General features: G+C 60.0%; 50 protein-coding genes and 1 pseudogene (1 of these 51 running past the window's edge). 22 read left to right on the top strand and 29 right to left on the bottom strand.

The features are described 5' to 3' along the window. The 3 genes in view from FFS64_RS26880 to FFS64_RS26870 are tightly spaced (at most 7 nt apart) and all read right to left on the bottom strand, a layout consistent with a single transcriptional unit that may run on beyond the window. Positions 1–1,097 carry the 5' portion of an efflux transporter outer membrane subunit gene (locus tag FFS64_RS26880; RefSeq protein WP_137807827.1) on the bottom strand. The gene continues 298 nt to the left of window position 1, outside the view, so 1,097 of the gene's 1,395 nt are visible here — the first part of the coding sequence; the start codon lies at positions 1,095–1,097; its stop codon lies off the left edge, out of view. Between the two features lie 7 nt (positions 1,098–1,104). Beyond that, positions 1,105–3,078, bottom strand: a complete 1,974-nt coding sequence (locus tag FFS64_RS26875; RefSeq protein ID WP_137807826.1) for a MacB family efflux pump subunit — start codon at positions 3,076–3,078, stop codon at positions 1,105–1,107. Further along, the gene (locus FFS64_RS26870; RefSeq protein ID WP_137807825.1) at positions 3,079–4,251 is read right to left on the bottom strand and encodes an efflux RND transporter periplasmic adaptor subunit; all 1,173 of its coding nucleotides are present in this window, start codon (positions 4,249–4,251) and stop codon (positions 3,079–3,081) included. A 276-nt stretch (positions 4,252–4,527) separates the two neighbouring features. On the opposite strand from FFS64_RS26870, the gene FFS64_RS26865 reads away from it, so the two are divergent. The 6 genes from FFS64_RS26865 (at position 4,528) to FFS64_RS26835 (ending at position 14,176) form a co-directional block, all read left to right on the top strand. After that, the gene (locus FFS64_RS26865) at positions 4,528–5,010 is read left to right on the top strand and encodes a sigma-70 family RNA polymerase sigma factor (protein ID WP_095197377.1); all 483 of its coding nucleotides are present in this window, start codon (positions 4,528–4,530) and stop codon (positions 5,008–5,010) included. Positions 5,011–5,169: 159 nt separating this feature from the next. Beyond that, positions 5,170–6,504 (top strand): lysine N(6)-hydroxylase/L-ornithine N(5)-oxygenase family protein, encoded by a 1,335-nt coding sequence (locus FFS64_RS26860; RefSeq protein WP_137807824.1) that lies wholly within the window; start codon positions 5,170–5,172, stop codon positions 6,502–6,504. A gap of 451 nt (positions 6,505–6,955) precedes the next feature. Beyond that, entirely contained in the window at positions 6,956–9,673 is a 2,718-nt protein-coding gene (gene mgtA / locus FFS64_RS26850; protein ID WP_137807823.1) for a magnesium-translocating P-type ATPase, read from the top strand. Positions 9,674–9,805: 132 nt separating this feature from the next. After that, positions 9,806–10,219 (top strand): response regulator, encoded by a 414-nt coding sequence (locus tag FFS64_RS26845; RefSeq protein ID WP_137807822.1) that lies wholly within the window; start codon positions 9,806–9,808, stop codon positions 10,217–10,219. A gap of 93 nt (positions 10,220–10,312) precedes the next feature. Beyond that, positions 10,313–10,939 (top strand): response regulator transcription factor, encoded by a 627-nt coding sequence (locus tag FFS64_RS26840; RefSeq protein WP_137807833.1) that lies wholly within the window; start codon positions 10,313–10,315, stop codon positions 10,937–10,939. Then, positions 10,940–14,176 (top strand): transporter substrate-binding domain-containing protein, encoded by a 3,237-nt coding sequence (locus FFS64_RS26835; protein ID WP_137807821.1) that lies wholly within the window; start codon positions 10,940–10,942, stop codon positions 14,174–14,176. It abuts the gene before it with no gap. A gap of 15 nt (positions 14,177–14,191) precedes the next feature. Here the strand turns inward: FFS64_RS26835 and dkgB are convergent, their stop codons facing one another. The 3 genes from dkgB to FFS64_RS26820 all read right to left on the bottom strand — a co-directional run bounded on the left by dkgB (position 14,192) and on the right by FFS64_RS26820 (position 16,794). Next, positions 14,192–14,995 carry a 2,5-didehydrogluconate reductase DkgB gene (gene dkgB / locus FFS64_RS26830; protein ID WP_137807820.1) on the bottom strand — a complete coding sequence of 268 codons (804 nt, stop codon included), beginning with the start codon at positions 14,993–14,995 and terminating at the stop codon, positions 14,192–14,194. Positions 14,996–15,226: 231 nt separating this feature from the next. Then, entirely contained in the window at positions 15,227–15,766 is a 540-nt protein-coding gene (locus FFS64_RS26825) for a PaaI family thioesterase (protein WP_137807819.1), read from the bottom strand. 119 nt (positions 15,767–15,885) lie between these two features. Then, positions 15,886–16,794 (bottom strand): LysR substrate-binding domain-containing protein, encoded by a 909-nt coding sequence (locus FFS64_RS26820; RefSeq protein WP_137807818.1) that lies wholly within the window; start codon positions 16,792–16,794, stop codon positions 15,886–15,888. Positions 16,795–16,898: 104 nt separating this feature from the next. On the opposite strand from FFS64_RS26820, the gene FFS64_RS26815 reads away from it, so the two are divergent. The 4 genes from FFS64_RS26815 to FFS64_RS26800 all read left to right on the top strand — a co-directional run bounded on the left by FFS64_RS26815 (position 16,899) and on the right by FFS64_RS26800 (position 20,880). Then, complete coding sequence (locus FFS64_RS26815) at positions 16,899–17,765, top strand: pirin family protein (protein ID WP_137807817.1); 867 nt, start codon at positions 16,899–16,901, stop codon at positions 17,763–17,765. 92 nt (positions 17,766–17,857) lie between these two features. Next, positions 17,858–18,541, top strand: a complete 684-nt coding sequence (locus FFS64_RS26810) for an isochorismatase family protein (RefSeq protein ID WP_137807816.1) — start codon at positions 17,858–17,860, stop codon at positions 18,539–18,541. Positions 18,542–18,598: 57 nt separating this feature from the next. After that, a complete protein-coding gene (gene ycaC / locus FFS64_RS26805; protein ID WP_137807815.1) occupies positions 18,599–19,225 on the top strand; it encodes an isochorismate family cysteine hydrolase YcaC in 627 nt (208 codons plus the stop codon). Between the two features lie 209 nt (positions 19,226–19,434). After that, positions 19,435–20,880 carry a mechanosensitive ion channel family protein gene (locus FFS64_RS26800; RefSeq protein WP_137807814.1) on the top strand — a complete coding sequence of 482 codons (1,446 nt, stop codon included), beginning with the start codon at positions 19,435–19,437 and terminating at the stop codon, positions 20,878–20,880. 127 nt (positions 20,881–21,007) lie between these two features. On the opposite strand, the pseudogene FFS64_RS26795 reads toward FFS64_RS26800, so the two are convergent. The 4 genes and pseudogenes from FFS64_RS26795 to FFS64_RS26780 all read right to left on the bottom strand — a co-directional run. Then, positions 21,008–21,397: pseudogene (locus tag FFS64_RS26795) on the bottom strand (TonB-dependent receptor domain-containing protein); the annotation flags it as partial. Further along, positions 21,360–21,782, bottom strand: coding sequence for a hypothetical protein (locus FFS64_RS26790; RefSeq protein WP_137807813.1), 423 nt, complete (start codon positions 21,780–21,782; stop codon positions 21,360–21,362). The pseudogene FFS64_RS26795 and the gene FFS64_RS26790, both read right to left, overlap by 38 nt. Before the next feature lie 14 nt (positions 21,783–21,796). After that, entirely contained in the window at positions 21,797–22,756 is a 960-nt protein-coding gene (locus tag FFS64_RS26785; protein ID WP_137807812.1) for a FecR domain-containing protein, read from the bottom strand. Then, positions 22,756–23,262, bottom strand: a complete 507-nt coding sequence (locus FFS64_RS26780) for a sigma-70 family RNA polymerase sigma factor (RefSeq protein WP_137807811.1) — start codon at positions 23,260–23,262, stop codon at positions 22,756–22,758. Before FFS64_RS26780 ends, FFS64_RS26785 begins: the two co-directional genes overlap by 1 nt. A gap of 212 nt (positions 23,263–23,474) precedes the next feature. Between FFS64_RS26780 and FFS64_RS26775 the strand changes: the two genes are divergently transcribed. Continuing rightward, positions 23,475–23,915 carry a carboxymuconolactone decarboxylase family protein gene (locus FFS64_RS26775; RefSeq protein WP_137807810.1) on the top strand — a complete coding sequence of 147 codons (441 nt, stop codon included), beginning with the start codon at positions 23,475–23,477 and terminating at the stop codon, positions 23,913–23,915. A 47-nt stretch (positions 23,916–23,962) separates the two neighbouring features. Here the strand turns inward: FFS64_RS26775 and FFS64_RS26770 are convergent, their stop codons facing one another. The 3 genes from FFS64_RS26770 to FFS64_RS26760 all read right to left on the bottom strand — a co-directional run bounded on the left by FFS64_RS26770 (position 23,963) and on the right by FFS64_RS26760 (position 27,534). Further along, the gene (locus tag FFS64_RS26770; protein ID WP_137807809.1) at positions 23,963–25,555 is read right to left on the bottom strand and encodes a DHA2 family efflux MFS transporter permease subunit; all 1,593 of its coding nucleotides are present in this window, start codon (positions 25,553–25,555) and stop codon (positions 23,963–23,965) included. Continuing rightward, positions 25,552–26,673 carry an HlyD family secretion protein gene (locus FFS64_RS26765; protein WP_137807808.1) on the bottom strand — a complete coding sequence of 374 codons (1,122 nt, stop codon included), beginning with the start codon at positions 26,671–26,673 and terminating at the stop codon, positions 25,552–25,554. Before FFS64_RS26765 ends, FFS64_RS26770 begins: the two co-directional genes overlap by 4 nt. Positions 26,674–26,769: 96 nt before the next feature. Further along, entirely contained in the window at positions 26,770–27,534 is a 765-nt protein-coding gene (locus FFS64_RS26760; RefSeq protein WP_137807807.1) for a helix-turn-helix transcriptional regulator, read from the bottom strand. A gap of 99 nt (positions 27,535–27,633) precedes the next feature. Here FFS64_RS26760 and FFS64_RS26755 point away from each other — a divergent pair, with 99 nt between their 5' ends. After that, positions 27,634–28,755, top strand: coding sequence for an MFS transporter (locus FFS64_RS26755; protein ID WP_137807806.1), 1,122 nt, complete (start codon positions 27,634–27,636; stop codon positions 28,753–28,755). A 70-nt stretch (positions 28,756–28,825) separates the two neighbouring features. Here the strand turns inward: FFS64_RS26755 and FFS64_RS26750 are convergent, their stop codons facing one another. Beyond that, the gene (locus FFS64_RS26750) at positions 28,826–29,761 is read right to left on the bottom strand and encodes a choline ABC transporter substrate-binding protein (protein ID WP_137807805.1); all 936 of its coding nucleotides are present in this window, start codon (positions 29,759–29,761) and stop codon (positions 28,826–28,828) included. A gap of 90 nt (positions 29,762–29,851) precedes the next feature. After that, positions 29,852–31,330 (bottom strand): aldehyde dehydrogenase family protein, encoded by a 1,479-nt coding sequence (locus tag FFS64_RS26745; RefSeq protein ID WP_137807804.1) that lies wholly within the window; start codon positions 31,328–31,330, stop codon positions 29,852–29,854. Positions 31,331–31,532: 202 nt separating this feature from the next. On the opposite strand from FFS64_RS26745, the gene FFS64_RS26740 reads away from it, so the two are divergent. Then, a complete protein-coding gene (locus FFS64_RS26740) occupies positions 31,533–32,261 on the top strand; it encodes a class II aldolase and adducin N-terminal domain-containing protein (RefSeq protein WP_137807803.1) in 729 nt (242 codons plus the stop codon). A 3-nt stretch (positions 32,262–32,264) separates the two neighbouring features. On the opposite strand, the gene FFS64_RS26735 is transcribed toward FFS64_RS26740, so the two are convergent. The 4 genes from FFS64_RS26735 to FFS64_RS26720 form a co-directional block, all read right to left on the bottom strand. Beyond that, a complete protein-coding gene (locus FFS64_RS26735; protein WP_137807802.1) occupies positions 32,265–33,329 on the bottom strand; it encodes a GlxA family transcriptional regulator in 1,065 nt (354 codons plus the stop codon). Positions 33,330–33,338: 9 nt separating this feature from the next. After that, positions 33,339–35,000, bottom strand: coding sequence for a choline dehydrogenase (locus FFS64_RS26730; RefSeq protein ID WP_137807801.1), 1,662 nt, complete (start codon positions 34,998–35,000; stop codon positions 33,339–33,341). 63 nt (positions 35,001–35,063) lie between these two features. Next, a complete protein-coding gene (locus FFS64_RS26725; protein ID WP_137807800.1) occupies positions 35,064–36,233 on the bottom strand; it encodes an aromatic ring-hydroxylating dioxygenase subunit alpha in 1,170 nt (389 codons plus the stop codon). 212 nt (positions 36,234–36,445) lie between these two features. After that, a complete protein-coding gene (locus tag FFS64_RS26720) occupies positions 36,446–36,817 on the bottom strand; it encodes a DUF6124 family protein (RefSeq protein WP_137807799.1) in 372 nt (123 codons plus the stop codon). Positions 36,818–37,223: 406 nt separating this feature from the next. Between FFS64_RS26720 and FFS64_RS26715 the strand changes: the two genes are divergently transcribed. Further along, positions 37,224–37,823: a helix-turn-helix transcriptional regulator gene (locus FFS64_RS26715; protein ID WP_137807798.1), complete on the top strand. Its 600-nt coding sequence runs from the start codon at positions 37,224–37,226 to the stop codon at positions 37,821–37,823. Next, the gene (locus tag FFS64_RS26710; protein WP_137807797.1) at positions 37,813–38,676 is read left to right on the top strand and encodes a queuosine precursor transporter; all 864 of its coding nucleotides are present in this window, start codon (positions 37,813–37,815) and stop codon (positions 38,674–38,676) included. Before FFS64_RS26715 ends, FFS64_RS26710 begins: the two co-directional genes overlap by 11 nt. Before the next feature lie 60 nt (positions 38,677–38,736). On the opposite strand, the gene queC is transcribed toward FFS64_RS26710, so the two are convergent. After that, positions 38,737–39,435: a 7-cyano-7-deazaguanine synthase QueC gene (queC, locus tag FFS64_RS26705; RefSeq protein WP_137807796.1), complete on the bottom strand. Its 699-nt coding sequence runs from the start codon at positions 39,433–39,435 to the stop codon at positions 38,737–38,739. A 297-nt stretch (positions 39,436–39,732) separates the two neighbouring features. Between queC and FFS64_RS26700 the strand changes: the two genes are divergently transcribed. From FFS64_RS26700 to FFS64_RS26690, 3 genes are all read left to right on the top strand, one after another. Next, a complete protein-coding gene (locus FFS64_RS26700; RefSeq protein WP_137807795.1) occupies positions 39,733–40,083 on the top strand; it encodes a hypothetical protein in 351 nt (116 codons plus the stop codon). Between the two features lie 192 nt (positions 40,084–40,275). After that, positions 40,276–40,695, top strand: a complete 420-nt coding sequence (locus tag FFS64_RS26695; protein ID WP_095192876.1) for a PAS domain S-box protein — start codon at positions 40,276–40,278, stop codon at positions 40,693–40,695. 6 nt (positions 40,696–40,701) lie between these two features. Beyond that, positions 40,702–42,252 carry a sulfite reductase flavoprotein subunit alpha gene (locus FFS64_RS26690; RefSeq protein WP_137807794.1) on the top strand — a complete coding sequence of 517 codons (1,551 nt, stop codon included), beginning with the start codon at positions 40,702–40,704 and terminating at the stop codon, positions 42,250–42,252. Positions 42,253–42,303: 51 nt separating this feature from the next. Here the strand turns inward: FFS64_RS26690 and FFS64_RS31890 are convergent, their stop codons facing one another. Further along, the gene (locus tag FFS64_RS31890; protein ID WP_256660547.1) at positions 42,304–42,432 is read right to left on the bottom strand and encodes a hypothetical protein; all 129 of its coding nucleotides are present in this window, start codon (positions 42,430–42,432) and stop codon (positions 42,304–42,306) included. 5 nt (positions 42,433–42,437) lie between these two features. On the opposite strand from FFS64_RS31890, the gene FFS64_RS26685 reads away from it, so the two are divergent. Then, positions 42,438–43,091 (top strand): LysR substrate-binding domain-containing protein, encoded by a 654-nt coding sequence (locus FFS64_RS26685; RefSeq protein ID WP_137807793.1) that lies wholly within the window; start codon positions 42,438–42,440, stop codon positions 43,089–43,091. Between the two features lie 89 nt (positions 43,092–43,180). Here FFS64_RS26685 and FFS64_RS26680 read toward each other — a convergent pair whose 3' ends face one another. Further along, complete coding sequence (locus tag FFS64_RS26680) at positions 43,181–44,362, bottom strand: acetyl-CoA C-acyltransferase family protein (RefSeq protein WP_137807792.1); 1,182 nt, start codon at positions 44,360–44,362, stop codon at positions 43,181–43,183. Continuing rightward, positions 44,359–45,141: an enoyl-CoA hydratase-related protein gene (locus tag FFS64_RS26675; protein WP_137807832.1), complete on the bottom strand. Its 783-nt coding sequence runs from the start codon at positions 45,139–45,141 to the stop codon at positions 44,359–44,361. Before FFS64_RS26675 ends, FFS64_RS26680 begins: the two co-directional genes overlap by 4 nt. A gap of 217 nt (positions 45,142–45,358) precedes the next feature. Between FFS64_RS26675 and FFS64_RS26670 the strand changes: the two genes are divergently transcribed. From FFS64_RS26670 to FFS64_RS26660, 3 genes are read left to right on the top strand one after another with little or no spacing between them, the layout of a single operon-like run. Beyond that, positions 45,359–46,465 carry a polyamine ABC transporter substrate-binding protein gene (locus tag FFS64_RS26670; protein WP_137807791.1) on the top strand — a complete coding sequence of 369 codons (1,107 nt, stop codon included), beginning with the start codon at positions 45,359–45,361 and terminating at the stop codon, positions 46,463–46,465. 30 nt (positions 46,466–46,495) lie between these two features. Continuing rightward, entirely contained in the window at positions 46,496–47,914 is a 1,419-nt protein-coding gene (locus FFS64_RS26665) for an aminotransferase (protein ID WP_137807790.1), read from the top strand. Continuing rightward, positions 47,911–48,819, top strand: a complete 909-nt coding sequence (locus FFS64_RS26660) for a helix-turn-helix transcriptional regulator (protein ID WP_137807789.1) — start codon at positions 47,911–47,913, stop codon at positions 48,817–48,819. The genes FFS64_RS26665 and FFS64_RS26660 overlap by 4 nt, the downstream gene beginning before the upstream one ends. 340 nt (positions 48,820–49,159) lie before the next feature. Here FFS64_RS26660 and FFS64_RS26655 read toward each other — a convergent pair whose 3' ends face one another. The 6 genes from FFS64_RS26655 to FFS64_RS26630 all read right to left on the bottom strand — a co-directional run bounded on the left by FFS64_RS26655 (position 49,160) and on the right by FFS64_RS26630 (position 56,352). After that, positions 49,160–49,573 (bottom strand): hypothetical protein, encoded by a 414-nt coding sequence (locus FFS64_RS26655; protein WP_137807788.1) that lies wholly within the window; start codon positions 49,571–49,573, stop codon positions 49,160–49,162. Between the two features lie 501 nt (positions 49,574–50,074). Next, positions 50,075–50,389: a hypothetical protein gene (locus tag FFS64_RS26650; RefSeq protein WP_137807787.1), complete on the bottom strand. Its 315-nt coding sequence runs from the start codon at positions 50,387–50,389 to the stop codon at positions 50,075–50,077. 607 nt (positions 50,390–50,996) lie between these two features. Next, positions 50,997–53,054, bottom strand: coding sequence for a phenylacetic acid degradation bifunctional protein PaaZ (gene paaZ, locus FFS64_RS26645; protein WP_137807786.1), 2,058 nt, complete (start codon positions 53,052–53,054; stop codon positions 50,997–50,999). 58 nt (positions 53,055–53,112) lie between these two features. Continuing rightward, positions 53,113–54,366 carry an OprD family porin gene (locus tag FFS64_RS26640; protein ID WP_137807785.1) on the bottom strand — a complete coding sequence of 418 codons (1,254 nt, stop codon included), beginning with the start codon at positions 54,364–54,366 and terminating at the stop codon, positions 53,113–53,115. Between the two features lie 34 nt (positions 54,367–54,400). Then, positions 54,401–56,047, bottom strand: coding sequence for a cation acetate symporter (locus tag FFS64_RS26635; RefSeq protein WP_137807784.1), 1,647 nt, complete (start codon positions 56,045–56,047; stop codon positions 54,401–54,403). Next, positions 56,044–56,352 (bottom strand): DUF485 domain-containing protein, encoded by a 309-nt coding sequence (locus FFS64_RS26630; protein ID WP_137807783.1) that lies wholly within the window; start codon positions 56,350–56,352, stop codon positions 56,044–56,046. The genes FFS64_RS26635 and FFS64_RS26630 overlap by 4 nt, the downstream gene beginning before the upstream one ends. Positions 56,353–56,591 lie beyond the last annotated feature (239 nt).

Below are 56,591 nucleotides of genomic sequence, written 5' to 3'. Positions count from 1 at the left end.
AGCAGTTCTTCCTGGCGGGCCGTGGCCTTGTCGCGCTCGGCGCCCAGGCGACCGTTGTTGAACACCGGTGCCAGCAGTCCGGCGGCGAGGTTGTAGAAAGGACTGCGCAGAATGTCGCCGGCGCGATCGGCACCGGAGCCGATTTCCGCGCTCAGGGTTACGGTCGGCAACATGGCGGCGCGGGCGACGGTGATGTCGGCCTGGGCGGCGGCCAGTTGCGCTTCGGCGCGGGCGATGTCCGGGCGGCGGCTGAGCAATTGGCTGGGCACGCCGGCTTCGATGGCCGGCCATGACAGTTGATCGAAGCGCTCCTGACCCAAGGCCAGCGCCTGCACCGGACGGCCGAGCAGGGCGGCGAGACTGATCTGCGCGTCTATGGCCTGTTGTTGTACCAGCGGCAATTGCCGTTGCTGCGCCGCGACCAGGCTTTTCTGTTGGGCCAGTTCCAGGGCGGTCGCGGAGCCCGAGTCGAAGCGGGTTTGCACCAACCTCAAAACGTTCTGCGCATTGGCCAGATTCAGCTCGGCAATGCGACTCTGTTCCTGCAGCGACAAGGTTTGCGCATAACCGTTGGCCACGCCACTGAGCAATGTCAGCTCCACCGTCGCCTGATCGAACTCACTGGCCTGCAGGGCGAACTGCGCACTGTCGCGGGAGGCGCGCTGGCCGCCCCAGAAATCGATTTCGTAACTGGCCGTGAGGTTGGCGGTGAAGTAGTCGACCGCGTCGTTATCGCTGTCGGCGTCGAGTTGACTATAGCCATTGCCGCGCAGCAACTTCTGGCGGTTGGCGTTCAAACCTGCCTTGACCTCCGGCAACTGGGAGCCACCGGCGACCACGGTTTCGGCTTGCGCCTGGCGCACTCGGGCGATGGCGGCGGCCAGGTCGTGACTGCCGACCCGGGCCTGTTCGACCAGACGCTCCAGTTGCGGGCTGCCGAAGCGGTTCCACCACTGTACGTTGCTGCGAGTGGTGCTTTCGTTGTGTGGCGATTGCCACGAAGAGGGCGGCTGGATGCCGCTGTCCGGGCGCTGGGCCGGGGTGCCACAGGCACTGAGCAACAGGCACAGGGTCAGCAAACTCAAGGGCGGCTTCATGGAGAGATCATTCACTGGTAAGGGCCGTGACCGGGTCGAGTCGGGCAGCTTTGCGGGCCGGCATGAAGCCGAAGACAACACCGGTGACCAGGGCGCAGCCGAAGGCGCCCAGCACCGCTATCAAGGAGAACGCGACGGCGACTTCGCTGAGGATCAGCACGCCACCGACGATCAGCGCCAGGGCGATCCCGGCCAGTCCGCCGACCACCGAGAGCATCACGGCTTCAGTGAGGAACTGGCGCAGGATGTCCCGCTGGCGGGCACCGGTGGCCATGCGGATGCCGATCTCGCGGGTACGTTCGCGCACGGTCATGAGCATGATGTTCATCACGCCGATGCCGCCCACCAGCAGCGAAATCGCCGCAATCGAACCGAGCATCAGCGACAGAGTGTTTTGCGTGCGCGCTTCGGCCTGGATCATCGCCGCGTTGTTGGTCAGCTCGAAATCCTTCTTGCCGTTGTGCAGGCGCAGCATCAGCTGTTCGATGGCTTGCTCGGTCTCCCTGACCTTGCGTGCATCGGCGGCGGCAATCGCGATGTACTCGGGATTGTGTGTACCGAACAGCCGTACGCTGGCGGCGGAGTAGGGGATGGCGATGCGGTCGTCGCTGTCGGAGTCGCCGGAGCTGGCGCCTTTTTCCGCCAGAACCCCCACCACCTGGAACGGCACGTTCTCAATGAGGATGTACTGGCCGATGGGGTTGGCCACGTCCTTGAGCAGCTTGGTGCGGACCTTATGCCCGATCACCGCCACCGCCGCGGCGTTTCGTTCGTCGGCCTCGGTGAAATAGCTGCCTTCGACCACCGGCCAGTTGAAGATCGCCGGGAAGTTGGTGTCGTTGCCGCCGACGTAGCTCAAGTGGTCGAGGTTGCCGAAACGCACCCCGGCTTCCTGACCGTTGACCGGCATGATCCGCATCACTTGCGGTAGGCTTGCCACCGCCTTGACTTCGTCCAGGGTGACGATGCCCAGCGGTGTTCGCGGGTTGGGGGACGAACCGCTGAGGTAAATGATGTTGGAGCCGAACGCGCCCATCTGCGCCATGACCTGGCGCTTGCTGCCTTCACCGACGGCCAGCATTACCACTACCGAGGCCACGCCTATGATGATGCCGAGCAAGGTCAGGGCGGTGCGGAACTTGTTGATCCACATCACCCGCCAGGCCGCTTGCACCGCATCGACCAGTTCGCCTTTCCAGGCACCTGTTGCTTCGGCGCCTTCGCTGAGGCGTTTGCGCAGATCAACCGCTTGCAGCGCGCCGGGGGTGGCCGAGTGTTGCGCAGCGGGATTGTCCCGGGCGCTGTCGCTGATGATCAGGCCGTCGCGGATTTCGATGATGCGCTTGGCCCTGGCCGCCACTTCGCGGTCGTGGGTGATCAGGATGACCACATGGCCCTGGCTCGCCAGTTCGTCGAGCAGCGCCATGACCTCCTTGCCGCTGTGACTGTCGAGGGCGCCGGTGGGTTCGTCGGCGAGGATGATGTGGCCGCCATTCATCAAGGCGCGGGCGATCGACACCCGCTGTTGCTGACCGCCGGACAGCTGATGCGGGCGGTTGCCGGTGCGCGTGGCCAGGCCGAGGCGCTCGAGCAGGGCGGCGGCGCGGGCGTGGCGTTCGGCTGCCGGTAAACCTGCGTAGATCGCCGGCATCTCGACGTTTTCCAGGGCCGAGCCGGACGGGATCAGGTGGTAACCCTGGAATACGAAACCAAAGGCTTCGCGGCGCAACCAGGCCAATTCGTCAGTGTCCAGGGCGGCGACGTTTTCCCCGGCGAAGTGGTACTCGCCCGAAGTCGGGCGGTCGAGGCAGCCGAGGATGTTCATCAGCGTCGACTTGCCGGAACCTGAAGCACCGACTATCGCCACGAACTCACCGGCATGGATCGACAGGTCGATACCGCGCAACACGTGAACTTCAGGGGCGTCGCCACCGCCGTAGGCCTTGCGGATGTCCGACAGTTCGATCAGGGGCGTCTGCATTCAACCGCCACTCCCGTCGGCCGGGCCGATCAACAGGTGATCGCCTTCCTGCAAGCCGTCGAGGATCTGCACCCGCAGGCGATTACTGATGCCGGTGCGCACGGTGCGTTGTTCGATGCTGCCGTTACTGGCGACCACTTGCGCGGTCTGGCTGTCCGCTTGCGTGCCGGCCTGCAGGGCGGCAATCGGCGCGGTCAGCACGTCTTTGGCCTGGTCGGCGACGAAGAACACCTGGGTGGTCATTTCTGCCATCAATGCATTGTCGGCGTTGTCGACGTCGAGCAACACGGTGTACAGCACCACCCGGGCGCTGCCGCTTTTGCTCGTACTGGCGGGGCTGCCGCCGCCCTGGCTGGTCTGGTCCAGTGGTTTGGGCGGCACCGGCAGAATCTGCCGCACGGTGCTTTGCCAGCGCCGGCTGCCGCCACTGAGGGTGGTGAACCAGGCGTTCATGCCGGGTTTGACGTGACCGATGTCGGCTTCGGACACCTCGGCCCAGACCGTCATCGGCGACAACTTGGCGATGCGCAGGATCAGCGGTGTCTGCTGCTGGGCGTTCAGGGTCTGGCCCTCGCGGGCGTCCAGTGCCACCACGGTACCGGACATCGGCGCATAAATCCGCGTGTAGCCGAGTTCGGCCTGATCGCTGCGCAGGCTGGCCTGGGCCTGGCGAATTTGTGCCTGGAACATGTCGATGCGCGCCTGGGTGGCGCGCAGTTCTGCCTGGGCGGTCTGCACGTCTTCTTCGCGGGTGGCGCCACCGGCCTTGAGGTGCTGCTGGCGCTGGAATTTCTGTTGGGCGAGGTCGTGTTGCGCCCGTTGTTCCTGGAGCTGCGCCTTGAGGTTTTCGATGGAGAAGCGCCCGGCATCGAGTTTGGCCTGTTGCGTGGACGGATCGATCTCCACCAGCAACTGGCCTTCCTTGATCACGTCACCGACTTCCACATGGATCTTTTGGATCTGCCCGGAAGCCTGGGCGCCGACGTCGACATAGCGCCGGGGCTGCAGGGTGCCCAAGGCCGTGACACTGCTTTCTATATCGCCGCGGCTGACCTGGACGGTGGCGAATTTGTCGCGACCGGGCGGGATGATCTGCCAGGCAGCGACGGCGATAACGGGGATCAGGCTGAGTGCTACAAGCAGGGCGCGTCGGGTCTGACGGGGACGTTTCATGCAGGGTTCCGGCCAAAGGATATCGGCCCGTCGTTCAAAACAGTTGAATAGGGACGGGGAGCTGTCCTGTAAACGAGGAGAGTAACGAAGAATTTAGGCCCCGTTACGCTCCCACAAGACCATGACTATTTGTCGGGCAAGATGAAGCAACACTTTAAATCTATATGAGAATTACTATAAATTACGCACCTCAATTTGCCACTATCGTGCCACTGCCTGTTTGGGTGGTCGATCAGGTGCTCAAGGACAGAAACCGCACCCGTGCGGACGGGAGTCATGTTGGAAAACTACTATCGAGAGCTGGTGTGTTTCCTGAACGCCAAGCTCGGCAACCGCCAGGTGGCCGAAGATGTGGTGCATGACGCTTATCTGCGGGTCCTGGAACGCTCCAGCGACACGCCGATCGAGCAGCCCCGGGCATTCCTTTATCGCACGGCACTGAATCTGGTGATCGACGATCACCGGCGCAATGCACTGCGTCAGGTCGAATCGCTGGATGTGCTCGACAATGAAGAGCGCTATTTCAGTCCATCACCCCTCAGCTCGCTCGACCATGGCCAGCGCCTGGACATGCTCCAGCGCGCCTTGGCGGAACTGCCACGCCTGTGCCGCGAGAGTTTCATGCTGCGCAAACTCGATGGCCTGTCGCACCCGGAGATTGCCCAGCGACTGGGCATTTCCAAGGCGCTGGTCGAGAAGCACATCGTCAATGCGATGAAGCATTGCCGGGTGCGGATGCGGCAATGGGATGCCCATTGATCTGCACATGGCTGCGGTTTGCTTCGGCAAAAATACGTTAAATTTTATTTCACTGTCCTCGTTCCTAATCAACAGACGACTTGCTGTCCTGCTCAAGGCCGGTCAGGTCACTTAGGTTTATTCCCCGCTGCTCGGGGGTTCATCCAGAGGACACTGGAAATGACACAGGCAATTGCATCGCCCATCGTTCACGACCTGATCGGCGTCGGTTTCGGCCCTTCCAATCTGGCGCTGGCCATCGCCCTGCAAGAGCGCGGGCCGACCCTGGGCGAACTGGATGTACTGTTTCTCGACAAGCAGGCCAACTACAGCTGGCACGGCAACACCCTGTCGACCCAGAGCGAGCTGCAGATCTCCTTCCTCAAGGACCTGGTGACCCTGCGCAACCCGACCAGCCCTTACTCGTTCGTCAATTACCTGAAGGCCCACGGTCGTCTGGTGGACTTCATCAACCTGGGCACTTTTTATCCGTGCCGGATGGAGTACAACGACTACCTGCGCTGGGTCGCCGGGCAGTTCGAAAAACAGAGTCGCTACGGCGAGGAAGTGCTGACCATCGAGCCGGTGCTGCACAACCATCAGGTCGAAGCGCTGCGGGTGATTTCCCGCGATGCCGGTGGCCAACAACATGTGCGCACCGCCCGTTCGGTGGTGGTCAGCGCCGGCGGCACGCCGCGAATCCCCGAAGCGTTCAAGGTGCTCAAGGATGACGGTCGCGTCTTCCACCATTCGCAATACCTGGCGCAAATGGCCAAGCAGCCGTGCGTGAACAATCAGCCGATGAGCATCGCGATCATCGGCGGCGGGCAGAGTGCGGCGGAAGCCTTCATCGACCTGAACGACAGCTTCCCGTCGGTGCAGGTCGACATGATCCTGCGCGGCTCGGCGCTGAAGCCGGCGGACGACAGCCCGTTCGTCAACGAAGTGTTTTCGCCGGAGTTCACCGACCTGGTGTTCAACCAGGAAAGCAGCGAACGCGAGCGTCTGGTCAACGAGTACCACAACACCAACTACTCGGTGGTGGACATCGACCTGATCGAACGCATCTACGGCATCTTCTATCGCCAGAAGGTTTCGGGCATTGCCCGTCACGTGTTCCGTACCCTGACCACAATCGAAAAAGCCACCGCCACCGAGCGCGGCATCGAACTGGTGGTGCGCAACAATGCCACCGGCGAAGTCACGGTCCGTCACTACGACGCCGTGGTGCTGGCCACCGGTTATGAGCGTCAGATGCACCGCAAACTGCTGGCGCCACTGGAACAGTACCTGGGCGATTTCGAGGTCGACCGCAACTACAAACTGATCACCGACGAGCGCTGCAAGGCGGGTATCTACATGCAGGGCTTCTGCCAGGCCAGCCACGGCTTGAGCGATACCTTGCTGTCGATCCTGCCGATTCGCGCGGACGAGATTGCCGGGTCGCTGTATGACCATGGCAAACACCGTGGGCACCGTTCGATGGCGGATTTGTTGCTCGCGACAGCCAGCTGACATTTTCGGCGGTCTTCAGGCCGTCATCGCGGGCAAGCCCGCGATGGCGTCCTCACAGGCACCACAAAGCTTCAATCCTGAACCCTTCCTGAAGAACCCCGCAATTCCCCCATCACACGCCGTTTCTGCGTTTACTCTGCAAATACCGGGGCGTAAGCTTCGCGCGTTTTCAATCCATAGCGGAGACCCACAGTGGGTACTTGTTCGAGTGACAGTCGTCGGCCGGTTGCGATAACCGGCACATCCTCGGCCAGATAACGCGCAGTTTTTTCCGTGCCGTTGTCTCGCCGTGAAAGCGAGCAGCGGCATCCCGATCACGGCCATTGGTGGTCCGTGTCCCGACGTCCTCTCATCGACGCTGAACCGTGCGTGATGTTCGACTTTTTGTCGTCATCGCGGCGCACCGACATGCCTGCTCGACGGTTTCCCGGCTGATCCTGGGGGAACTGCCATGAACCTGACCCTGCTCAAGGAATTCTTTGCCGGATTCCTGCGCACCCGCCACTTTGCCCGGCACTTCCGTCGCCTGGCGCTGCTGGAAAACTTCACCGACACCACGGTCAGCCGCGAGGTGCCGCCGGCCCTGGCGCAAACATTGGTCAGCGCCGCCGGCAGCGACACCGGCTCGTTGCTCGACACGCTGGGCAGCCACACCGACGGCTTGAGCGAACAGGAAGCCGAGGCACTGCGCGGGCAATTTGGCTTCAACGAAGTCGAGCACGAACAACCGCTGCCGTGGTGGACCCACCTGTGGCACTGCTACAAGAACCCGTTCAACCTGCTGCTGACGTTGCTCGCGGTCATCTCCTGGCTGACCGAAGACATGAAAGCCGCCATCGTGATTTTTTCCATGGTGGTGCTCTCGACCTTGCTGCGCTTCTGGCAGGAAAGTAAATCGAACCAGGCTGCTGATGCGCTCAAGGCCATGGTGAGCAACACGGCGACTGTGCTGCGACGGGATCCGGACAGCAACGGCGCACAACGTATTGAACGGCCGATCAAGCTACTTGTGCCGGGGGATCTGATCGTGTTGTCTGCAGGCGACATGATCCCCGCCGATTGCCGGGTACTCAGTGCCAAGGACCTGTTCGTCAGCCAGGCGGCCATGACCGGTGAATCGATGCCGGTGGAAAAATTCCCGCGCCGGCAGGACAGCGACGCCCTCAATCCACTGGATCTGGAAAACATTCTGTTCATGGGCACCAACGTGGTGTCCGGCACGGCGATGGCGGTGATTGTGACCACCGGCAACAGCACCTATTTCGGTGCGCTGGCGCAGCGTGTCGGTGCCATCGACCGCGCGCCGACCTCGTTCCAGACCGGGGTCAATAAAGTCAGCTGGCTGTTGATCCGCTTCATGTTCGTCATGGCGCCGCTGGTGCTGTTCATCAACGGCTTCACCAAGGGCGACTGGACCGAAGCGCTGCTGTTCGCGCTGTCGATCGCCGTGGGCCTGACCCCGGAGATGCTGCCGATGATCGTCACCTCGACGTTGGCCAAGGGCGCTGTGTTCCTGTCGCGCAAGAAAGTCATCGTCAAACGCCTGGACGCCATCCAGAACTTTGGCGCCATGGACGTGCTGTGCACCGACAAGACCGGCACCCTTACCCAGGACAAGATCTTTCTGGCGCGCAATGTCGATGTCTGGGGCAACGACTCTGATGACGTGCTGGAAATGGCCTACCTCAACAGCTACTACCAGACCGGCCTGAAAAACCTGCTGGATGTGGCGGTCCTCGAACACGTGGAAATCCACCGCCAGTTGAAAGTCGGCACGGCGTTTCGCAAGGTCGACGAAATCCCGTTCGACTTCACCCGTCGGCGCATGTCGGTGGTGGTCGCCGAGCGCGACCAGCCACACCTGCTGATCTGCAAGGGCGCCGTGGAGGAAGTGCTGGCGGTGTGCACCCGGGTGCGGCATGGCGTGGTGGATGAAGTGCTGAGCGAAGAGCTGCTGGCGCGGATTCGTCAGGTTACCGCTGCGTTCAACGCCAAGGGACTGCGGGTCGTCGCGGTGGCTGCGCGGCCGATGATCGACGGACGCGACGCCTACAGCCTGGCGGATGAACAGGAACTGACCTTGATCGGCTACGTCGCCTTCCTTGATCCACCCAAGGAAAGCACGGCACCTGCGCTCAAGGCCCTGGCTGAACACGGCGTGGCGGTGAAAGTGCTCACCGGCGACAACGAACGGGTGACTGCGAAGATCTGCCGTGAAGTCGGGCTGGAGCAACAAGGCCTGCTGCTGGGTAACGATGTCGAACGCATGACCGACGCCGAACTCGCGGTCGCGGTGGAACGCACCAACGTCTTTGCCAAACTGACACCGTCGCACAAGGAACGCATCGTGCGTCTGCTCAAGGGCAACGGCCATGTGGTCGGCTTCATGGGTGACGGCATCAACGATGCACCGGCCCTGCGCACTGCCGACATTGGCATTTCGGTGGACAGTGCGGTGGACATCGCCAAGGAAGCGGCGGACATCATCCTCCTGGAAAAAAGCCTGATGGTGCTGGAGGAGGGCGTGCTGGAAGGTCGGCGCACCTTCGCCAACATGCTCAAGTACATCAAGATGACCGCCAGTTCCAACTTCGGCAACGTGTTCTCGGTACTTGTGGCCAGTGCGTTCATTCCGTTCCTGCCGATGCTGCCGATGCACCTGCTGGTGCAGAACCTGCTGTACGACATTTCACAGATCGCCATCCCGTTCGACAACGTCGATGCCGACATGCTGGACAAGCCGCAACGCTGGCAGCCGGTGGATGTCGGTCGGTTCATGCTGTTTTTCGGGCCGATCAGCTCGATCTTCGACATCAGCACCTTTGCCCTGATGTGGTACGTCTTTGATGCCGATACCCCGGACCATCAAACCCTGTTCCAGTCTGGCTGGTTCGTGGTCGGGTTGCTGACCCAGACACTGATCGTGCACATGATCCGCACACCGAAGGTGCCATTCCTGCAAAGCCGCGCGGCGCTGCCGTTGATGGTGATGACCGGAATCATCATGGCCGTGGGGATTTTCCTGCCGATGGGACCGCTGGCGCACTACTTCAAGCTGCAGGCGCTGCCATCGCTGTATTTCGTGTTCCTGCCGGTGATTCTGCTGGCGTACATGGGCCTGACGCAGGCGGTGAAGGGGTTCTACATCCGGCGGTTTGGCTGGCAATAACACCCTCTCTACAGGAGACGGGGTGCGTGTACCCAATGGGGACCGGTATTTCGGAAAAGTCCTACAGAAAGCTCAAGGGCACTTCCGTAGCCTTGCGTCCTCATTAATCTGGCTCGCTTGCGGGAGGCCACGTTGTCGAACAAGTCATTGCGCATCCTGATCGCTGACGAACAACACTTTCACCGGTTGCGGATCGAGCGTTGGTTCAACCAGCTTGGTTATTACGGGGTGGCACCGGTGCAAAGCCTCGAGGAACTGTTGATTCTGGTGGAGTACGCCAGCGAGGCCTTCGACCTGCTGGTCGTCAACGCGGCGCTGGCGGATGGCAAGCTGGATCTGCTGGATTTCTGCCTGGATAACCGTCAGCTGGAACGCGTGCTGATCTACGACGGTGAGCAGGCCCGGCTGCCACCGATTCCCGCCTGCGGGCAACAGAAAATTCAGGTGAGCCATGCCTTGTTGCCTGACCTCGCGTCGATACAACGCCAGATGGCGCTCGTCAATCCGCAGAAACCGTTCGTCGGCACTGTCATTTCTGTCAGGTAGTCCGAAACGGCTATCCATGCCAGAGTCAATGCGCAGCTACTGCGTTTAATTCGGACCTTGCCCGATCGCCGTGTTTTTGCCCAGGGAGTTGTCATGAAGTCAGTGCTGATTGCGGACGATCATCCGGTGATTCGCGGCGCCGTCAAAATCATACTCAAGCAGGAGGGATTCAAGCGCATTCATGAAGCGAGCAGTGGCAATGAAGTCTTGCCGATAATCCGCGAACACAAACCGAGCCTCTTGGTGTTGGATTTGAATTTGCCGTCCCTCGGCGGGCTTGAGGTGCTTGAACGGATTCAAGCTGGCGAAATGGCGTGCCCGGTCGTGGTTTTCACCTCTCAGGAGCCGGAGTTTTTTCAGGATCGTTGCATGCGCGCCGGTGCTGGCGCCTATGTCGACAAGACTAAAAGTCTGGAGCATTTGCAAAAAGCCGTGCACGCCGTGATGTGCGGATACACCTACTTCATCCAGTTAGCCTCGAGTTCGGTGTCATTGAATTCATTGAAAAACAGCGAAAAACAGATGATCGATCTGCTATCTAATCGGGAAATGACGATCTTTCAGCTTCTAGCCCGTGGAATTAGTAACAAGGAAATCGCTGACCTCCTGCATTTGAGCCACAAGACCGTCAGCACTTACAAAACCCGTCTGATCGAAAAGCTCAACGTAGAGTCGTCGGTGCATCTGCGTGATCTTGCCAAGCGCAATCATTTGATCTGAATGAACGCCTTCCGCCGCCTGCGCATTCTGAAAAACCTCTTGTTGCTGGGGATCTGCCTATGGGCAACGAATGTCAGTGCCCAGCCGCAAACACTGATGTTGCTGGGCCGCTCCAGCGTGGAAGGTTATTCCGCCAGACTGTCTGACGCCGATGTCCGCTGGTTGCAGCAAAAAGGCCGTCTGGTACTGGCCGTTTCCGTGCCCTACCCACCCTTTGAAATCACCCCCACCGGTAGTGCGCTTGAAGGCGTAACGGCGGACTATGCCGAGCTACTCAGTCAGCTGTTGCAGGTGGAGGTCGTAGTGCAGCGCCACGCATCGCGAGATGAGGCAATCCTGGCGCTCAAGCAAGGAAATGCGGACCTGCTGGGAACGGCTAACAGTTATGAAGCACAGGATTCGCGGCTACAGATGTCCAGCGCCTATGCCGTCGATCAACCGGTGCTGGTGACGCGTGTTGCGACGCCTGATCTGCCTGCCCCGACCCTGGCGGGCAAGCGCCTGGCGATGGTGGACCACTACCTGCCTGAGCAAAGTGTGCGGCAATTCTATTCCGAGGCCGACGTTCAGCTTTATCCCTCGACCCTGGCAGCGGTGGGGGCGGTGGCTTTCGGTCAGGCGGATGTCTTCCTGGGGGATACGCTTACGGCCGATTATCTGATCAGCAAAAACTATCTCAACAACGTTCTGCTGACCGACTTTTCGCGCATGGAACCGGGTCACTTCGCCTTCGCCATGACCCGCGACAACCGTCGACTGCTGCGCATCGTCAACCAGGCATTGGCGGTGATCCCGACCAATGAGCAGATGAACATTCTGCGGCGATGGGGCGCGAGCGGGCTGTCGATGCCGGGCACGCAGACACTGCAATTGAGCGCGGTCGAGCAACGCTGGCTCGATCGACACCCGCGTGTGAGCGTGGCGATCAACGAAAATATTCCGCCGATCACTTTTATCGACAGCGAAGGCAGATATCGTGGCATCGGGATCGATGTGCTGGCGGAAATAAGTCTGCGCACCGGGTTGCAATTCGATATCCGGCCCATGCAGTCGGTTGCGCAAATGATCAGGGGCATCAAGAACGGTGAGGTCGATGTGTTGGCCGGGATCGGCCTCAGCTCCCAGCGCGAAGAGGACTTGCTGTTTACCCGGCCATTCCTGACCAGTCCTTCCGTGCTGGTGACCCGTGTGGCGCCGGACAGCCCCAGGACACTCGAGGAAATGGCCGGAAAAACGCTGGCGCTCACCTACGGCAATATTGCCAGTGAGTTCATCCGGCAGCACTTCCCCCTGATCCGCTGCGTGGATGCGCCGCTGTCGGCCGATGCCATGGAAATGGTCGCCCGGGGCAAGGCCGATGGCAGTATCAATTCATTGATCGGCGCCCGCTACCTGATTTCCCGGCAATACCGCGATCGTCTGCAAGTGGTCAGCACGGTGGGCGCCGATCCTGCCCGCAGTACCCTGGCGACCAGTCGCGAGGCGACCGAGTTGCATTCGATCCTGGACAAGGCGTTGCTGAGCATCCCGCCTGAGGAAATCGAAGAGCTGGCACTCCCCTGGCGTAATGACTTGATGGTAGAGCCGAGCGCTTGGCTGCGTCATCGACAGGCGATTTTTCAGGCGTTCGCCGCCGTTGGAGTCTTGCTCTTGCTGGCTTTGAGCGGGATCGCCTGGCAGCGGCAGCAGATTCGTCAGCGCCAGCAATTGCTGGTGCAATTACAGGAAGCCAAGGACGCCGCCGTCGAAGCCAACCGGGCCAAGACCACCTTCCTGGCGACTATGAGCCATGAACTCCGTACGCCGATGAATGCCTTGCTCGGCAATCTTGAAGTGGCGCTGAAGCGGGCAGATGAGGGCTTGACTGACCATGCGGCCATTGAGGACGCTTCAAATGCCGGGCGCCATTTGCTGGACGTGATAGGCGATATTCTGGACATTTCCAGTATCGAGTCCGGACACTTGAAGCTGTCGCCGGAGCGGGCCAATCTGCAGGCGCTGGTGGTGTCGGTGTGCCGGGTCTTCGAGGGCCTGGCTCGGCAGAAGAACCTGCGCTGGCGGATCGCATTGGACGAGGGCAGCGACCGCGATGTGCTGATCGACCCCACGCGCTTCAAACAGGTGCTGTCCAACGTGCTGAGCAATGCGATCAAGTTCACCAGCAAGGGCGAGGTCAGCCTGAGATTGCGGGTGGTACCTGCGTCGCCGGACCGTCTTGTCGTCACGGTGTGTATCGAGGACAGCGGCATCGGCATCAGCGCCCTTGACCAGCAACGCCTGTTCAGCCCGTTCGTGCAGGCCGGGAACAACCAGCAATCAGCCCGGCAAGGTTCGGGCCTGGGCCTGGTGATCAGCCGTACCTTGTGCGAAATGATGGGGGGGCGCTTGCAGCTCCACAGTTCTTTGGGGCGAGGCACCCGGGTGGACATTCGCCTTGAGCTGGTTACGTTGCACAGCTTGCCTGACATTCAAATGTCGCAGGGCGAATCTCAGGTAAAGACCCGCCCCCTGAGGATTCTGGTGGTCGACGATTATCAACCCAATCGCGCGTTGCTTTCACGGCAACTGAGTTATCTGGGGCACAGCATTCTGGTCGCGGAGGATGGCCAGCAAGGTTTCGATCAATGGTGCGAACACGTCTTCGATCTGGTTATCACCGACTGCAACATGCCAAAGGTCAGCGGATATGAGCTAACGGGCAAGATTCGCGATGAGGAACGTTTCCAAACGGGGCAACCGACAGTGATTCTGGGCTTCACCGCCAATGCGCAGCCCGAAGAGAAAGTTCGTTGTATTGAAGCGGGTATGGACGATTGCCTGTTCAAACCGATCCAACTGGTCGACCTGAGTGCATGGCTGGCCTCGAGATTTTCCAGTGAGCCGGCAGACGTGACCGAAGCGCAGTCCACCGTCGAAATCGATTTGAGCGGGCTGCGCAAATTCACAGGGGCCGACGATGAACTCATCACCCAGCTGTTGAGCGATCTGGCTGTGACCAATCGCGATGATCGCGAACGTCTGCTGCAAGAACATGCCTGCGGCAATTACCCTGGTTTGCAGGAGCTGGCGCACCGCATCAAGGGCGGGGCGCAGATGGTCCGGGCGCAAGGCCTGGTCGATTGTTGCGAACACCTGGAGCGTGCATGCGCCGAGGGTGATGCGGCACTGATCGACGCGGCGGTCGATCAGTTGCATCAAGCCATGAAGCGCCTGGAGCTCAGTCTTGAGCAGGGCTGAGGTCGGTCCCGCTCGTCAATCCCAGAGCGGTGCGATACCTTTCGGGCTGGTCAGGCGATGGCCGCGATCCAGGCCGGCGATCAACGCCATGTCGGCGTCGCTCAACTTCATGGCGCAGGCCTTGAGGTTGCTGGCCAGGTTGGCGCGTTTGGTGGAGGAAGGAATCACGGCATGGCCCAATTGCAAGGCCCACGCCAGGGTGACCTGCGCCGGCGTCGCTTGCAGGCGGTCGGCGATCTGCACAATGACCGGGTCCTTGAGTACTTCACCGTAGGCCAAGGTCATGTATGAAGTAATCTGGATGCCCTGGCTGTGCGCGAATTCGACGACCTTGCGGTTTTGCAGGTACGGGTGCAGTTCGATCTGGTTGGTGGCGATGTTCTCGGCACCAACGGCGGCGATGGCTTGTTTCATCAGGTCGACGGTGAAGTTGGATACGCCGATCTGCCGGGTCAGGCCCAGGCGCTTGGCTTCGAGCAAGGCGCCCATGAATTCTTTGACCGGCACCTGATCTTCCGGAGATGGCCAGTGGATCAGGGTCAGGTCCAGGTAGTCGGTCCGCAGTTTTTGCAGGCTTTCCTTGAGGCTTTCGATCAGACGTTCGCCAGCGAAGTTGGCGACCCAGATCTTGCTGGTGATGAACAGGTTTTCACGGGCGATGCCGCTGGCGGCAATGGCTTCGCCGACTTCGGCTTCGTTCTCGTAGATTTGCGCGGTGTCGATAGCCCGGTAGCCCAGTTCGAGGCCGGTGCTGACTGAATCGATGACCACCTGGCCTTGCAAGCGAAAGGTGCCCAGGCCGAATGCGGGGATAGACATGAATGACTCCAGAGGTTGCAGTAGGAACGAATACGAGTATCCGCGCCTGCATCCGTGAGAAAAACCGCTGGGACGGCAAAGCAATGTTTACCGCAAGTCAAGAATCGTCGGCATGTTCCTGTTTTTGAGGTGTTGCAACAGGCGCCTTCGCGAGCAGGCTCGCTCCCACAGGGAAATGTGGTCTATGTGGGGGCGAGCCTGCTCGCGAAGAGGGCGATGCGGTTTAAAGGCTTACCCCCGCGCCTCAAGAATCATGCAGGTCGTCGTGCCGGTCGCATACAAACGCCCGTCCACATCATAAATCCGCCCTTCGGCCAGCGCCGTCGAGCGTCCCAGGTGCACAACCTTGCCCTCGGCCCGCACCGGTCCGCTGGCGCCGGTCAGCGCCCGGACGTAACTGATGCGCAGATCAAGCGTGGTGTAGCCCTGGCCTTTTTTCAGTTGTGTATGAATCGCGCAGCCCATGCAGGAGTCCAGCAAGGTCGCGGCATAGCCGCCATGGACGCTGCCCAGCGGGTTGTAGTGCCGCGAATCCGGCGTGCCCTGGAAGATGAACGAACCGGCGGACCATTCGAGGGGAATGAAATCCATCAGCGTGCCGATGGGCGGCGAGGGCAGCTCACCATTACCGATACCGTCGAAAAACTCGACAGGGGACAGGGCGCTGACCTCGGCCAGGGACAAACTGCCAGGCGCCGCCAGGCGATCGCGCATGGCCTGTTCCTGCGCGATCCATTGGGCGAGCGTGGCGTCGCGGTTCGGGCTTTGCATATTCAAGTCCTCGGAGCGGATATTATGGTTGTAATCAAATTCGATATTACGTCCGAAATAAAATCCTCGCCACTCCACCGATCAGCTTGCCGCTTGGCGCTAAAAGCTTGCCGTTGCCCCTAAGCAATATCGCTGTGACTGAACTCCTCCCCGAGAAAGTCGATCAAGGTCCGTACCGACGGCAGCAATCCGCGGCGCGATGGGAAAATCGCATGGATGATCCCGCACTTCGGCGCCCAGCCCGGCACCAGTTCCACCAGACGCCCGGCGGCAATGTCATCACGCACCACCACTGTGGGCAGGTGGGCGATGCCGACCCCGGCGATGACCGCATGACGCAATGCCAGCAGGTCATCGGTGACCATCCTTGGCGCATGGCGAATCACCGCGCTGGTGCCGTCGGCGCCAAACAATTCCCACTGATATTCACGCTGCGCCGCGCCCCAATGCAGGCTGGGCAAACCGCTGAGGTCGGCCGGCGACGGCGGTGTCGATAGACGATCGGCGAACAGTGGATGGCCGACTACGCTCTGAGTGCTGTTGCCCAACACTTTCATGACCAGGTCGGTGTTTTCCAGCGGCGGAAAACGCACCCGCAGGGCAATGTCGAAGCCCTCGTGGATCAGATCAACCCGACGGTTGGTACTTTCGATGAACAACTCCACCAACGGGTACTTGAGCATATAGCGGGTCAGCATCGGCCCGACCCAGGTGTTGAGCAGCGCTGTCGGGCAACTGATGCGCACTACGCCCTGGGGCTCGGAGCGGTTGCGTTCGATAAGTTCGGCGGCGCTTTCCGCCTCCACCCGCATGGCCAGGCAGCGCTGGTAATAAGCCTGGCCGATTTCGGTCAACGAGCAGTGGCGGCTGGTGCGATTGAGCAGGCGCACGCCCAGGCGGTCTTCAAGCTCGGCGATACGTCGGCTGAGCTTGGACTTGGGCATGTCCAGCGCCCGGCCGGCCGCGGCGAAACCGTGATGTTCCACCACCTGGGTGAAGTAGTAGAGGGTGTTGAGGTCTTCCATCATCGTTCTCCAAATAGAACGCTACGGCTGATTTTTGCAGTCTAGTGCAAGAAAGGACGCGGTTTTAAGCTTTGTTCATGGCTTCACTCACCTTGTTCGGAGGCACCATGAAAAACATCATCGGTATTTACACCAGCCCACGGCCCCATTGGGTCGGCGACGGTTTCCCGGTGCGCACGCTGTTTTCCTACGACAACCTGGGCAAGCACATCAGCCCGTTTCTGCTGCTGGACCATGCCGGTCCCGCCGAATTCACACCCACTACCGAACGACGTGGCGTTGGTCAGCATCCGCACCGTGGCTTCGAAACCGTGACTATCGTTTACAAAGGCGAACTGGAGCACCGTGACTCCACCGGCAGTGGCGGCAAGATCGGCCCTGGCGATGTGCAATGGATGACCGCGGCCTCGGGCATTCTCCATGAAGAATTCCACTCCGAAGGTTTCGCCAAAACCGGCGGCACCCTGGAGATGGTGCAGCTGTGGGTCAATCTGCCGGCCAAGGACAAAATGGCCGATGCCGGCTACCAGACCATTCTTGATGGCGACATCCCAAGCATTGCGCTCAAGGACAACGCCGGCAGCCTGCGCTTGATCGCCGGCGAGTTCGACGGTCACAAGGGACCGGCACGCACCTTCACCCCGGTCGATGTCTGGGACATCCGACTTAAGGCTGGCAAGTCGCTCACCCTTGATCTGCATGACGGGCGCAACACCGCACTGGTCGTCCTGCGCGGTGCGGTTCAGGTCAATGGCCTGGAGTCGGTGCGCGAAGGACAGTTGGCCCTGTTCGATCGCAAGGGCGATCAGATCACCCTTGAAGCCAGCAAGGAAGCGGTGGTGCTGCTGCTCAGCGGCGAGCCGATTGACGAGCCGATCGTCGGCCACGGCCCGTTCGTGATGAACACCGAGCAGGAAATCCACCAGGCCTTCGCCGACTTCCAGTCCGGTCGCTTCGGCCGGATGCACGGCTGACCCGCCGCTTCGATCCCCCCGTTCTACACAGGATGCGTAGGCCGGTTTTCGGGCCAGGGATGGCTGTTGTCTGTCAAAAAGAGGAAACGCTCATGAACACCGTCAATGCGGCCAACTTCAATGGCCAGAAACCGACCATCGATCCCAACGACGCGGCCATGCTGCTGATCGATCATCAGAGCGGCCTGTTCCAGATCGTCAAGGACATGGACGTGCCGCAGCTGCGCGCCAACGCCATTGCCCTGGCCAAGGCCGCGACCTTGCTGAAGATGCCGGTGATTACTACCGCTTCCGTACCGCAAGGGCCGAACGGACCCCTGATTCCGGAAATTCACGAATCCGCGCCGCACGCTCAATACGTGGCGCGCAAAGGTGAAATCAATGCCTGGGACAACCCGGAATTTCATGCGGCAGTCAAAGCCACCGGCAAGAAAACCCTGGTGATCGCCGGCACCCTGACCAGCGTTTGCCTGGCGTTCCCATCCATCGCCGCCGTGCATGAAGGCTACAAGGTGTTTGCGGTGGTCGACGCCTCCGGCAACCACTCGAAGCTGGCCACTGATCTGACAATCGCCCGTTTGGCCCAGGCCGGGGTGGTGCCGATCGACATCATGGCTACGCTCTCTGAGCTGCAAGGCTCGTGGAACCGTCCGGACGCCGAGCAGTGGGCCGCCGTCTACGCCCAGGCCATGCCGCATTATCAATTGCTGATCGAGAGTTATCTCAAGGCTCAGCAAGTGGCGAACGAACACGAAGTGCTGGACTCCCAGCGCTAAGCGGGTACCCCCACGCCGATTTCCACTCGGCATCGATAACACGCGAGGACTACTGCAATGACCACTTCTTACAAACGTCTCGACAAGGATAACGCCGCCGTTCTGTTGGTGGATCATCAGGCGGGGCTGCTGTCGCTGGTGCGCGACATCGACCCGGACCGCTTCAAGAACAACGTGCTGGCCCTGGCCGACCTGGCCAAGTACTTCAAGCTGCCGACCATTCTCACCACCAGTTTCGAAACCGGTCCCAACGGCCCGCTGGTTCCCGAACTCAAGGCACTGTTCCCGGATGCGCCCTACATCGCTCGGCCTGGCCAGATCAACGCCTGGGACAACGACGATTTCGTCAAGGCCATCAAGGCCACCGGCAAGAAACAACTGATCATCGCCGGCGTGGTGACCGAAGTGTGCGTGGCGTTCCCGGCGCTCTCGGCCCTGGCCGAAGGTTTTGACGTGTTCGTGGTGACCGATGCGTCCGGCACCTTCAACGAACTGACCCGGGAATCGGCGTGGAACCGCATGTCCGCCGCCGGCGCGCAATTGATGACCTGGTTCGGCCTGGCCTGTGAGCTGCATCGCGACTGGCGCAACGACGTGGAAGGCCTGGCGACGCTGTTCTCCAACCATATCCCGGATTACCGCAACCTGATGACCAGCTACAACACGCTGACCAACAGCCAATAACCAGGCAACACCTCCCCCCTGTGGGAGCGAGCCTGCTCGCGAAGAGGGAGTGTCAGTCGATATAAGTGTTGACTGATACACCGCTTTCGCGAGCAAGCCCGCTCCCACATTTATTTGTGATGTTTGTGGAATCCAGCCAAATCAATTGCTCCTACACTGTGCCCAATGTGTGAGATCTTTTGCTCATCGTCCTGTGCTGGAGCCGCTTGATGCTGTCGTTGCTTGCCGAACACCCCTTGGTCTGCGCCCTGATCCTGATCCTGATCGATCTGGTGGTGTGGCGTCTGGTCGGTGTCAATCATCACAACTGGAAACTGCTGGTACGGCTGGTGATTTTCTCGCTGTTCAGCCTTCTGCTGTTCAACGAAGGCTTGAGCCCGTTGGAACCGGCACCCAGGGTTGATAATGTGCCCTTGCAGCTGGCGGCCACGGGGTTGCAGATCACCTGGTGGATATTTGGCGCGCGCACCCTGACCGTGCTGATCGGCGCGGTGATGATGCAACGGGTCGGGCATACCGGGCGCTTGCTGCAGGACCTGCTCGGCGCGGTGATTTTCCTGGTCGCGGTAATCGCCGCCCTGGCCTACGTTCTCAATCTGCCGGTCAAGGGGGTTCTGGCCACGTCCGGCGCCCTGGCGATCATCGTCGGCCTGGCGCTGCAAAGCACCCTCAGCGACGTGTTTTCCGGGATCGTCCTGAACACCACCAAACCCTATCAACTGGATGACTGGATCGCGATTGACGGCACGGAAGGCCGGGTCATTGATATCGATTGGCGCGCCACGCGGCTGCAAACCTCCCAAGGCAGCATGATCGTGATTCCCAACTCGCTGGCCGCCAAGGCCAAAATCACCAATTTCAGTCGGCCCAGCGATATGTTCGGTGTTTCGATCACCTTGCAGGTCAGCCCCCATGTGCGTCCGCAAACCGTGATCGATGCCTTGGAGCGGGCGATGCAGGGATGCCGCATTCTGTTGACACAGCCTGGGCCCAAGGTAGCGCTCAAAAGCTCCGGCGCTGCCGGTGCGGATTATGAAATCAGCGGGTTTGTCGCCGCGATGAGCGAGAAGCGCACGGTACGCAACCAACTGTTTGACCTGGCGTATCGGCATTTGCGGGCGTCCGGTGTGAATTTGCTGTCGAGCGTGGAACCGAGCCCTACGAGCGACCTGCCGCGGCAACGCGCGTTGATCGACAGTTCGCCGATCTTCTCGACGTTGCGTCAGGAAGAGAAGGAAACCTTCAGCCAGAACATGATCCTGCAGAGCTTCCGCGCCGGGGAAACGATCCTGGCGGCGGGGGAGGTCAGCAATCACTTGTTCATCGTCGAGTCCGGCGTGGTAACGGTTTCGCTGAACATTAACGGTACGCCCATGGAGACCGGGCGCATGGGGCCGGGTGAGGTGATCGGCGAGGCGGGTATCTTGTCCGATAGCTCGTTGCCCGCGCAGTTCGCCGCGAAAACCAATTGCACGCTGTATCGCATCGATAAGGGCTACCTCAGACCTTGCCTGGAAGCCCGTCACGACATCAACGACGCGATGAGGACCTTGCTGGATTTCCGTTTGCACAAAGTGAAGGAATTGACCCAGGAAGTGCCGGTGGTGGTGCAGAAGAAAGGGTTTTTGCAGTGGTTGCTCAAGCGGGCAGGCTGATTTTTTTGGCGGATGGCCGCTGCGCGATTCCCGAGCAGGCCCGGTCCCACAGGTGCTGCACAAGCCCAATGTGGGAGCGAGCCTGCTCGCGAAGGCGATGTCAGCAGCGCCACAAATGTCGACCTGATCAAAAATCCACCGTCGCCGAAACCTTCAACGTACGCGGCGTCCCCTGAGTCAAATACCCGCCGTTGGCCGAAGCCCAATAGGCCTCATTGGCGACATTCTCAATATTGGCGCGCAAGGTGACTTCCCGTTCATCGAGCCTGAAGGCATAACGCGCACCCAGATCAAACCGGTTCCAGGCCGGAATGCTCTGGGTGTTGGCAGCGTTCAGATATTGCCCACCTGTGCGCAACATTCGCGCGCTGAGCGCCGCGCCTTCGATCCCCGGCACATCCCAGTCGGCCCCCAGGTTGAACTAAAAACGCGGCACACCGACGGCGCGGTTGCCGTCGTTGATGTCATTGGCACTGCCTTCAATTTCCGTCTTCATCACAGTGGCGCCGCTCAGGATTGATCCGTGCGCCAAAACGGTTGTCGTCGCCGAAACGCTGGCCCAGATCGACATGCCCACCCACGCGGGCGTCACTGCTGTAATCCAGGCTGACGCGGCGTGTCGGCAGGTTGCCGGCGCGCTTGGGTTGCACGTCGCCGACGGTCCGGGCTTGCTGGTCGGTGATGGTTTTGCCGGTGTAACTGGCGACGCTGAAGGGCAGGTCGTTCAACGCACGGTTGCCGAGTACGCCGATTTGCGTGTCACGGGCCACTTGTCCACCGCCGTAGGTATCCCCGCTGTCATTGCCCACGGCGCTTTCGCTGACGGTGTCGGCGGCCTGGCCGTAAAGCGGCAGCAGCGCCGGGCAGGTCAGGGCAATGCGCAAAAAAGTAGGTTTGAACATCAGAGACTGACGCGTCAGACCCTCGGTTCGACCGACAGCCAGTAGCGTGTCAGGCGGCTGATGTTCAGCGGCAGGGTATCGCTGAGCAGGCGCAGGCTGGCGTCGGTATCACGCAGGGAAAACGCTCCCGATACGCGCAGTGCCGCGACATCCGGATGGCAGCGCAGTACGCCTGGCCGGTAGCGGCTCAGTTCGCCGAGCAATTCGTCCAGGCGCATGTTGTTGGCCAGCAGCATGCCCTTGTCCCAGGACATGGCAGCGACGTCGAACCGTTGCGGATCATCGAAACGGTTCAACTTGAAGCTCTGGCGCTGGCCGGCATCGAGGGTGGTGCTTTGCTGCAGCATTTGCGGTGTGACCACCACTTGTCCTTCCAGCACTGAAACGTGGCTTGTGGAACCCTCGGTCCGTACGCAAAACCGGGTGCCCAGCGCAGGGGCCGTGCCCTGGGGAGTTTCGACGAAAAAGGGGCGGGCGCCGAGGTCTTTCGCGGTGCTGATCAACAGTTCGCCGCTGAGCAACATGACGCGTCGTTCCCGTGGGTTGAAGGCGATGTTCACCGCACTGTCGGTGTTGAGCCGCAACTGGCTGCCATCGGGCAATTGCAGGTTTTTCTGTTCGCCCACGGCGGTGCGCTGATCGGCGGACCATTGCTCCCAGGGCAAATGCTGCGAAGCGAAGCCCAAGGGGCCGGCCAGCAACAGCAAGCCCAGGCGGGTGAGGGTCTGCCGGCGACTCAGGCCTTCCTGGCGTGATGCCCGTTTCAGGGTTTGCATGGCGAGGTTGGCCGGTACACCACGGAAATCCCCGAGCAACACTTCGGCCCGTTGCCAGGCCTGGGCATGTTCCAGGCTGCGGTTGCGCCATTGGGCGATGGCCTGATGATCGGCCGGGGTGGCCGTGCCGGAATGCAGCTGCACCAGCCAGTCAGCCGCTTCACCCAGAATCTGCGGGTTGATCATCGACGAATTCATCAGGCGACACTCAGGCAGGCAATGAATGCCGCGCGCATGTGGCGCTTGACGGTGATCAGCGAGACATTCAGGCGGGTGGCGATCTGCGCGTAAGTCAGGCCTTCGATCTGCGACAGCAAAAATGTCTCTCGGGTAGCGCTGGGCAGTTCGCGCAACAGCGCTTCGATACGCCACAGGGTTTCGAGGATCAGCAGGCGGGTTTCCGGCGACGGCACCTCGGCCACCGGCAGATGCGCGATGGTTTCCAGATACGCACGCTCGATGTCCTGACGCCGCCAGCGGTCAATTACCAGGCCCTTGGCAATGTGCGTCAGCAGCGCCCGCGGTTCACTGCCCAGGGGCTTGACCACCTGACGCGTCAGCAGGCGCAGGAACGTGTCGTGGGCCAGGTCGGCCGCATCACAGCGGTTACCCAGTTTGCGGTGCAGCCAACCCTGCAGCCAACCGTGGTGTTCGCTGTAGAGGGTATGGACTTGCTGGTTCAAAGGCTGATCGGCGGACGACATGGCGGGCAGATACTCGACTCGGGCATCCTGCGTGAGTGCAATTAAGAATTGATCGCATTCTAGTGGCCCTGACCAAGTGATGGCAATTGTCATTTCGCAGTTTCTTTCAGGGTTTGCGCCAGTGGCCTCCTCGACTTCTCAAAGATTGGCTATTTGTACAAATCGACGGCGGGACTACCGTATCTGCACACCCACTTGCCCCGGAGCATGCCATGCAACCCCGTATCGATTTCTACACCGCTTCGCCTGATGCCCTGAAGGCCATGATTGCCCTGGAAACCGCTGTCTCCAAGCTGCCGCTGGAAAAGTCGCTGATCGAACTGGTCAAGCTGCGTGCTTCGCAAATCAACGGTTGTGCCTTCTGCATCGACTTACACACCACCGATGCCCTCAAGGCCGGTGAAACCACGCGCCGCCTGTTTGTCGTGACCGCCTGGCGCGAAGCACCATTCTTCACCGACCGCGAGCGCGCCGCGCTGCTGTGGACTGAATCCCTGACCCAGCTCAGCCTGACCCACGCCCCGGACGAAGACTATGACGTGGTCAGGGCACAGTTCTCGGAAAAGGAAATGGTCGACCTGACCGTGGCCATCAGCACCATCAACAGCTGGAACCGTCTGGCCGTAGGCTTCCGCAAAACCCCACAAGCCTGATAGCCCCCCCAATCAACTGTGGGAGCGCGGTGGTTCTGGATCTGGAGTCAATGGGCATCGGCACTCGGCGCGGTCGGTGGCTGCACCTTGCGCATCAAGGGCACCATCGCCGTGGCGACGATGAAGCAGACCATGATCATCAGAAACGCGTCGCCATAGGTCTGTGTCTGCGCTTCGCGGTAGGTCAACAGCCAGAGCTGATGCAGGCTGGCAGTCACCCCGACATCGCCGCTCTGGCCCAGGGCGGCGAAGTTGTTGCCGACCTGGGCCAGCCACTGGTTGAGGGCTTCGTTGGTGCTGTTGAGGTGTTCCGCCAACCGGGCGAAGTGCAGGTTGGTGCGATCATTGAGAATGGTCGCGCACGCGGCGATGCCGATGGCGCCCCCCAGGTTGCGCATCAAGTTGAACAACCCGGACGCATGTTTGAGTCGCGCCGGCGCCAGCCCGCCCAGGGTCAAGGTCACTGCCGGCGGTACCGCCAGTTGCTGGGCAATCCCGCGCAGGGCTTGCGGCAACATCAATTCCCTGGCCCCCCAGTCATGGGTGATCGGGCTGAAATCCCACATCGATAAAGCGAACAGCCCCAAACCGGTCATCATGATCCAGCGCAGATCGACGCGGTTGGCCAGAAAGGCGTACAGCGGAATCGCCATGATCTGGAACACCCCGGTGGAGAAAACCGCCAGACCAATGTCCAGCGCGCCATAGCCGCGTACCCGGCCGAGAAACAGCGGCGTCAGGTAGATGGTGGCGAACAGGCCGATCCCGGTGACGAACGAGAAGAAACAACCGAGGGCGAAGTTGCGATCCTTCAAGGCGCGCAAGTCGACGATCGGATTGGCGACGTGCAGGGTCCGGCCGATGAAGGCGAGGCCGGCCAGGCCGCTGATCCACGCGGTGGTGAGAATGGTGCTGTCACTGAACCAGTTCCAGCGCGGACCTTCTTCGAGGGTGTATTCCAGGCAGCCGAGAAACAGCGCCAGAAATATCATGCTCAGATAGTCGGCGCCCTTGAGCAGCGAGAGCTCTGGCTGGTCGATCTTCACCAGCATCGGCACCGCCACGGCGACGAAGATCCCCGGCACCAGGTTGATGTAGAACAGCCAGTGCCAGGACGATATGTCGGTGATCCAGCCGCCAATCACCGGCCCCAGGGTCGGTGCCAGCGAAGCCACCGCGCCGATGGTCGCGGCGGCGATCACCCGTTGTTTGCCGGTGAAGAAAACGAACGCCGTGGTGAACACCAAGGGAATCATCGAACCGCCAAGAAACCCTTGCAGGGCGCGGAAGGCGATCATGCTCTGGATGTTCCAGGCGATGCCGCAGAGCAGGCTGGTCAGGGTAAAGCCCACGGCGGAGGCGCAAAACAGCCAGCGCGTGGAGAACACCCGCGACAACCAGCCGGACAGCGGGATCACGATAATTTCGGCGATGAGGTAGCTGGTTTGCACCCAGGCGGTTTCGTCGGTTCCGGCTGAAAGCCCGCCGCCAATGTCGCGCAGCGATGCCGAGACAATCTGGATATCCAGCAACGCAATGAACATGCCGATGCACATGCTGGCGAAGGCGAAAACCTTGGTCGCCGTGGCCATGTTAGCGGCATTGAACGGTTGCGCCGGGGCGGCGAGGACGCGACTCATGGCGCGCTGGCCACGGCCGGGGTTTCAGGTTCCTTGCGGGTGTCCACTTTGGCGGTGACCGACAGGCCGGGACGCAGATGGCCGAGCACGCTGTCGGCTGGATCGAGGTGGATGCGCACCGGCACCCGCTGCACGATCTTGGTGAAGTTGCCGGTGGCATTTTCCGGTGGCAGCACGCTGAACTGCGAACCGCTGGCTGGTGCAAGACTGTCGAGATGACCGTGGAATTCCTGCCCCGAAAGCACGTCGGCATGAATGACCACCCGCTGGCCGGGCAGCATGCGTGCCAGCTGGTCTTCCTTGAAGTTGGCATCGACCCACAAACCACTGGATGGCACCACCGACAGCAGTTGCGAAACGGTCTGGGCATAGGCGCCGACCCGCGCCCGACGATTACCGATCACCCCGTCCACCGGTGCCCGCAGTTCGGTGTAGCCGACGTTCAATTGCGCCAGGTCTCGCTCGGCCTTGGCTTGAATCAACGCGGCGCGGGCTTGTTGTTTCTGCGTAGCGATGACGTTCAACTGCCGTTGCGCCGCCAGCAGTTCAGCCTGGGCGCGGCTGCTTTGAGCCTGTGCGGTCTTGAATGTAGCGTTGGCCCGTTGAGCACTTTCCACAGAAACGGCGTTGGTGCTGACCAGTTTTTTGTAGCGAGCATCGTCATCCCGCGAACGGGCGGTTTCGGCACCGGCGGCATCGATGCCGGCGCGGGCTTGGCCGATGACGGCTTGTTGCAGCTGTTCGGTGGCGTCGAGGTTGGCCAGCAGGGCTTCTTCAGCCGCCACCGCACCTTCGGCCTTGGCCAGGTTGGCGCGGTAATCCCGGGCGTCGAGGCGGATCAGCACATCGCCGGCCTTGACCTTCTGGTTGTCGGTGACCAGCACTTCGTCGATGTAACCGGCGACCTTCGAGCCAATAACCGTTACGTCGCCGCCAATGTAGGCGTCGTCGGTTTCCTCGATGAAACGGCCGGTGGTCCACCAGTGCGTGGCGTAGACACCGGCCAGCACCAGTGCAGCAATACCCAGTGTCGGCAGGAGCAGGCGTTTGAGCAGGGGAGGCTTGGGGGTGGTCACCGGCACGGCAAGGTCGGTTTCAACGTTAGGCATGCTGGTCATGAAGGATTACCTGTAGGAAACGGCATTTAATTACGTACGTAATATGACGCATGTCATATTTAGTCGCAATTTATTTTTGCTGCCGGTCGTCAGGTGCTATCTGAGCCAATCGCCGGGTGTTGTGCCGGTCATGTCCTTGAAGAACGCGATGAAAGCGCTATCGCTGGCGAACCCCAGTTCGAAGGCGCTGTAGCCGATGTTGCGCCCGGTGCAAAGCAATTCGATGGCGCGCATCAGGCGCCACTGTTGGCGCCATTGCTGATAACTCATTCCGGTTTCGCGCTGGAAGATCCGGCCTATGGTACGACCGCTGGCGCCAATCTGTTTCTGCAGCACCTGAAGTTGCGGCGGCAATTGCTCCACGCAGGCGAGCAGCGGGGCCAGGCGTTTATCCGAGGGCAAGGGCAGCAGCATGGGTTGCAGGGCCGCGTCGCGGATTTCGCTCAGGCACAGTCCGAGCAGATGGAAGTATTTGCCCTGTTGCCAATTGATGTCGAAGTCGGCCTGGGCGATCGCTTCCAGCACGGCTCGAAGCAAGGGGCTGACTTCCATCACGCAGACCTGCTGCGGCAAGTTTGCGCACAAGGTGGGTGTCAGATAGATGGAGCGGTAATCGACGCTGTGCTGCATGACCGCCCGGTGTGCAATGCCCGGCGGAATCCAGGCCGCGCGCGAGGGTGGCAACAAGCACAACTGCTGCGCCAGGGTAATGCGCGTGCAACCCTGGCGGGTGAACAGCAACTGCCCGCGTCGATGGTGGTGGGTTCCGGAGTCGTGATCGCCCAAGGTCGCGGCAATCCCGATAACCGGGGCATCAAAACTATCGGGGTCGAAGGGTGCGTGGGCATCCAGCCAGGCCATGGTTTGTCCGATTTGCAGGATAAAATGTCAGGATTTCGATAATACGCCAGTCACGACTTCTTAAGCTGCGGTGCAGTTTTCCTGAAGAGTGAAGTGGTCATGATGGGTAAGAAGTTCCTCGGCCTGGCGATTGCCCTGCTGATGTTTCCACAGATTGCGCAAACCCTGTACAGCCCGGCGCTGACGGATATCGGCCATGCCTTTGTCGTCGGCCCGCAACAAGTGACGAAGATCCTGTCGGTGTTTTTTCTGGCGTTTGCATTGGGCGTGGTGGTGTGGGGGCGGTTGTGTGACCTGATCGGACGTCGCCCGGCGATGCTTGCCGGATTGGCGCTGTACACCGGCGCTTCGACGTTGGCGCTCGGTGCCGGTACCTTCGATGCGCTGTTGATCGCCCAGGCGCTCGGTGCGTTCGGGGCTGCAGTGGGCTCGGTCGTCACACAGACCGTGCTGCGCGATCGGTTCCAGGGAGCGGATCTGGCAAAAGTGTTTTCGTTGATGGGGATCGCGCTGGCAGCCAGCCCGGCCATCGGTCTTTTCACTGGGGCGAACCTGGTGCATGCCTTCGGTTATCGCGGTGTACTGGCCTGTCTGTTGCTGGTGTCCCTGGGACTGTGGCTCTGGTGCCTGCGGGACTTGCCGGAAACCCGACCGCCGGAGGTAAGGACGCCAGCGCTGCTCGAGACGCTGTGGACAATGCTGTGTGACCTCAGTATCTGGCGCTCGACGCTCCTGGTGGCCCTGTTCAACATTGCTCTGTTCAGCTACTACAGCCTTGGCCCGTTCGTATTTGAGCAACTCGGTTTGAGCACACAAGTGTTCGGTTACAGCGGCGTCATCCTGGCCCTTGGCTCGGGACTCGGTGCCTGGCTCAACAGGCGGCTGCTTCATCGGGGGCTCAGCGGGGCGCAGCTGGTTCAGCTGGCGGCGGCGCTCATGTTGTTGGGGGCCAGCGGTGTGTGGGTCCTGGAACGAAACGTCTTGTTCGTGCTGCCGATGTTGTTGGTGGTGCTGGCGTTCGGCATGGCGATCCCGAACATCCTGGGTTCGGCACTGATCAATTACGGCGATCGGTTGGGCACCGCCGGTGCGCTGTTCGGTTTGCTCTATTACCTGTTGATTGGCGGCGGGTTGATGCTGGTGTCTTGGGGGCAGGCGTTGGGGGAGACATTGATGCTGTGTGGTGCGGCGATTTTATTGCTCTGCGGCAGGAACCGATAAGTCATCAGCACTGAACATCCGTGGCGGGAGCGAGCCGGCTCGCTCCCACATTTTTGATCGTTGTTGCCGGTTACTGGCTCGCCAACCGCGCACCGGCCATCGCCAACCCATCCTTGCCATCCCGACTGCTAACCCCCGAAAGCCAAGCCTCCAGCACCGCCGGATTGGCCTTCAACCACGCCTTTGCCGCCGCCCGTGGCTTCTGGTTCCGGTTCAACACCGCGTCCATCAACTGGTTCTCCATGGCCAGGCTGAACTCCATGTTCTGCAGGAGTTTGCCAACGTTGCTGCATTCCTTGAGGTAGTCCTTGCGCACGTTGGTGTAGACCGTGGCCTGGCCGAAGTTCGGGCCAAAGTATTCGTCACCGCCACTGAGGTACTTCATCTTGTTGCGGGTGTTCATCGGGTGCGGTTCCCAGCCGAGGAACACCATCCATTCGTTCTTGCGCGTGGCGCGTTTGACTTGCGAGAGCATCGCCGCTTCGCTCGACTCGACGATTTTGAAGTCCTTCAGGCCGAAGGCGTTCTTGTCGATCATGCTCTGGATCAGCCGGTTGCCGTCGTTGCCCGGTTCGATCCCGTAGAGCTGGCCATTGAGTTTGTCCTTGAATCGGGCGATGTCGGCGAAGTCGTGGAGCCCGGCGTCGTACACGTAATCGGGCACCGCCAAGGTGTATTTGGCGCCATGCAGGTTGGCGCGCACGGTTTCCACGGTGCCGGCGTCGCGGTAGGGCTTGATGTCGTTTTCGGTGGTAGGCATCCAGTTGCCGAGGAACACATCCAGCTCCTTGCCGGAGGACAAGGCGCGGTAGGTCACCGGAATCGACAGCAACGTGGTTTTGGTTTTGTAGCCCAGTGATTCCAGAACTTCGCTGGCGACGGCGGTGGTGACGGTGATGTCGGTCCAGCCGACGTCGGAGAAACGCACCGTGGCGCAGGACTCCGGTTCGGCGGCCAGGGCGTGCAACGGCAAAACGAGGGATGCAAACAAAAGCATGGCTTTCATGGATCAACTCCTCAAGGGTAACGTCGGCAGCGTTTTTTTTTTGAAGCGGTTTTCTTATTGTTTTAAGTGCAGAAATACCTGCCAGTACCTTCAGCCCGGCTGATCCACACCAAACCAGTTCAGCGCCGCCGGTTCGGTATTGAGGTAGATGTGCTTGAGTTCGGTGAACTCATCGAGCCCGGCCCGGGACAGTTCGCGGCCGATGCCGCTGGACTTGTAGCCGCCCCATGGCGCTTGCGGGAAGGCTGCGTTGTAGTCGTTGATCCACAGAGTGCCAACCCGCAGCCGCTTGGCCATGCGGTAGGCCTTGCCGATGTCTTGGGTCCAGACGCCGGCCGCCAGGCCGTAAGGTGTATCGTTGGCCAGTTGCAGGGCCTGGGCTTCGCCGCTGAAGCGTTCGACAGTGATCACCGGACCGAAGATTTCTTCCCGGGCGATGCGCATCTTGGCGGTGACGTTGCCCAGCAAGGTCGGGCGCAACCAGAAGCCGCGTTCGAACTGCTCCGCAATGGTCCCGCCGGCCAGCAAGGTCGCACCTTGTTCGACAGCACCGGCAATCATCGTAAGGATCAGATCGCGCTGGCCGGCGGAAATCAGCGGACCCATTTGCGTTGATTGATCGAGGCCGTTGCCCAGGCGAATGTTCAGGATGCGTTGGCGTAGTGCGTCGATAAACCGGTCATGAATGCCGTCTTCGACCAACAGTCGCGAGCCGGCAGAGCAGATTTGCCCGGCATTGAAAAACACCGCGTTCAACGCCTGATCCAGCGCCACGTCGAAATCGGCATCGGCAAACACGATGTTCGGATTCTTGCCACCCAGTTCCAGCGCCACGCGCTTGAAGTTACCGCTGGCGGCGCGCATCACTTTGCCGCCGGCCCCGGCGCCGCCGGTCAGCGACACCAGGTCGACGTCATGGCTGGCAGCGAGCAATTCGCCGACATCGCCCGGGCCGCACAGCAGATTGAATACACCCTCAGGTAACCCGGCCTGCGCCAGCAGTGCGGTCAAGCGATGGGCTGTCATCGGCGTCAGGCTGCTGGGTTTGAACACTACGGTATTGCCGGCGGCCAGGGCCGGAGCGATCTTCCACACCGCTTGCAGCAGCGGGTAGTTCCACGGGGCGATCAAGGCACACACGCCCACCGGCTCGCGCTGGTTGAAGCTGATGACATGGGCCGGCGCATGGCTGTTGACGCTGGCGCTTTCGCTTTCCAGCAGCGCCGCGTAGTAGCGGAATGTCGCCACCACGTTGCCGATGTCAGCCAGGCTTTCGACCAGCGTCTTGCCGGCATTGAGGGTTTCCAGGCGGGCCAGGTGCTCGCTGTCCTGTTCGATCAGCGCGGCTATTTTCTGCATCAGCTGCGCACGCTCGGTGACCGGCATCGTCGGCCAGGGACCGTCATCGAACGCCTGGCGCGCGGCGCTCATCGCCCGTTGCGCGTCCGCTGCGTCGGCGACGGCCACCTGTGCCAGGACTTCTTCGGTGGCGGGGTTGATCACATCGCGATACCGCTGCGCCTGTGGCGCCTGCCAACTGCCCGCGATGAACAAACGAATCTGCAGCATGTGCGTCTCCAGCCAAGTGGGTCGTGGTCGTCACTATGGCGCTGCCCGCGGCGCTGCTCTTGATCAAACGCGGCATATCCACGCCGTTTTCTCACGGTCGCGGCGCTGCGAAATAACGGCAGCCAATGTCGTTTCCCGTCAAGTGCGCGCAAGACGTATCCCTACACTGCCAGACGATCGATCAACCTCTGTGGAGCCCGGAATGAATCAACCTGTCGAGCAACTGAGAATCCGCCTGGCCTGCGCGTTCCGCTGGGCCGCGCGGCTGAACCTGCACGAGTCCATCGCCAATCACTTCAGCGTGGCGGTGTCGGGGGACGGTCGCGAGTTCTTGATCAACCCGTACGGCAAGCATTTCTCGCGGATCAAGGCCAGCGACTTGCTGCTGGTCAATGCCGATGAACCAGCCAGCCTTGATCGACCCGACGCGCCGGACATCACTGCCTGGGCCTTGCACAGTGCCTTGCACCGCAACCAGCCCCACGCCCGCTGCATCTTGCATACCCATTCCAAATACGCGACGGCGTTGGCGTGTCTCAAGGACTCACGCCTGCCGCCGATCGAGCAGAACTGCATGCGCTTTTTCGAGCGTGTGGTCATCGACGATGGCTTCGACGGCATGGGCCTGGGGGACGAGGCCGAGCGGGTCAGCCGCCTGCTGGGGGACAAACCGATTCTGTTGATGGGCCATCACGGCGTGCTGGTCGCGGCACCGAGTGTCGCCCAGGCGTTCGACGATCTGTATTACTTCGAGCGGGCCTGCGAAAGCTACATCACTGCGTTGTCGACCGGCCGCGAACTGCGCATCGCCAGCGACGAAATCGCGCGCAAGACCTGCCGGCAATGGCTCGACTATCCGGGCTTTGCCGACAAGCATTTCAATGCATTGATGGGGATACTGGACGAAGAAGAACCGAACTATCGCCTGTGAAAATCACTCCGCCTCGGCCGGCCGCTGCTCCTTGCGCAGCGGCTGGCGCATCACCGGGGCGGTCCATACCTGGCTGCGGTCTTCACTGGGCGGACAGCCGAAGCGCGCGCGGTAGGTGCGGGAAAAGTGTTCCAGCGAACCGAATCCGGAACAGGCCGCCACTTGTGCCACGCTCAGGCGCGTCTGTTGCAGCAAACTGTGGGCCTTGGCCAGCCGCAAGGTGATGTAGTACTTGAGCGGTGACAGACCGGTCTGATGCTTGAATTGCCGCTCCAGTTGCCGCCGCGACAGCCCGACCTGGCCGGCAATCGCCTCGCAATCCAGCGGTTCCTCCAGGGCCTTTTCCATCAACTGCACGGCGCGGCGAATCTTGCTGCCGTACAGGCCGGTGTTGGTCAGGCCGCCGTCGAGCTGATTGTCCGCCGGCGCACGCACCTGGCCCATCAACAGGTGCATGCCGATTTCCCGTGCCAGCTCGCTGTCGATGCTCTGGCCGATCCAGCCGAGGAGCATGTCCAGCGTCGTTGTCGCGCCGGCACAGGTCATGCGCTGGCGTTCCAGGGTGTAGAGCTGCGGCTTGGCGTGGACCCGCGGATAGCTTTCCTGAAAACCCTGCAGGTTGTCCCAATGCACGGCGGCTTCATAACCATCAAGCACGCCAGCGGCAGCCAGTAACTCGGTGCCGGTTTCCACGCCCATCAACACCGCGCCGAACAGCGCCTGCTTGCGCAGCCAGCTCTTGAGCGCAAGGTTGCGGCTGTGTTTGTGCACATCGAAACTGGCAATCACCAGGCATACATCAAACCCCTGGTCGGCCTTCAAACCGTCGTTGGCGACGGTGGTCAGGCCGTTGCTGGCCTGCACCGGTTCGCCATCGAGCGACAACAGCGACCACTGGAACAATTGGCGCTGACTCAACCAGTTGGCAATGGCCAAGGGCTCCAGCACGGCGGCCAGGCCGAAGTTGGAAAACGACGGCAACAGCAACACCGCCACGCGCATGGGCGCGACATCGCCGCGCCGCCAGGTGAATCGGTTTTCTGTATGACTGGACGACTGACTGCTCATGACTGATCTCTATCGTTGCCGTGTCTGCCATTGCGGATGAATCCATACCGGTGCCTCGGAGGGCGGCAAGGGTTGCCTGCCGCGAATCATGTCGCTGGCCTTTTCCGCGATCATCACCGTCGGCGCGTTGGTGTTGCCGCTGACAATCACCGGCATGATCGAAGCGTCCACCACCCGTAAGCCATCGAGGCCATGCACGCGCAATTGTGGGTCGACCACCGCTTCGGCATCGCTCGACGGCCCCATCTTGCAAGTGCCGCTGGCATGGTAGCCGGTTTCCGTGACTTGCCTGGCCCAGGCATCCAGTGCTTCGTCGCTTTGCGCTTGCGGGCCGGGCACCAGTTCTTCGCCCCTGAACGCCGCCATGGCCGGTTGCGCAATGATCTCGCGCACCCGTCGCGCGCCGGCGCGCATGTCGGCTCGATCCTGCTCGGTTTTCAGATAATTGAACAGGATGCGCGGTGGCTGTCGAGGGTCGGCGCTATTGAGTGTGACGCAGCCCAGACTGGTGGGGCGCATCAGGTCGATATGGATCTGGAAGGCGTGGTCCGGCACCAGATCGACACTGCCGGGTTTTACCGCCAGCGGCATGAAGGTCAGTTGCAGATCGGGGTGTTCGACCCCGGCCCGGGAGCGAATGAACGCCCCGGCTTCGAAATGGTTGCTCGCCGCCAGCCCGTCGTGGGTGACGAACCAGCGTGCGCCTATCCACCATTTGCCCGGCGCGGTGGTCCAGGGATACAGCGACACCGGTTTCTTGCACAGGTACTGCACGACGGTGTCGGGATGGTCGTTGAGGCGCCGGCCGACACCGGGCAGATCCTGTTTGACTGCGATGCCGAGGTCGCGCAGTTCCGCCGCCGGGCCTACGCCAGACAGCAGCAACAGCTGTGGCGAATTGATCGCACCGGCGGTCAGCAGCACTTCGCGGCGGGCGTGGGCCGTGTGAATTTCGCCGTTCTGTTCGTACTCGATGCCAATGGCGCGCCGGTCGTCGAACAGGATGCGCAACGCCAGTGCGTCGGTGTGCACCTGCACATTGCCCCGGCCCAGCGCTTCGCGCAGATAACCGCGCGAAGTACTCCAGCGACGGCCGTTGCGGGTGGTGCGGTCCACCGGGCCAAAGGCTTCCTGGCGATAACCGTTGAGGTCGCTGCTCAAGCCATACCCGGCCTCGACACCGGCTGCGAGAAACGCCGCGCACAATGGCGTTTGCGTATCGCCGGGGGTGACATGCAGATGCCCGGTCGCCCCGCGGTAATCGTCCGCGCCGTCGGCATGGGTCTGCGCACGTTTGAAGTACGGCAGCACTTCTTGATAACGCCAGCCTTCGCAACCTTGTTCGGCCCAGGCATCGTAATCCCGGGCATGGCCGCGGATGTAAACCATGCCATTGATCGACGACGAACCGCCCAGGGTCCGGCCTCGCGGCGTGCCGATGCGACGACCGTCCAGGTACGGTTCAGGCTCTGAGCTATAGCTCCAGTTGTAGCGTGTGCCACCGACCACCAGCCCCACCGCGGACGGCATGTCAATGGTCCAGCTCTTGTCCGCAGGCCCGGCCTCCAGCAGCAGAATCCGCACCGCCGGATCTTCGCCCAGGCGGTTGGCCAGCACGCAGCCCGCAGACCCTGCGCCCACAATCAGGTAATCAAACTCATGGTTGGCCATGGTTCGGGGTGCTCCTTCAATGAACAGCGGATGAAGCGACTACGGAACCTGTGGGACCGCGTTTCAGTTCGACGATGGCCCATGAATCCCGTTAAACACCAACCGATGAAAGTGATGCACCAGATGCTCGCTCTCATTGCTGCGCTGGGCGTCGATCATGTAGCGGCCCTGGTCGTAGCCCAGCGAATGCAGGCCTTTCTGCACCGAGATGTTCAGTGCGATGTCCTCCGGTCCCAGGTCCTCGTTCATCCACTTCATGCAGGACTCGCTGACCTTTGCGGTCTCGGCATTGTTGGAGTAGTAACCAAACCGCAGCAGCGAGCGCTCGGCGTCCAGCGGAATCATGATGAACGAGCCCAGGAACTCCGAGAACGGGAAGGTGTAGAAGGTGTTGTTCGGCCACATGCCGATGTTGAAGAAGCATTCGTCCGGGTTGAGATCCTTGCGCAATGGCACGCCGTAGGCTTCGGTCACGGTGAGGTTGGCCGGGGCGATGTAGGTCCACCAGTTGTCGCGTTTGGTCAGCTGGTAACCCTTGAAGTCGATCAGCTTGGCCAGGTCGATATGGCAAGGCCCCGACAGCTTGAAGTGATAGCCCTCGATGGAGTTGTCCATGATCACCTTCCAGTTGGCCGGCACGATCACGTCCTGTTCTTCGATCAGGCGCATGTTGGCCAAGTCCGGAAATACCCGGCGCATTTCCTCATCGGCACCGGGGAACAAATCCCGCAGCGACGGCGCCGCCGGGTCGAGGTTGAAGTAAATGAAACCGCCCATTTCCTCGGTGCGGATCTGCGGAATATTGAACTGCTGCAACTCGAAGTTTTTCATCTTCTCGCAACGGGGTGCGCTGCGCAGGCTGCCGTCCATTTCGTAGCACCACGAGTGATAGGCGCAACGCACCACACCGCCGGTGGTACCGCGACGTTCCTCAAGCAGACGATTGCCGCGATGCTGGCAGACGTTGTGGAACGCATGGATCTGCCCCTGACGATTCTTCGCCACCACCACGCTCTGGTCGAACAGATCCGTCACCACGAACTGACCCGGCTCGGCAAACTCGCTGACGTGCCCGGCCACATGCCAGGCGTGCATGAAAATGTTGTCGCGCTCGGCCTTGAACAGGGTCTCGTCGTAGAAGTAGCGCGAGGGCAGGGTGAAGGCTTCTTCCGGGTCCTGATGATCCCAGCCGTCGATCGAGCTTTGTGCTTTGAGGTTCTGGACATTGTGCATCGGGGCGATCTCCTCGGTGACTGGCGCCGCACGGTACGGCCTGGTTGTGGGACCTAATCTAGGGGGCGGGGAGGAGGGCGGATTGATGTAAAGCGACCAGTTGCAGGGTGAAAACATCAAAGCGTGGTTTGCGTGATTTGATCGCTCCCACAAGGGGTTGATCGTTCTCGTGTACAGCGGGGAACGATCAACATCAGTGGTCACTCGCTGTGTTACGGCCGAGCCTCAGTTACGCAGCCAGGCGGGTCGAGATTATCCAGCGCCCGGTTGACCAACAATTCGCCCAGCACCGCCAGTTGCTGAATCGCGAGCATGACGTTTCGGCGCGAACCTTCCAGTTCGCACGCAAGATCAGTGGCCATGACATTCAGGGAGGCGAGGGTTTCACAGGCATGACAGAGCAAGGACTCGGTGTCGATGTTTGGAATGATAGTGAAGACATGACTGACGGGGTCAGGGCGGTTCGGGTTGCGCAGGCGTGCGCTGACGAGGGGTTCGGTAATGTTGGAGAGTTTGGTGATATCGATTGCGTCGACAGCTGAAGGCTCAGGTGATTGCGGGGAATTGGGGGTGGTTTTTTTCATGTGCGAGCTCCTTGCAAAGTTGAGATGTGCCAGTCCCTACCGTCAATTAGGGCTGGTTGACGGCAATGAGTAAGTTGGCTGACCGGTAATTTATTACCAGAAAATTCAAATTATTTAATCAAAAAACTGAACATCTATGTAATTAAATGATTCATGTTTTTATTGCTTCCATGTATCTGTAAGTTAGTTCTCTGTATGACGTTCTGGTATCTGACAGAAACGTCTTCAGTGTGGGTGAGATGGGTCTGTAGGAATAAAGTGTGGAGTGGAGATGTCAATCATTATTTGACGGTTTGTTGTAGTGCTTGCAATATTGTTATTCGCGAAAAATCAGCGTGCAGGGCCTGGTCTGAAAATCGTCACCTGCGTAAGCATTCGATCAGAGTGATCAACTGGTAATTAACTCATGCACAAGAAAGAAAGAACCGAAAAATTGAAAAGTAATATTAAGTATCTGATAAAAAGCCGTGGCGAAACGCAGCTGTCATTGTGCAGCTCCAGTGGCTTAACCAGAACAACGATCTACAACATTTTGGAAGGGCGGGTTGTCAACGTACAGCAATCGACCATACGCAAGATTTCTGATTTTTTTGGTGTGTCGTACAAAGAAATAGAGACGGTGGATTTCGAAGCGAAGGAGATAGTAGAAAGCAGTATCTCTCTACAGGGGAATACCAATCCCGCAGCAGTGCCTATCATAAGGGAAAGTATGCTTTTACAGTGTCTCGACAAGAGAATCGGCGAGCTGGCTGCAACTTATCCGCTCACCTATTATTTTGGTATGGCTTGCAACTTGGTCGGGGTACTGTTGGAGGCTGAGATCAACGGGTTTAATGAGGTGGGTGATTTATTGATAGTCAAGAAAGGAATGCCAGCCAGTGATAAAGAGAAATTGGTGTACGGCTACGGTACAGGAAAGTTGTTTATAACCCGTGATCCTGTCTTGGATTTAAATGTCTTTCGAGTTGTGGGCGAAGTGATCGAGGAGAGATTCAATGGGCATTGATCCTGAAAACAGCAGATTCAAGCTCCTGGGGTTTGAGAATGCCAAAAACAATGCTGTCATAATGGTTGTTTCCACGGGGAAAATTATCAAGATAAAGCTGAGCGATTTGCTCAAAAGCGAGCTCTTGGATAATTTAAGTAAAATAGAAATAAAGGATGTTTATAGGAAGTTTTACTCGGGTGGTGGTGCCTTGACTGTCTATGAAATAAGCGATCGTCATGAAAGGTCGTGGATGACCTATGTCGTTCTCAATCTGGCGTTGCTCTGTCTTTATGTTTTTACCAATATTGCAGCGGTCAAACTTATTTATATTGAATATCTTGATGTTGTCGTGACGCCTGGCGTTTTTCTTTATCCGCTGACGTTCTTGATCGTCGATCTCTTGAATGAATCCTATGGGCTAAAGCTAGCAAGACGAGCAATATATTTTTCCTTCGTAAGTAATGCGGTTATTTTGGTCGCGCTTTCTGCGGCAAGCCATCTTCCGGGTTTGGCGGGGTGGAAGCTTGATGGGCCCTATAGCGAGGTCGTGGGTCATGTTTCATCCGTGTTGGTAGCCTCGTCGGTCTCTTTTCTTTTTTCGGAATATGTTAACTCGTATTTACTATGCAAAATAAAAGAGCTAACTAATTCGCGGTTTTTGTTCTTGCGAGTGTTTTTTAGTACTTTTTTTGCGGTGATAATAGATAGCTTTATTTTTTGCTTTATTGCATTTTATGGGGTTTTGGGGAGTGAAGAAGTTCTTGTCATGGTTTATGTTCAGATCATCATAAAAATGTGTTTCGCTGTTTTCAATGTGCTGCCTGCTTACGGAGCAAGATCGCTGTTCAGGACGTACGTAACAGCAGATTAGGCTTCATGAGAGGTGGGGCATGAATCAATTGATATGGATTCATGCCCCGAAACTTACGAGTTACCTCAGATTTATTTTTTTATTCAAGCTTTCCATCGTTCCCGTTTTGTTCTCCAGAAAGTAACTCAGTCCCTTGGCGCGAAGCTTACAAGCGTCGCATTTTTCGCATCCGCTACCCTTTATCCCGTTGTAGCAAGACAAGGTGTGATCGCGGACGAATTCCAGCTGGCCGTAGTGATCAGCCAAGGCCCAGGTTTCGGCCTTGTTCAGCCACATCAGCGGCGTTTCTATGTGCAGGGCGTAGTTCATTCCTGACTCAATGGCTGTGTTCAGGGCTTTTACGAATTGATTCCGGCAATCGGGGTAGCCGGAAAAGTCGGTTTCACAGACGCCGGTGATGATCGTCTGCGCTTGTACTTGGTAGGCGTAAATGGACGCCAGAGTTAAGAACAGAATGTTTCTGCCGGGTACGAACGTACTCGGCAGTTTTTCTCCAGAGCTGTTGGTAGTGGGAACCGGGATGTTGTCGCGGGTCAGGCTGCTGATCGCCAGTTCATTCAACACTTTAGTGTCCAGCACCTTGTGTACTTTCACCCCAAGGGTTTTAGAGAGTTGCTGCGCCACTTCAATTTCTGCTTGATGGCGTTGCCCGTAGTCGAAAGTAATACAGTGGATTTCATCGTAGAGCGCCAGTGCATGGATCAAGCAGGTGGTCGAGTCTTGTCCACCACTGAAAACGATAACTGCCTTTTTAGTCATGCTTTTTCTTCCTTGGGGATTCCGAATTCGGCTGGGGGCCTTGACCCTACCGGGAAACTCAAACTCTGGCTGTGGGACATTTCCCAAATGACTGTCTCCGCCTTCCGTTTGTGTCATTTGTTTGCTGGAAATATGGAAAGATAAATTAGTCGTAATGACATCTTAAGTGTCAAAACGACTATTTTCGTGGTTGTCATAAAGACATCTAAATTCTATAAGTGATTGAAATTAAAGGATAAAATAATTGGCATGCTTCGTGAAATAATTCAGACAACGCAACCGAAGCAGGAATTCGCCATGTCCCGTTCCATCCCCTTCAGCTTCACGCTCTGCCTGTTGTTTTCCCCCCTGTGCATGGCCGATCAAGTCGTCCGCGAAGTGCCGGATACCACCGCCGGCAAAGGTTACGGTGCCCTGACCGGCATGATGGTCGGTGCCGTCGGTGGGCCAATAGGCGCACTGGTCGGCGCTGGCGCCGGGTTCTTTGCCGGCAGCTCGGTACAGGAAGCCGCCAGCCTCACGGAAACCGCTTACGAGGTGAAGGACGCCCAGGGCGAAATCAGCACCGTGCGCTCGCCCAATGCCCGCTTCGAGCCCGGTCAGCAAGTGACTCGCAAAGGTCCGCGCCTGGTGCCTCAGGACAGCTGAAGCTGTCGCTGCTTTTGAAGCAAACCACGAACTCCTTTTTAGGGTCCGCTCATGGGTCGGGTCCTCTTTTTTCTCAGCACCACCATCAGTTAATTGACTGATTTATAACGATTAAAAAATAGATGCCCGAGCCGTGCGTTGGCCAGATTTGAATTCGCTGGAAAAACTTTCAATCAATCGAGGGGCAACACAATGCAAGCCATCAACGCCAAAGTCTTGAGCGCACTGGAAAACGTCATGGTGATTTCCACCACGGACCTGCAAGGCAACATCACCTACGTCAACGACCTGTTCTGCAAGCTCACCGGTTACAACAAGGAGGAATTGCTGGGCCAACCCCACAGTGTGGTTCGTCATCCTTCCGTGCCCAAGAGCACGTACAAGCAGATGTGGGACACCATCAAAAAAGGCGAGATCTGGACCGGCGTGATCCCCAACGTCGGCAAGGGCGGCGGCCTGTACGTGGTCGACACCACCGTGCAACCGCTGTTCGACGAGCAGGGCAATATCGTCGAATACATCAGCATCCGCCGGGTGATCAACGACCTGATGAGTGACTTCGAAGCACTGGAGTTTTCCAAGGAGCAATTCGACGAACACTACGACAGGTAAACGGCCATGCCAGAGTTAATCGAACGCATCGTGATCGGTTATGGCTCTGAGTCCGGCAATGCTCACGGGCTGACGCAGCGCTTGTTGCGCCTGACCTGTGTGCAGCCGTATGAATTGGCCGTGCAGGATCTCAATTCCCTGAAGCTCGACACACTGACCCCGCGGGATCTGCTGATCATTGTTTGCAGTTCCTTCGGTGATGGCGAACCGCCGGGCAATGCCGATCGCTTCCTGGATCAACTGATCGCACATGAAAAACTGATCGACCAGCCCTATGCGATCTTCGGCCTGGGCGATACGGCTTACCCGACGTTCTGCGGCTTTACCAAAAGCCTGGATGCCACACTGCTGCAAAAACAGGCCAAACCCTGGATCAACCGGGTGGACGCGGACACCGACTTCGACGGCTTTTTCGATGCCTGGTGCGCCGCCCTGGAAGCGGTACTCAAGGGCGATCGGCGCGCCGGCAGCACGTTGAACCTGCAAGTCACCGCCTACGGTGAAAACGCGGCATGGCCCGCGCGGGTGATCTCGCGCACCCGGCTTAACGCCACGGCGCCTTACGCCTGGCAGATTCGCCTCGACATCGAAGGCAGCGGCATCAAGTACCGCGCTGGCGACAACCTCTATGTCTTGGCGCAAAACGATCCGCAACTGCTGGCACAGATAGGTGAATGGTTCGATCGCGAGGATGCCCGCACGCTGTTGGCGAGCAAGGAGCTGCGACAACTGGGCAAATCGCTGTTGCGCGACATCGCCCGGGTCAGCGGGCATGACACCTTGAAAACCCTGTTGAAGGTCAGCAACCGCAAGGAGCTTGAGGCCTATCTGTACGGCAGGGACGTACTCGACGTGCTGGGTGATTTTTGCGAGCCCGCGCACTTGAGCCTGGAAGACTTGGCCGAATGGTTGCCCGACTGTCTGCCGCGAGCGTATTCCATTGCCTCCCACGACAACCCCGGCTACGTCGACCTGTGCATTCGCGAAATCGCCTATGAAATGGCCGGCCGCTCGCGCAGTGGCACCGCGACCGGGCATCTTGCCGGGCTGCACCCCGAGGCCAGGGTATTTGCCCGCAGCAACCCGCGCTTTCACCTGCCACGGCAGGTCGAACACCCGGTCGTCCTGATTGGCACCGGGACCGGCATCGCGCCGTTGATTGCCCTGCTGGAGCAGATCGAGCAACAAAACAGCCCCGTGCAAACCTGCCTGATCTTCGGCGACCGCCGCCGTGCATCGGACTTCCTCTACCAGTCACGCCTGGAAAACTGGCAAAACAAGGGCGTGCTGGACGAGGTGATCACGGCGTTCTCCCGGGACACCGACACGCGCTACTACGTGCAGGACGCCATGCTCGAATACGGCGCCTACCTGTGGGCATTGCTCGGCCAGGGCGCGCATCTGTACCTGTGTGGCAACAAAAGCAATCTGGAACGAGCCATCGAACAGGCGTTGCTGAACATTGCCATGACCTTTGGCCAACTCGGTGAGGACGACGCGCAGGCCTTTGTCGCCGATCTGTCTGCCAGCAATCGCGTGCATAAAGAACTCTATTGAAGCTTTCCCGTTTTGGCGGGCGGACGAGCCGCAACTCGTCTGCCCGTCTTTTTAGGGTGCCAGCAACAACGTCGATGGCAGCAGGCGGCTGCGGATGTCCATGACGATTTCCGGCGGCCTAGCGCCATGGGCCGGGGTCAGGACATGCAGGAGCAGCACGATGACGGCCATCCGGTGCACGAAAAATGCTGCTGCACTTTGATGAATTCATGCGCGGGATCAAGGCGCCGGTGACGGTCAACACCCTGCGCCCGGGTATCTCCGAAAACCTGGTGCCCACGCAATTGCCCATGCTCCTGTCGCGCTTCAACAAGCTGTATCCCGACCTGGAACTGGAGCTGACCACCGGTCTGAGCAATGACCTGCTGGCCGATCATGAAGCCGGGCTGCTGGATGTGGTCATCGCCAAGCGCAAGATGAGCGGGGCCGCGCAACGGGGGCGGGTGATCTGGCGCGAGCCGTTGGTGTGGATGGCGGCCAAGGATTACCAGATCGAAGCGGCGCGGCCTTTGTGCCTGGTGCTGATGCGACCACCCTGCGGTTATCGCGCGATCATGGTCGAGGCGTTGGCTTCGGTGCAGAGGGAGTGGTCGTCGGCGTGCCTGGCGAACAACCTTGGCGGGGTTCAGGCGGCGGTGGCTGCCGGGCTTGGGGTGACGGCCCTTGGCACGTCGTTTTTGCAGGAAGGCATGCGGATCATCGAGCCGTCGCAGAAGCTGCCGACGTTGCCGTCCACGGAGGTTGCGGTGATCGGTGATGAGCCGCGGACGCAGCATCTGGTGCAGCCGTTGGTGGCGTTGTTGACTGAGGGATTGATGGCGGGGGCGGGGCTGACCTGAGCAGCTATTACCTATTCAGGGCAAATACCTGTGGCGAGGGAGCAAGCTCTCTCGCCACAGGTTATTCGTTTGGTAGATGAGCCGTGCTATCAAGCCCGCTCAAAAATCGCCGCAATCCCCTGGCCACCACCAATGCACATGGTCACCAGCGCATAACGCCCGTTGGTGCGATGCAGTTCGTGGATGGCCTTGGTGGCAATGATCGCGCCGGTCGCGCCCACCGGGTGACCCAGGGCGATGCCCGAGCCGTTCGGGTTGACCTTGGCAGGATCGAGGTCGAGTTCCTGACTGACCGCACAAGCCTGCGCGGCGAAGGCGATGTTGGCTTCGATCACGTCCATGTCGGCGACGGTCAGGCCGGCACGCTTGAGTGCAATGCGCGTGGCCGGAACCGGACCCAGGCCCATCAGTTCCGGTTCAAGACCGGCATGGGCGTAGCTGACCAGGCGGGCCAGCGGGCGCAGGTTGTTGATCTGAACCGCAGCACCGGTCGCCATGACCAGGGCCGCCGCTCCGTCGTTGAGACCGGAGGCGTTGCCGGCAGTGACCGAGCCGTCCTTCTTGAACGCCGGTTTCATTTGCGCCAGCTGTTCCAGGGAGGTGGCGCGCGGGTGTTCATCGACATTGAACAGCTTGGTGCCTTTGCGATCCTGGATTTCGACCGTGGCGATCTGCTCGGCGAAGTAGCCATTGGCGATGGCATGGGCCGCGCGTTTCTGGTCTTCGAAGGCCAGGGCGTCCTGCATTTCGCGAGTGATGCCATTGCGCGCGGCGACGTTCTCGGCGGTGATGCCCATATGGAAGTTCTGGAACGGGTCATGCAGGATGCCGAGCATGTAGTCGACGGCCTGGACATTGCCCATGCGCGAGCCCCAGCGGGCGGATGGCAGCAGGTACGGGCCGCGGCTCATGGATTCGGCACCGGCACCAATGGCGATCTCGGCATCGCCCAGCAACAGCGTCTGCGCCGCGCTGATGATGGCTTGCAGGCCGGAACCGCACAGGCGATTGACGTTGTAGGCCGGGGTTTCCTTCGGGATGCCGGCGTTCATCGCGGCAACGCGTGAGATGTAGGCGTCGCGGCATTCAGTGGGGATCACGTTGCCCATCACCAGATGGCCGACGAGGGCCGGGTCCACGGCGGCGCGTTCCAGGGCAGCCTTGACGGCCGTGGTCGCCAGGTCGGCCAGGGGCACATCCTTGAGCGAGCCGCCAAACGTGCCGATGGCGGTACGGGCGGCGCTGACGACGTAGATTTCGGGAGTGTTCATGGCTGGTTTCCTTTCGGTGGATTCTTATCTGTACTGCGATTGAGCAGGGCGTTCAAGGCCGTTTTGGCCTCATCGGTGTTCAGGCGCTGGATGAACAGCAAGTTTTCTTCGCGCAGGGTGGCTTGCAGTTCGGCCATACCGGCCTGCTTCATCAGTTGCCGGGATTGGCGCAAGGATTCCTGGGGCAATGCCAGCAAGCGCTGGGCGATCTTGTTCGCCGCTTCCAGGCATTGGACTGCGTCATCGAATGCTTGGTTGGCCAGGCCCCATGCCACTGCGTCATCGCCATTGAGGCCTTCGCCCAGCAACAGCAGACGCGCCGCGCGGGCCTGTCCGAGCAGGCGCGGCAACAGCAGACTGGCGCCGAACTCCGGGCACAGACCCAGGTTGACGAACGGCATGCGCAGCTTGGCGTTGCGGGTCACCAGTACCTGATCGCAATGCAGCAGCAAAGTCGTGCCGATGCCGATGGCCGCCCCACACACCGCTGCGATCAGCGGTTTTTGCAGGTGGGTCACGGCGCGCATCAGGCGGAAGGCCGGGCTGTCCAGGTGAGTCGGCGGTTCCCGCAAAAAATCCACCAGGTCGTTGCCGCTGGTAAAGCAATTCGGGCCACCGGTCAGGATCACCACGCGGACCGCCTCGTCTTCGTCGGCGGCGAACAGCAGGTCGGCCAGCCGCGTGTACATGGCGTTGGTCAGCGCATTGAGCTTGTCGGAGCGGTCGATGGTCAGTGTCAGCACGCCATCGTGGTGTTCTTGTTTGATCAGGTTGGTCATGGCTGGCGCCTGCAAAGTCGATTCGGCGGCCACTTTAAGCGGCAGGCAAACCCCGCAGCTATGACAAAACGGGTCAACCGGACTGATGTTTTTTGCCATGTGGTGGCTCAAACCGGCGTACACACCCATTCGGGGTATGGTGCCGCCAGTTGAATCGCCCAATAGTAGGTTCATCCGCTCATCCAGAGCCGAACTCGCTTGATAAGGTGCATTTGCTATGGGCAAGACACTGCTTAAGGTGATTTCCAGTCTGTTTGTTGTTCCGCTGACCCTGCACGCTCACGCCGCCGATGTGAGCGACGGCAAAACGCTCAGGCTGTACAACTGGGCGGATTACATCGGTGAAAAAACCCTTGCGAATTTCGAGAGGGACACCGGCATCAAAGTCATCTACGACACCTTCGATGCCTACGAAACGGTGCAGGCCAAGCTGCTGACCGGCCACTCCGGCTATGACCTGATCGTCTTGAATGCCTCCCTCGCGCCACCGCTGATTCAGGCCAAGGTGTTCCAGCCGCTGGATAAAAAGCTGCTGCCAGGCTGGAGCAATCTGGACCCGAAAGTCTTGCAGGACTTGCAGGGCTTTGACCCCGGAATTGCGTACTCGGCGCCCTACACTTGGGGCAGCAACGGGGTCACCTACAACGTCGACAAGATCAAGGAGCGCATGCCGGATGCGCCGATCGGTTCGCTGGCGATGATTTTCGATCCGAAGATCGTTTCGAAGTTTGCCGACTGCGGCGTCACCCTGCTCGATGCGCCCACCGAAGTCATTCCCATGGCCCTGAAGTACCTCGGCCGCGACCCGCGCAGTGCCGCGCCGGCGGACCTCAAGGCCGCCCAGGAGTTGCTGTTGTCGGTCCGGCCGTACATCCGCAAATTCGATTCGGTGAATTACCTGACCAGCCTGCCCAACGGTGATGTGTGCATGGCCATGACCTGGTCCGGCGATTACGCCACCGCCATGGCCCGTGCCGAAGAGGCGAAGAAGCAGATCAACCTGGCCTATTTCATTCCCAAGGAAGGCTCACTGATCTGGTTCGACAACCTGTACATCCCGGCCGACGCGCCCCACGTGGCCAACGCCCACAGGTTTCTTAAGTACCTGATGCAGCCACAGGTGATCGCCGATGTGAGTGATTACATCAATTACGCCAACAGCAACGCGGCCGCAACGCCTCTGCTCAATGCCAGCGTACGCGATAACCCGGCGATTTATCCCGATGCAGACATTCGTCAACGGCTGTTCCCGCAGAAAACCCAGGACGCGAAAGACATGCGCGCCATCACGCGGGTCTGGAGCACGGTGAAGAGCGGGATTTGATCGTCTAATTGTTCAGTTTGAGGTTTTGGTATGGCTACCCCAATTCAAAAAGCGTTTTCGGCGGCTGAAGAGGCTGCACTGGTCAAGGCTGACAAGGCCCACCACATGCACGGTTACCACATGTTCGACGAGCACGCCGAACAAGGTTCGCTGAACATCGTTGCCGGCGACGGCGCCTACATCTATGACACCCAGGGCAACCGCTTCCTCGATGCCGTAGGCGGCATGTGGTGCACCAACATCGGTCTGGGCCGTGAGGAAATGGCCGAAGCCATCGCCGATCAGGTACGGCAACTGGCCTATTCGAATCCGTTTTCCGACATGTCGAACAACGTCGCCATCCAGTTGTGCGAAAAACTCGCCAGCCTGGCCCCCGGCGACCTTGACCATGTGTTCCTGACCACCGGCGGCTCGACTGCTGTGGACACCGCGTACCGCCTGATCCAGTTCTATCAGAACTGCCGTGGCCTGCCTGAAAAGAAGCACGTCATCGCCCGTTTCAACGCCTATCACGGCTCCACCACGCTGACCATGTCGATCGGCAACAAGGCTGCCGACCGGGTGCCGGAGTTCGATTACGCCAACCCGCTGATCCACCACGTGTCCAACCCCAACCCTTATCGCGCACCGGACGGCATGGACGAGGCGCAGTTCCTCGAATTCCTGGTCAAGGAGTTCGAAGACAAAATCCTATCGATTGGTGCGGACAATGTGGCCGGGTTCTTCGCCGAGCCAGTGATGGGCTCGGGCGGGGTGATCATTCCGCCCAAGGGCTACCTCAAGCGCATGTGGGAAGTCTGCCAGCGCTACGACATCCTGTTTGTCGCCGACGAGGTGGTCACTTCGTTCGGCCGGCTGGGCAAGTTCTTCGCGTCAAAAGATGTGTTCGACGTGCAGCCCGACATCATCACCACCGCCAAGGGGCTGACCTCTGCGTACTTGCCGTTGGGCGCGTGCATCTTTTCCGACCGCATCTGGAAGGTCATCGCCGAGCCGGGTACGGGCCGCTGCTTCACCCACGGTTTCACCTACAGCGGCCATCCGGTGTGCTGCACGGCGGCGCTGAAGAACATCGAGATCATTGAGCGGGAAAACCTGCTGGCCCATGTCGACGATGTCGGCGGCTATCTGGAGCAGCGCCTGGCCACGTTGCGGGAGCTGCCGCTGGTGGGCGATGTCCGCTGCCTGAAACTGATGGCGTGCGTGGAGTTCGTCGCCGACAAACGCACCAAGGCGTTGTTCGCCGACGAGATCAATATCGGCGAGAAAATCCACGTGCGGGCCCAGGCGAGGGGACTGCTGGTGCGGCCGATCATGCACCTGAACGTGATGTCGCCGCCGCTGATCCTGACCTATGAGCAGGTGGACGAGATCGTCGAGATCCTGCGCGAGTGCATCCTGGAAGTGGCGGCCGAGCTTCAAGCGAGCGGCCAGTACGCCGGCCAATGACTTCATCCGTCAGGCTGTTACCAAGGGCCTGTTCACCCGCTAGACTGCGGGTCATGAGCAAACCAAACGACGATACGCTGATCGCGATGCCCTTCGGGGCATTGCACAAATGGCATGGGGGCATGCGCGAGGCATTCGCCCATATCGATGAGCCCGACGCCCTGCAATACCTGGCGTCGGCGTTGGCGCAACTGGTGTCCATCGAATCGATGATGATCAGCCTGGAGCGCAAGGACCGCGCACCCCAGTTGCTGTATCAGCGCGGGATTGCCCAGGAATATCAGGTCTCGATACTCGAACGCTATTTTGCCGGGGGCTACCTGCTCGACCCGTTCTGCCTGGCGGTGGAGCAGGGGTTGGCGCAAGGCTTCTATCACCTGGAGGAGATTGCGCCGGACAACTTCTTCGACAGTGACTACTACAAGGCTTTCTACCTGAACGCGGGTTGTTCGGAAGACAGCTACTACATCGTCGATACGGGCAACGACACCAAGATCTCCGTCAGCCTCTATCAGGGTTTCGGCGGTGAATGCCTGCGGGTCGATCAACTGAACCTGCTGCGCGCCGTCGAACCACTGGTGCGCGAATTCATCAGCGAATTCAGCCGCCGTGGCCTGCTGCGTAATAGCGAGATCCAGTGCAATCACGAACAAGGCCTGCGTGACGACCTCAAGCACCGGGTGCAATTCGCGTTCGAGCATTTCGGCAGTGATCTGCTCACCGAACGCGAGCGGGAAGTGGCGCACATGGTCCTGCGAGGTCACTCGGTGAAATCCACGGCCAGCGAGATGAACATCTCCCCGGAAACCGTGCGCATGCACCGCAAGAACCTGTATCTGAAACTGGAAGTGGGATCGCAGTCGGAGTTGTTTGCGCTGTTTATCGAGTGGTTGCGCGGGCACTGATGGCCCGACACAACCGATAACTCTGTGGGAGCGAGCCTGCTCGCGAATGCGGCATCACATTCAACATCGTTGTTGACTGATGCACCGCCTTCGCGAGCAATCGGGGTGTGCCGCTGGGCCACTTGGGTTAAGCCATGTGCTCCGTGCGACACGTTGTTCACGGGACTGAACGTTCTGTGCAAATCCTCCTGCCGCACGCGCACGGATGCTGCGGGTTCACCGGTTCAGGCGGGAACGGTTATGTCACAACCCCTACATGGCGAGTACAGCAGCGGGTGAGTTGCAGGGGCATCGTGGGGTTCGGATTGAGTTAATCGGGATCCCGCAACACTGATCGCAACTAATCCGGCATGCCGACGTTGAGATACAAAACGTCGACATCCTCTGATCCTCTCCCCGAATCAACGACGGATGGTCTCTTTAATCCCAACGACAATCCACCGCTTGCAGAGGACGGCGGATGCCGCGTTGGCACTGCCACGCTGCGGCTTACTGCCGCCTGTAGATCGTTCTTCGCACCCGAGAGCTCGCGTATGCGTTGGGTGAACGCAGGGAAAAACCCTTTTTCCGGCCAATCTAGCTCCGATGTCGAGCCCAGATCCTCCCCGAGATACGTTGCATCCATAAACCACAGCGTCCCACTATCTGTGTGCACCTCCGCTGCCTCATAGGTCAAACCGGCTTGTCTCGCGCACTGTTTGTAATCGTCAAACCGAAGATCTGGATTTAGGTTGTACAAAATCAACATAGCCATTTCGATCGCCTCTTGTTTGTGTCTTTGCGACCCTGGGGGCTGTGCCCGGTCGTGTCGCAATACTCCGCTTGAATACGGTGCTGGCCAGCGCCGCGATCCGATCTACACCAACCCTTGCGAAAGCACCTGTCTTCTGAGCTTCAGTGGCTTCTACTCAGCCGGGGCTCGGCATAGGCCAAATGTGCTTTACCGTGGAGGCGTGGCATTGGGGCTAAACGATCGCTCGTGAAATACTGCTGCCGTATGTCCTGCCTGTGCGTAATGTTCCTTCAGGTGCGATGCCTTCGCACCTGTCAGAAATAACAGGTCTTTAGAATAAATCGGCATTGAAGCTTGTGATTCTAATCCCAGACCATTTTCGTACTCGGCCGGGGCGGGAAGGGACAAATCCAGTGGGAGTGAACTTGCTCCCGAAAGCGGTGTACCCGTCGATAAATCATCGCCTGACACTGCGCCTTCGCGAGCAGGCTCGCTCCTACAAGGGGTCTCCCACTGGGCTGGTCAGCGCGCCCGCAACCGTCGCCCGATCACATCCAGCACATCACAGCCATCGCGCAACGGGATGGCGCAGAGCAATGAAAAGTCGCTGAGAATGAAGGAATCGCACTCGATCGAACCGCGCATGGAGAGGTTTTCCAGTACCTGGGTGACGGCACGGATTCGGTAGTTGGCGGCGTCCATCAGAATGTCGAGCGGTGCGTGTGTGTCGACGAAGAGGGTGGGCATGTCGGTGCAGTTGCCGGTCAATGCCATGAAGCGGTTGTCGGGGTGAGGGGTTGGTTTTTCGTAGGGGGGATCAGGATGAATGGTTTTCATGGTTTCGAGCTCACGGGAAGAAAAAACGGAGCTGCCGAAAGCCTTCCTACGGGCTAGGGGTGGCAGCCATGTACGGGGTAGGAAAATCGAGTCCCGAGAACCTCGACCACGCCGAAGCGTGCCCGTACATAGCCGCCGCAGCTGATAGTACGGACGCATTTGAACGGCCGCAAACCAGGTAACTGGCGCCAACATAGTTCTCGGAAATCTCGAGGTTCCTACACCCCACCACTGAATTTCAGTGACCCCCAAAGACTATCGATTGAGCACCTTCCAAACCAGTTCACGCAAATCGCCACATTTCGAAGGAAATCTCCGAAGACATTGCCCAGAAATGTCCTAGGACTTGTCCAATTGGCATCTGTCAAAAGGGAGCGGTGGAGGGTGGGTGAGGGACAGCGGGCATGACTGCAGCCTAGGAAAAACAGAAATCTCCTACGCCAATTGACACCTGAATCACCTCAACCCTTGTGGGAGCGAGCCTGCTCGCGAAAGCGCAGTGTCAGTCGACAGCATCACTGTCTGGCACACCGCCATCGCGAGCAGGCTCGCTCCTACAGGTGGGGGTTGGTTGACCACAGGATCTGTGGTCAACCAGAGACGCGGATCAGTCTTCGCGCTTCACGACCAGAGTCAGAATGTCATAGCTGGCCACCAGTTCACCGAGCTGGTTGGTGACTTCCACATCCCACGCCACCACCCCTTGCGGGCTCTTTTTGCCCTGGTCGATTTTGCGTTTGCAGGTCAGGCGGGCTTGGATGGTGTCGCCGATGCCTACCGGGTTGATGAAGCGCAGGGTGTCGAGGCCGTAGTTGGCCAGGACCGGGCCGACGCCAGGGGAGACGAACAGGCCTGCCGCCGCCGACAGCACGAAGTAGCCGTGGGCGATGCGCTTGCCGAATTGCGATTCCTTGGCCGCGATGTCGTCGAAGTGCATGTAGAAGTGGTCGCCCGACAGGCAGCCGAAGTTCACCAGGTCGGCTTCGGTGACGGTGCGACGGTGGGTCAGCAGTGACTCGCCGATCTGCAGGTCCTGGAAGTAGCGACGGAAGGGGTGCACTTCGGTTTCGATGACCTTGGCGCCGCGCACGTATTCACCGGTGACGGCTGCCAGCATGGTTGGCGAACCCTGTACCGCCGCACGTTGCAGGTAGTGTTTCACCGCACGCAGACCGCCGAGTTCTTCACCGCCGCCGGCACGACCAGGGCCGCCGTGCTTGAGTTGCGGCAGCGGCGAGCCGTGACCGGTGGATTCGCCGGCGCAGTTGCGGTCCAGCACCAGCAGACGGCCGTGCAGTGCAGCGGCGACCGGTACGGCTTTGGCCGCGATTTGTGGGTCTTTGGTGACCAGGCTGGCCACCAGGCTGCCCTTGCCGCGAGCGGCCAGTGCCAGTGCTTCGTCCAGATCGTCATACGCCATCAAGGTGCTGACCGGACCGAACGCTTCGATGTCGTGAGCGCCACCTTCGGCGTGCGGATCGCGGGCCTGCAACAGGGTCGGGGCGAAGAACGCGCCCTTGTCGACGTTCTCGCCACGGGGTTCGAAACCATCGCGGGCGCCGAACAGCAGGTCGCTGCTCTGCAATAGCATTTCCAGGCGCTCGGCCACGTCTTTCTGCTGATCGTGGGACGCCAGCGCACCCATGCGTACGCCTTCCACCGATGGGTCGCCGACCACGACTTTGGCCAGACGATCACGCAGGCGCGTGGCGACGGCATCGATGTGCTTGGCCGGGACGATGGCGCGACGGATGGCGGTGCATTTCTGCCCGGCCTTGGTGGTCATCTCCCGGGCGACTTCCTTGATGAACAGCTCGAATTCTTCGTCATCCGGGGTGACATCCGGGGCGAGGATCGCGCAGTTCAGCGAGTCGGCTTCGGCGGTGAACGGCACCGAGTTGCGAATCAGGTTCGGGTTGACCCGCAGCTTGGCGGCGGTGTCGGCGGAACCGGTGAAGGTCACCACGTCCTGGCCTTGCAGGCGATCGAGCAGGTCGCCAGTGCCGCCGATGATCAGCTGCAGGCTGCCCGTCGGCAGCAGGCCGGATTCGTCCATCAGGCGCACCACGGCTTCGGTCAGGTAGCTGGTGGCGCTGGCTGGCTTGACGATGCACGGCATGCCGGCGAGGAAGCTCGGCGCGAACTTTTCCAGCATGCCCCAGATCGGGAAATTGAAGGCGTTGATGTGCACCGCGACGCCGCCGCGTGGCACCAGGATGTGGGTGCCGGCGAAGGTGCCCATTTTGCTCAGTTGCAGCGCCGGGCCTTCGTGTACGACGTTGCCCGACGGCAGCTCGCGGGAGCCGAGGCTGGCGTAGGTGAACAGCGTGCTGTTGCCGCCTTCGATGTCGATCCAGCTGTCGGCACGGGTCGCGCCACTGTGGTGGGAAATCGCGTAGAGCTGTTCCTTGCGTTCGGCCAGATACAGGGCCAGGGCTTTGAGGCGCTGGGCGCGTTGCTGGAAGTCCAGGGCCATCAGGCCGCTGACGCCTTGGCGGCGACCGTGTTCGATGGCTTCGGCGAAGTCCGGGCGCTCTTCATGGGTGCGGAAGATTTCATGGCCGTCGATGGCGCTGCGCAGGATTTGCGCGCCTTGTTGGCCGATCCAGCGGCCGGCGATGAAACTTTGCAGGGTGGGGGCATGCAGTGCAGGTGAAGAGGACATCACGATTGCTCCTGGTTATGAGGGGTTGTGGCGCGACCGTGACCGCGCCCTTTCGGAATTACCAAAGCGCCAAGGTGTAACCGACGATCAGCCGGTTCTCATCGAGGGCGGTAGTCAAGCCATTGCCAGAACGGAAGGTCACGTTGCGCCAGCGCAGGCTGACGTTCTTGAACACACCGCTCTGGATGACGTAGCTGATATCGGTGTCGCGCTCCCATTCGCGACCGTTGTCGACGCTGCCCGCCTTGACGTGGCGGCCGTCGGTGTAGCGGGACATGAAGGTCAGGCCGGGAATGCCTTGCGCCGCGAAGTCATAGTCGTAACGCAGCTGCCAGGAATCTTCGTCGGCGCGGGTAAAGGTGTTGAAAGTCACCAGGTTGACCACGTACGGATCGCCGCCGTTGAGGAACGGAAACGCGCTGTCGCCGGACAATTGCTGGTAGGCGGCACTGACCTTGTGGGCACCGTGGGACACCGTGAACATGCCGTTGAAGTTACGGTTATCGATGCGTCCGGCCTGCTCGGCGCCGTCGCCGCGGCTGTCGAAATAACGCAGGTCGCTGCGCAGGTTGAAGCCATTACCCAACGGTTGCGTATGCACCAGTCCGGCGAATTGCTGGCGATAGATCTGGTCGAGCTTGCTGTAGTAGTAGCTCACATTCAGTTGCGGGCTGAACGCGTAGCTGCCACCGCCGAAGTCGAAGTGATCGCTGGTGGCGGCACCGAAGCCGATGTCATCGTTGCTGGAGGAGTCCCGCAGGTTGGCCTTGGTCAGGCGTCCGGCATTCACTGTCAGGCCGTCGATTTCCTGGCTGGTCAGCAAGCCACCTTCAAAGGTCGAACCCAACAGGCGTGTGTCGTTGTAAGTCACCACTGGCAACAAGGGCTGCAGGGTGCCGAGTTTCAACACGCTTTTGGATACCCGCAATTTTCCGGTCAGGCCCAGCTCGCTGTACTCGTCGTCCGGCTCATGGCTCTGTGGGCCAAACGGCAGCAGCCCGGTGCCACGACGGTCGGGACTGGAGTCGAGCTTGATCCCCAGTTCGCCCAGTGCGTCGAGACCGAAACCGAAGGTGCCGTCGGTGAACCCGGACTCGATGCGCGCAGTGAATCCCTGGGCCCATTCTTCGGCCCTGGATTGCGGCGCGTTGTCCTGACGGAAGTCGCGGTTGATGTAGTGATTGCGCATATCAATGCGGGCCTTGCTGTCGCCGATGAAGTCGGCCATGGCGCTGGGGGCGATCATGGGCAGACTCAATGCGGCGGCCAGCGAAAACAGTGATTCACAAGACGTGGTACGTGCGGGTTTCATTATTTTTATTCCCAGCCAACTGATCGGTCGTCGTTTAGTGTTTGCTGGCGCCGGTGGCACCGATGCCGGTCATTGAGCGGATGAACTGCGCCAGATAACGGCCACGCTCAAGGGCTGCACGGGGCGAGGTGTCGGTGACGGAAAACAGCCATGCACTAAAGAACGCCAGGCTCATGGAAAACAGCGCCGGGTTGGAGTACGGGAACAGTGCCTTGTCGTGATGCATCACGTTGACCCACACCGCGGGGCTCAGCACCAGCAACACAATCGCCGAGACCAGTCCGGACAAACTGCCGAGGACAGCGCCACGGGTGGTCAGGCCTTTCCAGTACATCGAAAGGAACAGCACCGGGAAATTCACCGAGGCGGCGATGGCCAGCACCAGGCCCGAGAGGAAGGCAATGTTCTGCGATTCGAACAGCAGGCCGAGAATGATCGCCAGCACGCCGATGCACAGCGTGGCGATCCGCGACACGCGCATCTCTTGCTGCTCGCTGACCTGCCCCTTGCGCATCACACAGGCATACAGATCGTGGGACACCGCCGAGGCGCCGGACAGCGCCAGCCCGGCGACCACCGCCAGAATGGTGGCGAAGGCGACTGCCGAAATGAAACCGAGGAACAGATTGCCGCCGACAGCCTGGGCCAGGTGCACGGCGACCATGTTGCCGCCGCCGATGATCGCGCCAGTGGCGTCGCGGTACGACGGATCGGTGCCGACCATGACGATCGCGCCGAAGCCGACGATGATCAGCAACAGGTAGAAGTAGCCGATGAAACCGGTGGCATAGAACACGCTTTTACGCGCTTCCTTGGCATCGCTGACGGTGAAGAAACGCATCAGGATATGCGGCAAGCCGGCAGTGCCGAACATCATGCCCAGCCCCAGGGAAATCGCGTCGATCGGGTTCGACAGCAAGCCGCCGGGCGCCATGATCGCACTGCCCTTGGCGTGCACGGCGGTGGCGCCCGCGAACATCGCTTCGGTGCTGAACCCGAAATGCTTGAGTACCATGAACGCCATGAAACTGGTGCCGAACAGCAGCATCACGGCTTTGATGATCTGCACCCAGGTGGTGGCGAGCATGCCGCCGAAGGTCACGTAGAACACCATCAACACGCCGACCAGCATCACGGCGTAGAGGTAGTCGATGCCGAACAGCAATTCGATCAGCTTGCCGGCGCCGACCATCTGCGCCACCAGGTACATCAACGCCACAGTCAGGGTGCCGAAGGCCGAGGTCAGGCGCACCGGCGTCTGCTCCAGGCGATAAGAGACTACGTCGGCAAAGGTGTATTTGCCCAGATTGCGCAGGCGTTCGGCGATCAGGAACAGGATGATCGGCCAGCCGGCCAATACACCCAGGGCATAGAGCAAGCCGTCGTAGCCGTTGAGGAACATCATCGCGGAAATGCCCAGGAAGGACGCGGCCGAGATCATGTCGCCGGCAATCGCCAGGCCGTTCTGGAAGCCCGTCATGCCGCCGCCAGCGGTGTAGAAATCGCTGGCCGACCGGGTACGCAATGCCGCCCAGCGCGTAACGCCGAGGGTGAACAGCACGAACACCAGGAACATGCCGATGGCGTTCCAGTTCAAGGGGCGGGCGGCGCCTTCGGCAGCCACCGCCAGGTCCGTCACCGCTGCCAGCGGTAGCAGGAACAACGCGAGAAGGCGGCTCATCGTGCGCACTCCTGCTTGAGTTTTTCATTCAGCGGGTCGATCACGTTGTTGGCGCGATAGACATAGAAACCGGTCAGCGCAAAGGCCAGCCCGACGATGACGACACCCACCAGCATGCCCACGGTGGTCACACCGCCGCTCAGGGACTGGCCGAGGGTGGAGGGGGAAAACGCCACCAGCAGTACGAAGCCGTAATAGATCACCAACATGGTCAGGCTCAGCGACCAGTACAGCTTCTGTTTGCGACGAACCAGCTGGATGAAATCCGGGTGTTGGCGGATGAGTTCTATGTCTTGGGGGGTCATGGTGGTGTTCTCTTGTTTTTGTTGTGGGATGAACAGTGAGTTGGTGGCAGTTATCGGTTAACTGTGGGAGCGAGCCTGCTCGCGAAGAGGCCATCAAATTCAACATTGATGTTGCTTGATGCTCAGTCTTCGCGAGCAGGCTCGCTCCCTCAGGGTTCGGCGGTGTGGGGTTTAGAGCTGGTCGAAATCCAGCACGACCTTGTCGCTGATCGGGAAGGCCTGGCACGACAGCACATAGC

It is taken from the genome of Pseudomonas sp. G(2018), from assembly GCF_005502415.1.
In the GTDB taxonomy this organism is placed as follows: domain Bacteria; phylum Pseudomonadota; class Gammaproteobacteria; order Pseudomonadales; family Pseudomonadaceae; genus Aquipseudomonas.
Note: the sequence above shows the minus strand (reverse complement) of the source record. Positions and strands in the feature narration are given on the sequence as shown.

Bases quoted from the DNA above. Each gene is read 5' to 3' on its own strand.
- dkgB (WP_137807820.1), bottom strand. From the start codon at position 14,995: ATGTCTATCCCCGCATTCGGCCTGGGCACCTTTCGCTTGCAAGGCCAG.
- FFS64_RS26800 (WP_137807814.1), top strand. From the start codon at position 19,435: ATGCTGTCGTTGCTTGCCGAACACCCCTTGGTCTGCGCCCTGATCCTG.
- FFS64_RS26820 (WP_137807818.1), bottom strand. From the start codon at position 16,794: ATGATGGAAGACCTCAACACCCTCTACTACTTCACCCAGGTGGTGGAA.
- FFS64_RS26650 (WP_137807787.1), bottom strand. From the start codon at position 50,389: ATGAAAACCATTCATCCTGATCCCCCCTACGAAAAACCAACCCCTCAC.
- FFS64_RS26770 (WP_137807809.1), bottom strand. From the start codon at position 25,555: ATGAGTCGCGTCCTCGCCGCCCCGGCGCAACCGTTCAATGCCGCTAAC.
- FFS64_RS26635 (WP_137807784.1), bottom strand. From the start codon at position 56,047: ATGAGCCGCCTTCTCGCGTTGTTCCTGCTACCGCTGGCAGCGGTGACG.
- FFS64_RS26670 (WP_137807791.1), top strand. From the start codon at position 45,359: ATGGGCAAGACACTGCTTAAGGTGATTTCCAGTCTGTTTGTTGTTCCG.
- FFS64_RS26835 (WP_137807821.1), top strand. From the start codon at position 10,940: ATGAACGCCTTCCGCCGCCTGCGCATTCTGAAAAACCTCTTGTTGCTG.
- FFS64_RS26825 (WP_137807819.1), bottom strand. From the start codon at position 15,766: ATGCAAAGCCCGAACCGCGACGCCACGCTCGCCCAATGGATCGCGCAG.
- FFS64_RS26810 (WP_137807816.1), top strand. From the start codon at position 17,858: ATGAACACCGTCAATGCGGCCAACTTCAATGGCCAGAAACCGACCATC.
- FFS64_RS26660 (WP_137807789.1), top strand. From the start codon at position 47,911: ATGACTTCATCCGTCAGGCTGTTACCAAGGGCCTGTTCACCCGCTAGA.
- FFS64_RS26675 (WP_137807832.1), bottom strand. From the start codon at position 45,141: ATGACCAACCTGATCAAACAAGAACACCACGATGGCGTGCTGACACTG.
- FFS64_RS26725 (WP_137807800.1), bottom strand. From the start codon at position 36,233: ATGCACAATGTCCAGAACCTCAAAGCACAAAGCTCGATCGACGGCTGG.
- FFS64_RS26690 (WP_137807794.1), top strand. From the start codon at position 40,702: ATGCCAGAGTTAATCGAACGCATCGTGATCGGTTATGGCTCTGAGTCC.
- FFS64_RS26740 (WP_137807803.1), top strand. From the start codon at position 31,533: ATGAATCAACCTGTCGAGCAACTGAGAATCCGCCTGGCCTGCGCGTTC.
- FFS64_RS26655 (WP_137807788.1), bottom strand. From the start codon at position 49,573: ATGGCTATGTTGATTTTGTACAACCTAAATCCAGATCTTCGGTTTGAC.
- queC (WP_137807796.1), bottom strand. From the start codon at position 39,435: ATGACTAAAAAGGCAGTTATCGTTTTCAGTGGTGGACAAGACTCGACC.
- FFS64_RS26700 (WP_137807795.1), top strand. From the start codon at position 39,733: ATGTCCCGTTCCATCCCCTTCAGCTTCACGCTCTGCCTGTTGTTTTCC.
- FFS64_RS26790 (WP_137807813.1), bottom strand. From the start codon at position 21,782: ATGTTCAAACCTACTTTTTTGCGCATTGCCCTGACCTGCCCGGCGCTG.
- FFS64_RS26665 (WP_137807790.1), top strand. From the start codon at position 46,496: ATGGCTACCCCAATTCAAAAAGCGTTTTCGGCGGCTGAAGAGGCTGCA.
- mgtA (WP_137807823.1), top strand. From the start codon at position 6,956: ATGAACCTGACCCTGCTCAAGGAATTCTTTGCCGGATTCCTGCGCACC.
- FFS64_RS26680 (WP_137807792.1), bottom strand. From the start codon at position 44,362: ATGAACACTCCCGAAATCTACGTCGTCAGCGCCGCCCGTACCGCCATC.
- FFS64_RS26765 (WP_137807808.1), bottom strand. From the start codon at position 26,673: ATGACCAGCATGCCTAACGTTGAAACCGACCTTGCCGTGCCGGTGACC.
- FFS64_RS26720 (WP_137807799.1), bottom strand. From the start codon at position 36,817: ATGAAAAAAACCACCCCCAATTCCCCGCAATCACCTGAGCCTTCAGCT.
- FFS64_RS26875 (WP_137807826.1), bottom strand. From the start codon at position 3,078: ATGCAGACGCCCCTGATCGAACTGTCGGACATCCGCAAGGCCTACGGC.
- FFS64_RS26755 (WP_137807806.1), top strand. From the start codon at position 27,634: ATGATGGGTAAGAAGTTCCTCGGCCTGGCGATTGCCCTGCTGATGTTT.
- FFS64_RS26715 (WP_137807798.1), top strand. From the start codon at position 37,224: ATGCACAAGAAAGAAAGAACCGAAAAATTGAAAAGTAATATTAAGTAT.
- FFS64_RS26730 (WP_137807801.1), bottom strand. From the start codon at position 35,000: ATGGCCAACCATGAGTTTGATTACCTGATTGTGGGCGCAGGGTCTGCG.
- paaZ (WP_137807786.1), bottom strand. From the start codon at position 53,054: ATGTCCTCTTCACCTGCACTGCATGCCCCCACCCTGCAAAGTTTCATC.
- FFS64_RS26640 (WP_137807785.1), bottom strand. From the start codon at position 54,366: ATGAAACCCGCACGTACCACGTCTTGTGAATCACTGTTTTCGCTGGCC.
- FFS64_RS26760 (WP_137807807.1), bottom strand. From the start codon at position 27,534: ATGGCCTGGCTGGATGCCCACGCACCCTTCGACCCCGATAGTTTTGAT.
- FFS64_RS26775 (WP_137807810.1), top strand. From the start codon at position 23,475: ATGCAACCCCGTATCGATTTCTACACCGCTTCGCCTGATGCCCTGAAG.
- FFS64_RS26695 (WP_095192876.1), top strand. From the start codon at position 40,276: ATGCAAGCCATCAACGCCAAAGTCTTGAGCGCACTGGAAAACGTCATG.
- FFS64_RS26785 (WP_137807812.1), bottom strand. From the start codon at position 22,756: ATGAATTCGTCGATGATCAACCCGCAGATTCTGGGTGAAGCGGCTGAC.
- FFS64_RS26685 (WP_137807793.1), top strand. From the start codon at position 42,438: ATGCTGCTGCACTTTGATGAATTCATGCGCGGGATCAAGGCGCCGGTG.
- FFS64_RS26865 (WP_095197377.1), top strand. From the start codon at position 4,528: ATGTTGGAAAACTACTATCGAGAGCTGGTGTGTTTCCTGAACGCCAAG.
- FFS64_RS26815 (WP_137807817.1), top strand. From the start codon at position 16,899: ATGAAAAACATCATCGGTATTTACACCAGCCCACGGCCCCATTGGGTC.
- FFS64_RS26745 (WP_137807804.1), bottom strand. From the start codon at position 31,330: ATGCTGCAGATTCGTTTGTTCATCGCGGGCAGTTGGCAGGCGCCACAG.
- ycaC (WP_137807815.1), top strand. From the start codon at position 18,599: ATGACCACTTCTTACAAACGTCTCGACAAGGATAACGCCGCCGTTCTG.
- FFS64_RS26860 (WP_137807824.1), top strand. From the start codon at position 5,170: ATGACACAGGCAATTGCATCGCCCATCGTTCACGACCTGATCGGCGTC.
- FFS64_RS26840 (WP_137807833.1), top strand. From the start codon at position 10,313: ATGAAGTCAGTGCTGATTGCGGACGATCATCCGGTGATTCGCGGCGCC.
- FFS64_RS26750 (WP_137807805.1), bottom strand. From the start codon at position 29,761: ATGAAAGCCATGCTTTTGTTTGCATCCCTCGTTTTGCCGTTGCACGCC.
- FFS64_RS26710 (WP_137807797.1), top strand. From the start codon at position 37,813: ATGGGCATTGATCCTGAAAACAGCAGATTCAAGCTCCTGGGGTTTGAG.
- FFS64_RS26630 (WP_137807783.1), bottom strand. From the start codon at position 56,352: ATGACCCCCCAAGACATAGAACTCATCCGCCAACACCCGGATTTCATC.
- FFS64_RS26735 (WP_137807802.1), bottom strand. From the start codon at position 33,329: ATGAGCAGTCAGTCGTCCAGTCATACAGAAAACCGATTCACCTGGCGG.
- FFS64_RS26780 (WP_137807811.1), bottom strand. From the start codon at position 23,262: ATGTCGTCCGCCGATCAGCCTTTGAACCAGCAAGTCCATACCCTCTAC.
- FFS64_RS26870 (WP_137807825.1), bottom strand. From the start codon at position 4,251: ATGAAACGTCCCCGTCAGACCCGACGCGCCCTGCTTGTAGCACTCAGC.